This window comes from Pseudomonas sp. Pseusp9 (assembly GCF_059491265.1).
In genome coordinates this window covers 404,998-462,668 of record NZ_CP168500.1, presented here as the reverse complement: position 1 = coordinate 462,668, position 57,671 = coordinate 404,998, and the positions used below count along the sequence as shown (strand labels likewise).

Here is a 57,671-nt window from a genome sequence, read left to right as displayed (position 1 = left end):
AGTACGCCAGCGAGCATGAGAATAAAAGGAAGGCGCAGAGCAGTCATCGTCCCATCCAGGTGATCGCCAAAAGGCTGACCACAGTGAAAATACTCAATAAATATTAAAAATGCGCGGCTACGCCGACGCTTGAAAGGCCATATCATCCGTGAATATGCGTTCCGACTCCAGCGCAAAGCGCCGAACTACGGGTTAAATCGTAGTTCGGCGCTTCTAAGTCGCCTTCTTCGGTCAAATGATCGAGTTTTCGACGAGCAGCGCATCGACCCGCTGGAAGCCACGCGGCAACTTGTTGCCCCGGCGACCGCGTTCACCCTTGTAGTGTTCGAGGTCGTCCGCTTTCAGCGACAAGGTACGTTTCCCGGCCTGCAACACCAGTGTTGCACCGTCCGGCAATACGGCGATGTCCGTCACATACTCTTCGCGACTGGCCACTCGCTCACCAGGAATCCCGATGATCTTGTTGCCTTTGCCCTTACCTAATTGTGGCAGGTCGCTGATCTTGAAGATCAGCAGGCGACCTTCGGTCGTCACCGACGCCAGCCAGTTCTGCTCACGATCGGCCACAGGGCGCGGCAGCATGACTTTGGCATTGTTCGGCAGGCTCAACAAGGCCTTGCCCGCCTTGTTCTTGGCCTGCAGGTCTTCACCCTTGACCACGAAACCGTAACCGGCGTCGGAGGCGATCACGTACAGCGCATCGTCTTCCGGCATCAGCACGCATTCGAAACTTGCACCTGGCGGCGGCGTCAGGCGACCGGTCAGCGGCTCGCCCTGGCCACGGGCCGACGGCAAGGTGTGGGCGGCTACCGAATAACTGCGGCCGGTGGAGTCGATAAACACGGCAAACTGGTTGGAGCGCCCCGCTGCCAGCGCCTTGAAACCGTCTCCGGCCTTGTAGGAAAGCCCGGTGGCATCGATCTCGTGGCCTTTGGCGGAGCGAATCCAGCCTTTTTCCGACAGCACGACCGTCACTTTCTCGTTCGGCAGCAGATCGTGCTCGGTCAGGGCCTTGGCCTCGGCACGCTCGACAATAGGCGACCGGCGGTCATCACCATAGGTTTCAGCGTCCTTGATCAGCTCGCTGCGCACCAGTTTTTTCAACTTGGCTTCGCTGCTCAGCAGAGCTTGCAGCTTGGCTTGTTCCTTGAGCAGTTCATCCTGCTCGGCACGCAGCTTCATCTCTTCCAGTCGCGCCAACTGACGCAGACGGGTGTCGAGGATGTAGTCGGCCTGGATTTCGCTCAGGGCGAAGCGTTCGATCAGCCTGGCCCGCGGCTGCTCCTCGGTACGGATGATGTGGATCACTTCATCCAGGTTGAGGTAGGCAATCAGCAAGCCGTCCAACAGGTGCAGGCGACGCTCGACCTTGTCGAGGCGGAATTGCAGGCGACGACGCACAGTCTGCACCCGGAACTCCAGCCATTCGACCAGCAGCGCGCGCAGGTTTTTCAGCTGCGGCTTGCCATCCAGGCCGATGATGTTGATGTTGACCCGGTAGCTCGACTCCAGCTCGGTACTGGCGAACAGGTGCTGCATCAACGCATCGTGGTCGAAGTTTTTCCGCGCGCCCGGGATGATCACGATCCGGCACGGGTTTTCGTGGTCGGACTCGTCACGCAGGTCGGCAATTTGCGGTGCCTTGGACGGCTTGGCCTGCATCATCGCGGCAATCTGTTCCAGCACCTTGGCACCCGAAACCTGATGCGGCAGCGCGGTGACGATGATGTCGCCGTCTTCGATGTGATACACGGCGCGCATGCGCACGGAACCGCGACCGGTTTCGTAGATTTTCAGCAGGTCGGCGCGCGGGGTGATGATTTCCGCTTCGGTCGGGTAGTCCGGGCCCTGGATATGTTCACAGAGCTGTTCGACCGTGGCCTTGGGCTCGTCGAGCAGGCGCACGCAGGCGGTGGCGACTTCGCGCAGGTTGTGCGGCGGAACGTCGGTGGCCATGCCCACGGCGATACCGGTGGTGCCGTTGAGCAGAATGTTCGGCAGGCGCGCAGGCAAGACCAGCGGCTCGTCCAGCGTGCCGTCGAAGTTCGGCCCCCAGTCCGCCGTGCCCTGGCCCAGCTCGCTGAGCAGTACTTCGGAATAACGCGACAGCCGCGCTTCGGTGTAACGCATGGCGGCGAAGGACTTGGGATCATCCGGCGCGCCCCAGTTGCCCTGACCGTCGACCAGCGTGTAGCGATAGCTGAACGGCTGGGCCATCAGCACCATGGCTTCGTAGCAGGCCGAGTCACCGTGGGGGTGGAACTTGCCGAGCACGTCACCGACGGTACGCGCCGACTTCTTGTGCTTGGAATCGGCGTCCAGCCCCAGCTCGCTCATGGCATAGACGATACGCCGCTGTACCGGTTTCAGACCGTCGCCGATATGCGGCAAGGCGCGGTCCATGATCACGTACATGGAGTAGTTGAGGTAGGCATTTTCGGTGAAGTCAGCCAGTGACCGGCGTTCTACACCGTCCAGGCTGAGATCAAGGGAGTCGCTCATGCGGGCCTCATCGGTTCGTTGTCTGGCGCAGCAGCATGGTGCCACCGCGCTGGGTAAATTCAAGTTTGTTCAGTGCGCTCATGCCGAGCAGCACCTGATCGCCATGCAGCCCCGGGGCCACCAGTGCGCGTACATCCCGCAGCACGATGTCGCCCAGTTGCAGACGTTCGATACGAGTGCGATAGCCCTGGCTCAGGCCATTGGCCGTGCTCAGGGTCACGCCGAATCCTTCTTCGAGCTTCAAGCGCCTGGCCAGGTCCTCCGGGATCGACACGTCGGTCGCCCCGGTGTCGAGCATGAAGTCCACCGGCTGGCCGTTGATCTGGCCGCTGGCGACGAAATGCCCTTGTACATTGCTGACCAGTTTCACTTCAATGAAACCTTCGCCCTGCTCCGAACTGACCACCACGTTCGGATTTTGCTGACGCGCTTCCCACTGGCCGAAAAATCGCGTGGCCAAAAACAGCGCCGCACACCAGGCCAGCACCATAAACACCCGGCCGATGCGCTGCCCCGGCGTTTGCTTCCTCACAGCCTGGCACTCCAGCCACCTTCCGGCGCAGCGAAACGCCAGACCACCGGACGCACTTCACCATCGGCGCGCGGGCCGAAGTTATTGTCGACACCGATCCAGGCGCCATCGGCATCCACGATCAACGCCTCTTCCAGCCCATAGTTCTGTGGATAACGACGGTTGTCCTGCAACAACTCGGCGGCGTAAGACCAGCAGCGCTCGACCTTGGCCGTCTGCGGATCCCGGCGACAGATCTGGTAGGCATTGCGTTCAAGGGTGAACAGCTTGCCGTCGAACAGCGACAGGTCGGAGAAGTCCCGCTGAACAGCTTTGGCGTGGGGAAACTGCTCTGGCTGCATTTCCATGCCCGCTTCGCTCAGCAGTACGCAGCCACCGTCGCAATCCCACACCGCCTGTTTGCGCTTGATCATCAGCAGTCCGCGACCTTCACGTTCGGCGGCGAGCCACATCTGATCGCCCGCCGGATTGATCGCCAGCCCTTCGAACAACGCGTTGAATTTCAATAGCAGACCCCTGGCCCGCGCCTCGCGAACCAGCATCGGCGAAATTTTCAGCCAGGAGGCAGGCCCCGTTGGCGGCACTTGCAGGACGGCGGCATGACCTTCACTGACCAGGTAACGATTACCGGCGCTGTCGCAGGTGATGCCCTCGAAGTCCAGATCGCCGCCACGCACGAACGAAGCCCCCCAGACACGAGACTTCAGCCCCCAGGGCAAACCGCCGTCGGGCACCGGTGGTACGTCAATGTGCACCGTCTCGGCCTGCCAGGCAGATTCGCTGGTGTCCAGGCGATAGATCTGATCATCGTCGCGGTCGGAAACCGCCCACAGATCATTGCCGCACTGCGCCAGCCCGGACAGGTTGCCGCCGCGCATGCCGTCCACGACATGCCCGGACAACAGGCGCAACTGCGGCACCGGCTCGGCGCAGACCGTGATTGATGTCAGCAGCAACCCGCAGGCCAGGGCAAAGCCCAGACGCATCAGCCCAGAACCTCGGCCAGGTTGCCCTTCGATTCCAGCCAGGTCTTGCGGTCGCCGGCGCGCTTCTTCGCCAGCAGCATGTCCATCATTTCCGAGGTAGCCTCGAAATCTTCCAGGGTCAGTTGCACCAGGCGCCGGGTGTTCGGGTCCATGGTGGTCTCGCGCAGCTGCGGCGGGTTCATTTCACCCAGCCCCTTGAATCGCGTGACCTGCGGCTTGCCGCGTTTCTTCTCGGCCACCAGACGATCAAGAATGCCGTCGCGTTCGGCTTCATCCAGGGCGTAGTAGATTTCCTTGCCCAGGTCGATGCGATACAGCGGCGGCATGGCCACATAAACGTGACCGGCATCCACCAGCGGGCGGAAATGCTGGACGAACAAGGCGCACAGCAAGGTCGCGATGTGCAGCCCGTCGGAGTCGGCGTCGGCGAGGATGCAGATCTTGCCGTAGCGTAACTGGCTCATGTCGGCCGCGCCCGGATCGACACCGATGGCCACCGCGATGTTGTGCACTTCCTGGCTCGCCAGCACTTCGCTGCCGTCGACTTCCCAGGTGTTGAGGATCTTGCCGCGCAACGGCAGGATCGCCTGGAACTCTTTGTCCCGCGCCTGTTTGGCCGAGCCGCCGGCGGAGTCACCTTCCACCAGGAACAGCTCGGAGCGCATCGGGTCCTGCCCGGCACAGTCGGCCAGTTTGCCCGGCAGCGCCGGGCCCTGGGTAATGCGTTTACGCTCGACCTTCTTGCTCGCCTTGAGACGACGGCCGGCGTTGTTGATCGCCAGTTCCGCCAGCAGCATGCCGGTTTCCGGATTGGCGTTGAGCCACAGGCTGAACGCATCCTTGACCACACCGGAGACAAACGCCGCCGCTTCACGGGACGACAGGCGCTCCTTGGTCTGGCCGGAAAATTGCGGTTCCTGCATTTTCATCGACAAAACGAAGGCAATGCGCTCCCAGACGTCCTCCGGCGCCAGCTTCACGCCGCGCGGCAACAGGCTGCGGAATTCGCAGAATTCGCGCATGGCGTCGAGCAGGCCCTGACGCAAACCGTTGACATGCGTGCCGCCCTGGGCCGTAGGGATCAGGTTGACGTAGCTTTCCTGGACCGCGTCGCCACCTTCCGGCAGCCACAGCAGCGCCCAATCCACTGCTTCTTTATTACCGGCCAGGCTACCGCAGAACGGCTCGTCCGGCAGGCGCTCGAATTCGCTGACCGCATCCACCAGGTAGGAACGCAGGCCGTCTTCGTAATGCCACTCGACTTTCTCGCCGGTGGCCTTGTCTTCAAAGCTGACCAGCAGCCCCGGGCACAACACGGCCTTGGCCTTGAGCACATGCTTGAGGCGGCTGATGGAGAATTTAGGGGAGTCGAAGTATTTCGGATCCGGCGCGAAGAACACGCTGGTGCCGGTGTTGCGCTTGCCGACAGTGCCGACGATTTCCAGCTCGGTGGCCTTGTAGCCATCCTTGAAGGTCATCTGGTATTCGTTGCCGTCACGCTTGACCCGCACCCGCACTTCGGTGGACAAGGCGTTGACCACGGAAATACCCACCCCGTGCAAACCGCCGGAGAACTGGTAGTTCTTGTTGGAAAACTTGCCACCCGCATGAAGCTTGGTGAGGATCAACTCGACGCCCGACACACCTTCCTCGGGGTGAATGTCCACCGGCATGCCACGGCCGTCATCGCTGACTTCCAGGGAATGGTCGGCATGCAGGATCACCTGCACCGAACTGGCATGCCCGGCCAGGGCTTCGTCGACACTGTTGTCGATGACTTCCTGGGCAAGATGGTTCGGCCGACTGGTGTCGGTGTACATGCCGGGGCGTTTGCGCACCGGGTCGAGGCCCGAGAGGACTTCGATGGCGTCTGCGTTATAAGAGCTAGCGCTGGGAGTGGCCATGGGGTCTCGTCGTCAGTGTTGCGTGAAAAAAGAAATCCATGAAAACAGGCATCGCATCAAAGCGATGTGAAATCAATTGCCTGATACAAATCGGCGCCAATGCCGGCAAAACTCAGCATGACCGGCAGTCGCGCGGCAAAACCCTGGAAACTGTGGTCGCCGCCGGCCTGGATACGCAAGGCGCATGCCCGGTAGTACTGCTGGGCGAGGCGATAGTCCAGCGTTTCATCTGCCGTCTGTAACCACACCTGATAACGCTGCGGATCCCGGGGTGCCGGCACTTCCAGCTCGGCCAGGGCCGCCACGTGGTCGTGGGTCAATTCCCAGGCCTCTTCGGTATACAGGTTTTTCTGCGTCCCGAGATGGCCGTCGAACATCCGGTGCGGGCTGACGGCAGGGTTGATCAACAGGGCCTTCAAGCCAAGGCGCTCGGCCAGGTGAGTGGCATAGTAGCCGCCGAGCGAGCTGCCGACCAGCAGTGGCCGCCCCAGCTCGGCAATCGCCCGCTCCAGTTGCGCGATTGCCTGGCGCGGGTGATGGTGCAACGCCGGAACGCGCAAGTGTTCGCTCAGGCCCAGACGCTCCATCACCTCGATCAACTGGCAAGCCTTCTTCGACAACGGCGAGCTGTTGAAGCCGTGGATATAAAGGATCGAACCGGACATTTGAGTTCCCTGTACTTCGGCTAAAGAGGCGAAGTTTACTGTAGGAGCGAGCTTGCTCGCGATGGTCGTCAGCGATAACGGTGCAAACCTGGCGCCCCGCGGCGCTCTCAGGTCAATCGCGAGCAAGCTCGCTCCTACAGAGGGGGGTCAGTAGCCGTTGGAACCGTAATCCACGGTGAAATCGAACCCCGTGACCCGCTCAACACCCGTCTCCAGCCGCCCGTCGGGCAGCAGTCGCAACCAGCGATACCCCGGCGCTTGCTCTGCGACCTTGAAGTCCTCGCTGCCCGGTTCGAACTGAATGCAGGTCGATGGCGAGGCGATCAGACGCACGCCGTTACGCAATTGATCGATTTCCTGGTGCACATGCCCCCACAACACCGCGCGCACCTGTGGAAAACGGTCCAGCACAGCGAATAGCGCCTCGGGATTGCGCAAGCCAATCGGTTCCATCCAGGCGCAACCGATGGACACCGGATGATGATGGAAACACACCAGATGATGGCGCTCCGGCGCTTCGCTCAACGAACGGGCGAGCAACTGCAACTGTTCGTCCTGCAAATAACCCGGCACCGAGCCGGGCACCGCCGAGTCGAGCAACGTGACCCGCCAGTTGCCGATATCCACCACCGGTTCGAGCAGGGCACTCTGCACCGCCGCCTCGGCCATGATCTGCGGCTCATCGTGATTGCCGGGAATCCAGCGCGCCGGTGCATCGAGCTGGCGTGTCAGGTCGCGAAATTGCCGGTAGGACTCCAGCGTCCCGTCCTGGGACAGATCCCCCGTGGCCAGGATCAGGTCAATCCGCGGCTGTTGCGCACGCACCAGTTCGATGACCTTTTGCAAGCTGTCGCGGGTGTTCATGCCCAGCAACGCGGCGTCCGCTTCGGCAAACAGATGGCTGTCGGAGAGTTGCACCAGCAACGCTGGATCGGCGGTGGTCAATGTGGATACGCTCGGCAAGGCGTTCTCCCAGGGCATGATCACGGGGATGGATAAGTGCCGCAATTATGCTGGGGGATGACCGAAAGGGGAAACTGTTGAACCTGACGCAGTTCACAACTGCGTTGCTCGCTCAACGGACAACTTCGTACTCATGCCCCAGCGCCAGGCAATGGCTCAGCCATTCGCCCAGAAACATGTTCAGTTGGGCTTTTTCATCCGGCTGGTGCATCGAGGCGTTCGGGTAAGGATAGATGCCGCGAAAGCGTCGCGCATGTTCGGCGCTGACCACTTCGGCCATGCGCGCGTCGTGATAGACCTGCACTTCCAGTTGCGGCACCGGCAGCCACGGCAGGCTATGCTCCTGGCGCACTTGCAGGGTCGTGGTGTAAGGACAGGTCAGCAACACTTCCAGCGCCAGCACACCCAGCATCTGGTCGCCATGGGTCACGGCGATGCGCCGCGCGGCAGGCTCGCTGCGCATGTCCGGCAGCAGTCGCATCAGGCGCGCGTAGTTCGCCTCGCAGGACGCTTGCAGCCCCACCAGGTCCACCCGATAGCGATCGCGCAGCTTGTTTACGACCATAACCCCCTCACTTCAACGCGGTTCAAAGCCAGCCATTGCAAGGCAATGATGCTCGCCGCGTTGGCAATACGTCCGTCGCGCACGGCTTGCAGGGCATCTTCCAAAGCCCAGACCGTAACGCGGATGTCTTCTGCCTCTTCTTCCAGCCCATGTAGGCCGCCCACCCCGGTAGCGTCACAGCGCCCCAGGTACAAATGCACGAATTCGTTGCTGCCGCCCGGCGATGGAAAGTATTTGAGCATTGGCCAGAGCGCCCCGATCACAAGCCCAGCTTCCTCCTGCGCTTCGCGGTGAGCAACTGCTTCCGGCACTTCATCCTTGTCGATCAGACCAGCGACCAGTTCGATCAGCCAGGGGTTGTCGGTCTTGCCCATGGCACCGACGCGAAACTGCTCGATCAGCACCACTTCATCGCGCTGCGGGTCGTAAGGCAGCATGCATACCGCGTCATGACGAACGAACACTTCACGATTGATTTCGCGACTCATGCCCCCGGCGAACAATTCGTGACGCAAGTGCACGCGTTCGAGTTTGTAAAAGCCCTCGTAGCACTTTTCGCGCCGCACGATATCCACGGCGGTCGGAATGGCGTTGGCAAAATCCGTCATGACAATCCTCTTTTACTGCAAATCCTGATCGAGGCTGCTTTTTTTCCTGGGCCTCGACTTCGCGCCATCCTAACGCGCCCGTGACATTTGATGCAGCCCCTTTCCCGTCAGCGGGATGGACGGTGAGGGCGAAACCCACTCTAATTAGCTTAGTGGCGAACTGATTGCTTTGTTGAGAGTCGAAGCCGGTATCTTTTTGCCTTCCCCTGTTTCAGAAAGGACGCACATGTCGCTTTTCAAAATTGCCTCCGTGGCCGCTATCGCCCTGACCCTGGGCGCTTGCGCGAGTCTGTTCCAGCCCAACTACCGCACGCCGCTGGAAACCACCCGCGACGCCTCCGAGCAACTCAAGCCCGGTTGCAGCAACCCGGATTGCCCACTGGTCAACATCGACACCCTGCACTTCCCCGCCGAGCCTGCACTGGACGGCATCATCGAAAAGCGCCTGCTGCAGATGGTCCGCACCTCGCCCGACGCGCCGGTCGCCCCGACCCTGGCGGCCTATCGAGAAGAGTTTTTGCGCACCGCCGGTCCGCGCAACAGCAGCTATCTGCAAGCGAAGGTACGTGAGCAGCATGACGGCTTGGTGATCGTCGAATTATCCAGCTACCTGGACACCGGCGGTGCCCATGGCACGCCTGGTCGGGGCTTTATCAACTATTCGCGCCAGCAGCATAAAGTGCTGACGCTGTCGGACATGCTGGTGCCAGGGCAGGAAGATGCGTTCTGGAAAGCGGCGCAGGTGGCGCACAACAGCTGGTTGATCAGCACCAAGCTCGATCAGGAACCGGAGTTCGTGAAGAGCTGGCCGTTCCAGAAAACCCGGAACGTGGCGCTGACCTACGGCGCGGTGATCCTCAAGTACGAAACCAGCAGCATTGCGCCTTACGCGCTGGGCCATGTCGAACTGAAGATCCCCTACCCTCGCCTGAACGGCATCATCAAGCCCGAGCTGTTTCCCGGCCGTAACTGAAGGCCCGGCCCAGCACCAGCTGCAGCAGCCCTGCCAGGACCAGCGCCGGCAGGGTGGCGCCGACATCCGGGTACAGGTTGGCCAGCAGATGATAGGTGCTGATCCCGCCCAGCCAGGCGAGCAGTGCCGGCCAGCGCAGTGCAGTCGAGGCGACCTGGCCACCGCGCTTGCGCAGGATGAAGTGATCCACCAGCACCACGCCGAACAATGGCGCAAACACCGAACCGATCAGCAGCAGGAAGTTCTGGTACTGGGCCAGCGGCGCCAGCAGGGCAATCAGCGTGCAGACAACGCCGATAGCCAGGGCCAGATGCTCGACTTTGGCACGCAACAGAATCCCGCTGGACACCGCCGCCGAGTGAATATCGGCAAAAGCGTTTTCCGATTCATCCAGAAGAATCAGCAGCAGCGGAATCCCCAGGCCGGCACCGGCCAGCGCCAGCAGCAAGGCATTGACTTCACCGCTCGGCGCGAACGCCAGGGTGTAAGCCACGCCCAGGCTCATCAACCAGAAATTGCCGATGAAGAAACCGATGGCGGTGCCACCGAAGACGCTTTTCGCCCGCTTGCCGAAGCGTGAATAGTCGGCAATCAGCGGCAACCACGACAGCGGCATGGCAATGGCGATGTCGAATCCCACGGCAAACGGCATCGAGCCGTCACCGGCCTGGGCCCACAACGCGGCGAGGTCGGCCTTGGCGAACAGGTTCCAGGTCAGCCAGGTGCATGCGGCCAGCAGTAGCCAGATACCCCATTTGCGCAGGATCTGCCGGACGAAAGTCAGCGGACCGCTGACCGCCAGCAAGGTTGCCAGTGCGCCGAAGAACAGAGTCCACAACAGCGGATTGGACAGCAGACTGCCTTCGCTGAACGCCTTGGCGCCCAACAGGCTGGCGGCATCGCGCATGACGATGATTTCGAACGAACCCCAACCGATCAATTGCAGCAGGTTCAGCATCGCCGGCAGGCTCGCGCCTTTGGTACCAAGGCTGAGCTTGAGTGCGGCCATCGACGACAGGCCGGTGTCGCTGCCGATCACGCCAACTGCGGCCAGCAGCAAGACGCCAACCAGTGTGCCGAGGAAAATCGCCAGCAACGATCCGGACAGGCCCAGGCCTGGTGCGAGCAAGGCACCGGTCTGCAGGACCATAAGGCCGATGCCGAGAGAGAACCACAGGGAAAACAGATCACGGCCGCCGAAGACACGCTTGTCGGTCGGCACCGCGATGTCAGGTGAATAAGTACTCGGTTGAATGCTCAAGGGGGTTATCTCAGAGGGACATTTGTTGTTTTTTGATTGCCTTCGCGAGCAGGCTCGCTCCCACATTGGTTTGCGTCATTCACAAATCCCCTGTGGGAGCGAGCCTGCTCGCGAAGACGGCGGTGCAGGCACCGCCGAACTCACGTCAGATCAAACTTTCTGGTACAGCTGACTACCTTCCTGCTTGAAGCGCTCGGCCTGTTCGGCCATGCCCTGGGCGACGTCCACGTCGACCGCTTCGATCCGTTGGTTGGCCGCATACTCGCGGACTTCCTGGGTGATTTTCATCGAGCAGAACTTCGGCCCGCACATCGAGCAGAAATGCGCGACCTTGGCCGAATCCTTCGGCAGGGTTTCATCGTGATACGAACGGGCGGTGTCCGGATCGAGGCCCAGGTTGAACTGGTCTTCCCAACGGAATTCGAAGCGTGCCTTGCTCAAGGCATTGTCGCGGATCTGTGCACCCGGATGCCCCTTCGCCAGATCGGCGGCATGCGCGGCGATCTTGTAGGTGATGATCCCGGTCTTCACGTCATCCTTGTTCGGCAGGCCCAGGTGCTCCTTCGGCGTCACGTAGCAGAGCATGGCGCAGCCGAACCAGCCGATCATCGCCGCACCGATGCCGGAGGTGATGTGGTCGTAGCCCGGCGCGATGTCGGTGGTCAGTGGGCCGAGGGTGTAGAACGGCGCCTCGTCGCAGCACTCGAGCTGCTTGTCCATGTTCTCTTTGATCAACTGCATCGGCACGTGGCCCGGGCCTTCGATCATGCACTGCACGTCATGCTTCCAGGCAATCTTGGTCAGCTCACCTAAGGTTTCCAGTTCGCCGAACTGCGCCTCGTCGTTGGCGTCGGCGATCGAGCCCGGACGCAGGCCATCGCCCAGCGAGAAGCTGACGTCGTAGGCCTTCATGATTTCGCAGATGTCTTCGAAATGGGTGTAGAGGAAGTTCTCCTTGTGATGTGCCAGGCACCACTTGGCCATGATCGAACCACCACGGGAGACGATGCCGGTGACGCGCTTGGCGGTCATCGGTACGTAGCGCAACAGCACGCCGGCGTGGATGGTGAAATAGTCGACGCCCTGTTCGGCCTGCTCGATCAGCGTGTCGCGGAACAGCTCCCAGGTCAGGTCTTCGGCCACGCCGCCGACTTTTTCCAGGGCCTGGTAGATCGGCACGGTACCGATCGGCACCGGCGAGTTGCGGATGATCCACTCGCGGGTTTCGTGAATGTGCTTGCCGGTGGACAGGTCCATGACCGTGTCCGAACCCCAGCGAATGCCCCAGGTCAGTTTCGCCACTTCTTCCTCGATGGACGAACCCAGGGCGCTGTTGCCGATGTTGCCGTTGATCTTCACCAGGAAGTTACGGCCGATGATCATCGGTTCCAGTTCGGTGTGGTTGATGTTGGCCGGAATGATCGCACGGCCGCGGGCGATTTCGTCACGGACAAATTCAGGGGTGATGATTTTCGGCACGCTGGCGCCGAAGCTGTGGCCGGCGTGTTGCTGGTCCAGCAAGCCGGCGGCGCGGGCCACTTCCAGCTTCATGTTTTCGCGGATGGCGACGTATTCCATCTCGGCGGTGATGATGCCTTTGCGCGCGTAGTGCATCTGGCTGACGTTGGCCCCCGGCTTGGCGCGGCGCGGGTTGTTGACGTGAGCGAAGCGCAGCTTGGTCAGCTCCGGATCGGCAAGGCGCTCCTGGCCGAAATTCGAGCTCAGGCCACTCAGGCGCTCGGTATCGCCACGGGATTCGATCCACGGCGAACGCACGTCGGCCAAGCCTTTGCGCACATCGATGATGACATTGGGGTCGGTGTACGGGCCCGAGGTGTCGTACACCACCACCGGCGCGTTGACCTCGCCACCGAAGTCGGTCGGCGTCACGTCCAGGCTGATTTCGCGCATCGGCACGAGGATGTCCGGGCGAGTACCCTGAACATAAATTTTTTGCGAGCGGGTAAACGGCTGAACCGATTGTTGATCGACCTTGGCCGAGTCACTCAGGTTGGTGGCGATTTTTGCTTTTGTGGTCATCACGGGCTCTCCAGACAGCATCCAGGCAGTGGATTTTTGTCGGAGCGAACCTGTAAACGAATGGACGCACGGGCGCTGGGAAAACCAGCTGTGCTGTGCTCAGTGCTCGAGGGGTGTTCGATTGTCGAACAACATCCCGGACGAAGCACAAGAGGACTCGCCGGGTGACGAGAAATCTTGTTCCCTACGCAGGCGCTAACCTGATCAGGTTCAACGGGATCCGAAATTATTCGATCTCAGCCTCATAGCAAGGCACCCCGACAAGAACCCGGCCAGTCTAGACACAACTGGCAAAGAACGCCAACCCCACTGCAAACACCGTGATGAATGGCGTAATTACACGCAGTATCAGGATTGTTGCCGCCTGAATGCACAACTACACTCGCTACGCTGAGTCGCGCATTGACGCTGTCAACGCAGCGCCTTAGCCTTGGCGCTCAAATTACCTGTGTAATATCAATTCTAGGGAACGTCTATGCTGCGCAAACTCTCACTGGCCCTTGCCGTGTCTTGTGCGTCCAATGGAATGGCCTGGGCAGCAGATGCGCCCTTATCGAACAAGACGGACCTGGTCAGCGTTTATCAGGAAGCGGTCAATAACAACGCCGACCTGGCGGCTGCGATCGCCCAATACGGCGCACAGAAGGAAGTCGTACCCCAGGCCCGTGCCGGGCTGCTGCCGAACCTCTCGGGCGGCGCGAACATTTCCGAGGTGCGTACGTCGCTCGATCAGCCGTCCGCCACGACCAACCGCGATGCTCACTCGTACCAGGCCACCCTGGCGCAACCCTTGTTCCGCGCCGATCGCTGGTTCCAGTTCCAGGCCGCCAAGGAAGTCAACGAACAGGCCGCCCTGCAGCTCTCGGCGACCGAGCAGAACCTGATCCTGCAAACCGCCCAAAGCTATTTCAACGTGCTGCGCAGCCAGGACAACCTGGCCTCGACCAAGGCCGAAGAAGCGGCATTCAAACGCCAGCTCGACCAGTCCAACGAGCGTTTCGATGTCGGCCTTTCGGACAAGACCGACGTATTGAACTCGCAAGCCAGCTACGACACCGCACGCGCCAACCGCATCGTTGCCCAGCGCCAGGTGGACGACGCCTTTGAAGCCTTGATCACCCTGACCAACCGCCAGTACAACTCGATCTGGGGCATCAGCCATAACTTGCCGATCCTGCCGCCAGTACCGAACGACGCCAAGGCCTGGGTCGAAACGGCGGGCAGGCAGAACCTCAATCTGTTGGCCAGCAACTATGCCGTCAGCGCCGCCGAGCAAACCCTCAAGCAGCGCAAGTCCGGGCACTTGCCAACGGTTGACGCGATCGCCAAGTACGAGAAAGGCGACAACGACGCGCTGGGCTTCAGCAACCCGAACAACCAGCCAATACCCTACGGTGGCGACGTCTCGCAAACGACCGTTGGCCTGCAACTGAACATCCCGATCTACAGCGGTGGCCTGATCAACTCCCAGGTGCGTCAATCGTATGCGCAACTGGACCAGACCGAGCAACAGCGCGAGTCCCTGCGCCGGCAGATCGTGGAAAACACCCGCGACCTGCACCGTGCGGTGAACACCGATGTCGAGCAGGTACAGGCGCGCAAGCAATCGATCATCTCCAACCAGAGCGCGGTGGAAGCGACCGAAGTCGGCTATCAGGTGGGTACGCGAAACATCGTCGACGTACTGGATGCACAGCGCCAGCTGTACACCTCGGTACGCGACTACAACAATACCCGCTACGACTACATCCTCGACAACCTGCGCCTGAAGCAACAGGCCGGTACGCTGAATCCCGGGGATCTGCAAACCCTGGCACGCTGGCTAAATCCCAACTACAACCCGGACAAGGACTTCCTGCCACCGGATCTGGCCAAGGCTGCAGCCGAGCAGTTGAAAGCGAAACCGGTGCAGTAACAGCAAAAGCTTCGCGAGCAAGCCCGCTACCACAATCGAAACATGGTGGGAGCGAGCCTGCTCGCGAATGGATACAGCGCGGTCTAGCGCTCGATCAACCGCCCCAACCCGTCCAGCAACCGCTGCAGCGCCCCCTGATTGGTGCGCATCACCTTCAACCCGGCATCAGCCATGCGCTGCGCATCACGCGGCAGTTCGAACAGCCTTTGCACCGCCACCGCCAGCCCTTCGGCATCCTCCACTTCCTGCAACGCCCCGGCACTGCGCAACTGCGTGGCGATTTCGAGGAAGTTGAAAAGATGCGGCCCGCTCAGCACCGGCTTGGCGAGGGCCGCCGGCTCCAGCAGGTTATGCCCGCCATTGGGCACCAGGCTGCCGCCGACGAATGCACTGTCAGCCAGGGCGTAGAGAAACAGCAGCTCGCCCATGGTGTCGCCCAGCAACACTGAAGTCTGCGCATTGACCGCATCGCCGCTGGAACGCCGGACCGTGGCAAAACCTTGTTGCTGGCACAACCCGTACACCGAATTGAAACGCTCCGGATGACGCGGCACCAGAATCAGCAAGGCATCGGGGTGATTGGCCAACAACTGACGATGGGCCGCCAGCACCACCTCGTCTTCGCCGTCATGGGTACTGGCCGCAATCCACACCGGTCGTTCCAGCGCCTGCCATTGCCCGCGCAATTGGCTGGCGCGCTCAAGCAGTTGCGGGTCGATGGTCAGGTCGAACTTGATCGAACCGGTCACTTCGACGGTTTGCGCCCGCGCGCCCAGGTCGCGAAAGCGTTGGGCTTCGGCTTCGGTCTGCACCGCGAACAGGCTCATCTCGGCCAGCATCGGCTGGGTCAGCTTGCGGAACCGGCCGTAGCCCCTGGCCGAACGCTCGGACAGCCGCGCGTTGGCCAACGCCACGGGAATCCCGCGTTTGGCACATTGATGGATATGGTTGGGCCACAATTCGGTTTCCATGATCACCGCCAGTTTCGGCTGGACCCGATCGAGCAAGCGCCGGGCGGCGCAAGGCAGGTCGTAAGGCAGATAGCAGTGCTGGATGCGCGGCTCATTGGCGAACAGGGCCTGGATCCGCTCCGAACCGGTCGGCGTCATGCAGGTCACGGTAATCGGCAGATCCGGATAACGCGCCAGCAAGGCGCGGATCATCGGTGCGGCAGCAATGCTTTCGCCCACCGACACGGCGTGCACCCAGATGCCGCCCGGTTTCATCGCTGGCATCCCAAAGGAGAAGCGCTCGCCGATGCGTCTGGCATACGCCGGCGCCTTGCGCGCACGCAGCCAAAGCCGAATCGCTACCAATGGCAGCCCCAGATAAAACAGCGCGGTGTAAAGAGTTCTATTCATGGCGGCGGAGTTTATCGGCTTTTTTCGCCAATCGCCTGCAAGTGCACGGCAAAACGTTCGGCGAGCCAGCGCGCGGCCGGACCGAGCGGTTCATCCCGGCGCCATACCAGTTCCACCACCAGGGCTGGCGGGGTCCATTCGCTGACCAGTTCGACCATCTGATTCTGGTAAGTCGGGTACTGCACCACGTGGCGTGGCAACCAGGCCCAGCCGAGGCCGCGTACCAGCCATTCGGCCATCACATAGAAACTGTCGGCGCGCCAGACTTGCGGGCTGGCGGGATCACTGCCGGGATAAATGCTCGACTCCGTGGACATCAGCAACTGCCGGTGCTGCGCCAGTTGCTGGCCGTCCACTGAGCCTTTACACGCCAACGGATGATCCTTGCCGCACACCGTGACCATTTCCACACTGCCCAGTACCCGCCGCTCGAGCGCCTCGGGAATCTGATCGTGAAAGAACAGCAGCCCCAGATCGGCGCGCCGCTCCACCAGCTTACGCGCGACATCACCCTGGGCAGCGCTGGTCAATTGCACTTCAAGGCTGGGGAATTTTTGCGCCAGGGCCTCGAAGCTTTCAATGATCGGCTGATAAGGCATCGCTTCATCCTGCGCTACACGCAGTCGTGCCTCCTGCCCGCGCATCATCGCCAATGCCCGGCCATTGAGTCGTTCGCACTGGCGCAATACTTCCCGCGCTTCGTCCAGCAACGCCGCGCCGGCTTCGGTGAGTTTCGGCTGACGGCCGCTGCTGCGGTCGAACAGGCTGACGCCCAGGTCTTCTTCCAGCAACGCAATCGAACTGCTGACCGCCGACTGCGCCTTGCGCTGGTCCCGCGCTACGGCAGAAAACGAACGCTGCTCCGCTACGCTGACAAACAACCGCAGCTGCTCCAGATTCCATTGCATGCTCATGGCTCAACCCATCTTCCACACAGATAGGTAATGACTTTACCGCATCTGACAACTCACTAGAATGCCGACCTCAGAGAGCAACACTTCACACGAGGATTGACCCATGACCGCTTACTACTACCTGGCCATAGCCATCTGCGCCGAAGTGATTGCCACTGTTTCGATGAAAGCCGTCAAAGGCCTCAGCACCCCGCTACCCCTGGTGCTGGTCATCCTCGGCTATGGGATTGCCTTCTGGATGTTGACCCTGGTGGTGCGCAGCGTTCCGGTGGGTGTGGCGTATGCCGTGTGGGCCGGCATGGGAATCGTGATGGTCAGCGTCGCTGCGCTGTTTATCTACGGGCAGAAGCTGGACGTGCCGGCGATGCTGGGGATGGCGTTGATCGTGCTGGGCGTCGTGGTCATCCAGCTCTTCTCCAAAACTGCAGGGCATTAAGTCCGCAACACCCTTCATTGTGGGAGCGAGCCTGCTCGCGAAAGCGGAGTGTCAGCAACATTGATTTCAACTGACACGCCCCCTTCGCGAGCAGGCTCGCTCCCACAGGTGCAGCAGCCCTCCAATCTTTGAGTCTGTATACTGCGCCCTCGTCTTGAACACAGAGGTCGCCGCATGCCATCCGTTATTTCCACCGACGTTCTGATTGTCGGCGCTGGTGTCGCCGGCCTCTGGCTGAATGCGCGTCTGCGCCGCCAGGGTTTTTCGACCGTGCTGGTGGAAAGCGCCAGCCTCGGCGGCGGGCAGAGTGTGAAGTCCCAGGGCATCATCCACGGCGGGGCCAAATACGCGCTGCACGGCGCCCTGACCGGGGCTTCGGAAGCCATCGCCGACATGCCACGCCGTTGGCGTGAAGCCCTGGCGGGCAATGGTGAGCTGGATCTGTCCGGCGTGCGTCTGTTGTCCGAGGCCCATTACCTCTGGTCCCCCGGCACCCTCGCCGGCAACCTCACCAGTTTCTTTGCCAGCAAAGCTGTGCGCGGTCGCGTCGATCAGGTCAAGGGCGAGCAATTGCCGCCAGCCCTGCAAGACAAGCGCTTCAAGGGCAAGGTCTATCGCCTGGCGGAACTGGTGATCGATGTGCCGAGCCTGATCCAGCGCCTGGCCGATCTGGCGGGAGATGGCTTGCTCGCCGGGCAGAACATCGAGCCGTTGCTGGAAGGTGGCGTTCTGGTCGGCCTGAAAGTGGATGAGCGCGAAATCCGCGCCCAACGCATCGTCCTGAGCGCCGGTGCCGGGACGGCGGCATTGCTAGAAGCGCTGGGCCTGAGCCGGCCCGCCATGCAGCGCCGCCCGTTGCACATGATCATCGCCAAGGGCCCTGGCCTCAAACCGCTGTACGCCCACTGCCTGGGTGGCGGCACCAAGCCGCGTATTACCGTGACCACGCACCCGGCGGCAGATGGCCAATGGGTCTGGTACATGGGCGGCGATATCGCGGAATCCGATGGTGTGGCCCGAGAGCCCGCCGAGCAAATCGCCACCGCACAGAAAGAACTCGGCCAATTGCTGCCTTGGATCGACCTGAGCACGGTGCAATGGGCGACATTGCGCGTGGACCGCGCCGAACCGCTGCAATCAGGCCTGACGCGCCCCGACAACGCCTTTGTTGCCGAGGAGGGCCGGCTGCTGGTGGGCTGGCCAACCAAACTCGCCCTGGCGCCGGACTTCGCCGACCGGGTCATCGCCAGCCTGACCCGCGACGGTATCCAGCCAAGCCACCCGGCAGCGCTGCCTGAACTGCCGAAGCCGCCGATGTGCGTACCTGCCTGGGAGCAATTGCTGCCGTGAGCCAACCGACCCTGCACGACTTGCATCGCCCGTTGGGCAGCACCGGCCTGCTGGTTTCACCTCTGGGCCTGGGCACGGTGAAACTGGGCCGCGACCAGGGAGTGAAGTACCCCAACGGCTTCCGGATTCCCGATGACGATGAAGCGCGCATGTTGCTCAAGCTCGCCCGCGACCTTGGCATCAACCTGATCGACACCGCCCCGGCCTATGGTCGCAGCGAAGAACGTCTCGGCCCGCTGCTGCGCGGCCAGCGTCAGGATTGGGTGATTGTCAGCAAGGTGGGCGAAGAGTTCGCCGACGGCCAGTCCCGTCACGATTTCAGCGCCGCACACACGAGAATGTCGGTGGAACGCAGCCTGCAACGCCTGGAAACGGACTTCATCGATCTGGTGCTGGTGCACTCCGATGGTAACGACCTGGCGATCCTCAATAACGGCGAAGTCTACGAGACCCTCGCCGAGCTCAAGGCCGAAGGCAAGATTCGCGGTTTCGGGTTTTCCGGCAAAACCGTCGACGGCGGCCTCAAGGCGCTGGAGCAAGGCGACTGCGCGATGGTCACCTACAATCTGAACGAACAAAACGAGAAGCCCGTCATTGACTATGCTGCTGCACACGGCAAAGCCATTCTGGTCAAGAAAGCCCTCGCCAGTGGTCATGTATGCCTGAGTCCGGGCGTGGATCCGGTGCGCGCCAGCTTCGAGCTGTTGTTTGAACATCCGGGTGTTGCCAGCGCTATTGTCGGAACCATCAATCCGCTGCACCTCGCCCACAATGTCGCGACCGTTGCCCAGGTCCTACGTAGCCACTGATGCCGCCCACGCGGCCTTAAGCAGGAGCCGACATGCCGCGCACGCTCATAAGAAAGAACCCGAGCAACTTCAAGACCCTGCCGTTATTCGTCGAAGCGACTCCCGAAGGCCTGGCTTATCAGAGCGTCGGCAGGCCGCTGAATTTCTCCCAGACCCTGCAACGTCGTCGGCCGGTGACGGTCGGCGACAGCGAGCGGTTTGCCCTGGAGCTGGCCAATCTCGGGGTTTCGGTACGCCTGACCCTGCATTGGCAGAATCGTGACTATTGGGTGCTGGTACGCCAGCGTCGGCAGGACCGTGGCGATGTGGTGCTCAAGCTGATTTCCGGATACGTGCCGGCCCATGAACTGAACCTGCCCTTGCACACAGCAATCCAGGAGATTGCCGAAGAGTGCCTGCTGGAAACCCCCGAAGGCTGGCTCGGCGGGCGGTTCAATGACACCTGGCTGCCGGCGCCTTACTCGGCCGCCCTGCATTACCGTGAAGCCCTGCCGTTTCGCCTGTCGCCACTGTCCGGCTCGGCACGGCCGGTACGTTGCGCCAATCTGATGCTGATGGAGCGTCCACGGGCTTACGTGCATTTGCCAACGGCGTCACTGCAACTGATTTACGACTTGCGCCTGGACGTTCCCAAGGAAGCCAAATCCCTGAGCCTGTTCCATGTCGATGAAAGACTGGAAGGCGATCAACTCGTCGCCCGCCTCGACCGCAAACGCCCCGATCTGTACTTGATGCCCTTGCAGGATGGCCACCCGATGGCCGAGCTCTATACCTTGAAAAAGGATCAGCTGTACCCGGCCAGCACGCGAGGCCTGTACCTGGCCGAGAGTTTTGCCCGACAGGAAGGCTGGCTGGTGCGCGATGAACGAATTCGCTGGAAGGACTGGGTGAGGCAGCAAGGTTTGACCCCACCGGGGAAGGATTCGGGGTTGGCGCGGCTGCGCGGAAGGGCCAAATTGCTGCTGAAAAAGATCGTGCCGCGTAAAAAAGCCAGTTCCTGAAGGTGCACACATAACCCTGTAGGAGCGAGCTTGCTCGCGATGGAGTGTCAGTCGACGCCCATGCAACTGACACACCTTCGCGAGCAAGCTCGCTCCTACAAAGGCTGCGTTATTCGGACTTGCGGATCTTCTCGACAATCGCGGTGGTCGAGCTGTTTTCCACCAGCCCCAGCACTTTCACAGTACCGCCGTAGGCCTTCACGATGTCCGCGCCGACTACCTGGTCGATCCCGTAGTCACCGCCCTTGACCAGCACGTCCGGCTTGACCGCGCTCAACAGGTTTTCCGGCGTGCCTTCCGGGAAGCTGATCACCCAGTCCACCGCGCCCAGACCGGCCAGCACCGCCATGCGTCGGTCGACGCTGTTGATCGGACGACCCGGTCCTTTCAGGCGGCTGACCGATGCATCGTCGTTGATCGCAACGATCAGGCGATCGCCCTGGGCCCGCGCCTGTTCCAGATAGGTCACGTGGCCGGCGTGGAGGATGTCGAAGCAACCGTTGGTGAACACGATCCGCTCGTTGTGCGCGCGGGCATCATCGACCGCCAGCAACAGTTGCTCAAGCCCCAGCACACCGCGCTCGGAACCCTCCGCGCGCTGAATCGCACGACGCAGCTCCGGCGCACTGATGGCCGCCGTACCGAGCTTGCCGACCACGATACCGGCCGCCAGGTTGGCCAGGGCCACCGCGTGGGGCAGCTCTTCACCCGCGGCAATCGCAGCCGCCAGGGTGGAAATCACCGTGTCGCCGGCACCGGTCACGTCGAACACTTCTCGGGCTCGGGCCGGCAAGTGCAGCGCCGGATGATCCGGACGCAGCAAGGTCATGCCGTGCTCGCCACGGGTCACCAGCAAGGCACCGAGGTCCAGGTCGTGCATCAGCTGCGCGCCCTTGTTGACCAGTTCGTGCTCATCGACACAACCACCGACGATGGTTTCGAATTCGCTGAGATTCGGCGTGATCAGGCTCGCACCACGGTAGATCGAGAAGTCCTTGCCCTTGGGATCGGCCAGCACCGGAATACCCCGGGCACGGGCGGCCTGGATCAACGCCTGATGGTTTTTCAGCGCGCCTTTGCCGTAGTCGGACAACACCAGCACCTTGATGCCTTCGAGCAACTCATCGACCTGCGCCGCCAGCGCCAGTGCGTCGGTGGCGAAGGGCTCTTCGAAGTCGATACGCAGCAACTGCTGGTGACGACTCATGACCCGCAGCTTGACGATGGTCGGCTGATGCGCAATGCGCTGGAAAATGGCCCGCACACCGGCGCCCTTGAGGCTGTTGACCAGGCTGTTGGCGGCTTCATCGTCGCCCGTTACACCGACCAGCGAGGCCGGAGCCCCCAGGGCGGCAATGTTCAAGGCAACGTTGGCAGCGCCGCCCGGACGGTCCTCGATGTGATCGACCTTGACCACCGGCACCGGCGCCTCAGGGGAAATCCGTGAGGTACCACCATGCCAGTAACGGTCGAGCATGACATCGCCAACCACCAAGACAGGGGCTTGATCGAATCGCGGCATGGACAACTTCATGGTGCAACCCACATACAGAATGAACAGGGGCGCGATATTAACACAGGGTTGGTGTCGGCTTGTGCGGTGGCTGCAACCGGATGATTCGCCGGGCTTTATTGCTCATTTTTTGAGCAGAAATGCAGCCAGACGACGGCACGCGTCGCTCATTTCCAGCGCTTGCGTATCGATTTCGCACTCCGCATGCAGTGGCGCCTCGTAGGGACTGTCGATGCCTGTGAAATCCTTGATCCGGCCTTCCCGGGCCGCCCGATACAAACCCTTGGGATCACGTTGTGCACAAACCGCAAGCGGCGTGCTCACAAACACCTCGATGAAGTCTCCGTCGGCAAACAACCGACGCGCCGCCTCACGTTCGGCCCGGAACGGCGAGATCACCGCGACGATCACAATCAATCCCGCGTCGACCATCAGACGCGCCACCTCGGCGGTGCGCCGGATATTTTCCCGCCGACATTCAGCCCCCATCCCCAGATCCCGGCAAAGACCGGCGCGCAGGTTATCGCCGTCGAGCACAAAGGTGTGCAGCCCCTGCTGATTGAGTTGCAGCTCCAGGGCATTGGCCAGGGTCGACTTGCCGGCCCCTGACAACCCCGTCAGCCAGAGACAGCGTGGCGTCTGCGACTTGAGGGCCGCACGGTCCGCACTCGACAGCAATAACGGATAGGGGCTGATCGAGTGGTGGGGCAACGACACGGCTTCATTCATATCCAAGCATCTCGTAATCACGCTGATAGACCCGCCGCACTAGCCTGCGGGTGCGCACCGTGCAAAACTCGCGCACGGGCATCGGGCGCCGTTGCTGCGACCTGTTCACGTGGGGCAGATCCGCCGGATAGTCCAATTGCTCACAAACCAACCTGAAATCCCGCTCCAGGTGCTCCTGGTAACCGACGAAATCCAGCGCCAGATGGCCCATGGAGTCCGTCAGGAAATCCGTTTGCGCGGCAAAGTGCAGCTGTCGCCGGACCGTCTCCGGGTGCAGCCAGCGGCCGACGAAGTCATCAAAGTCACGGTAGTGGCTGACCAGTTTCTGCGCCGCGTGATCCCGCTTCCCCAAGGCGTTCCCCCGCAAGAATGCGTAAGCCGAGTAGGCCCTTTCCAGGGGATCGCGAACGAACGCGAACTTGAAGCTGGCGGCAAACTGCTCGGGAAATTGCTGCTCGTACCAGTACAACGGCAAGTGACCCGGGCTCCAGTCGTCGAACATGGCCGCACAGACACTACTACCGGCGCATTTAGGGACGTGGATGAACAGGCAGGAACGCTGCTTGAAAGGTTTGGGGAAACTGACATTGGCCGACATCGACTTGTTCACCGCTTGACGGTCCACGACCGACAGGCGCCCCAGCAGAAAAGCCCGTTGCGGCTTGGGCAACAGCTTCCAGAGATAACGTTGCAACATCCAGACACCCGCGGGAAAGGGATGACCCTCTCGATTCAAGTCAAAGTTCGTTCAGGAACCTTAACAAGCACGTTGCCGAGATTTATTCCGGTTTGGTCAAGAAGCGTAAAGGTCTGGATACAAATCACCGAACGCGTTGCACGTCGGGTGTGCGAAAGGGCGAGCCAGGCTCGCCCTTTCGGGGTCAGGCGATGTCTTCGGCCGGGGCGTCGAGGCCCATCGCGTTGAGGCGCGCGTAGTAGCCGTTTTGCGCCAGCAGTTGCTCATGGGTGCCGCGCTCGACGATTTTCCCCTGATCCATGACCAGGATCAGGTCGGCCTTCTCGATGGTCGACAAGCGGTGAGCGATCACCAGCGTGGTCCGACCTTTCATGACCTGATCCAGGGCTGCCTGGATATGCCGCTCGGACTCGGTATCGAGTGCCGAAGTCGCCTCGTCGAGAATCAGCAGCGGAGCATTTTTCAACAGCGCCCTGGCTATCGCCAGGCGCTGACGCTGGCCACCGGACAGCAGCACGCCGTTTTCCCCGACCTGGGTGTCAAGACCTTCAGGCAATTGGGCAATGAAGTCCATCGCGTAGGCATCCCTGGCCGCCTTTTCAATGTCTTCACGGGGTGCGCCGGCCAGGTCGCCATAGGCGATGTTGTTGGCCACGGTGTCGCTGAACAAGGTCACGTGCTGGGTCACCTGGGCGATATGCTGACGCAGGTTCAACAGCTTGTACTGCTCCACTTCGACGCCATCGATGAGGATTTCGCCCTTGTCGTGGTGATAGAAACGCGGAATCAGGTTGGCCAGAGTCGACTTGCCGCTACCCGAACGCCCCACCAGTGCCACCATTTGCCCGGGCTCGACCGAAAAACTGATGTCATTGAGCACCTGACGCTCGGTTTCAGGGTAGGTAAAGCTGAGGTTGCGTACTTCCAGGCGGCCACTGACGGCATCGCGCTCGACGGTGCCGGTATCGACTTCAGGCTCGACATCCAGTTGCTCGAAGATACTTTCAGCACCGGCCACGCCCTTCTGGATGGTCGAGCTGACTTCCGACAGCTGGCGAATCGGCTTGGGCAACAGGCCGGCCAGGGTGATGTAGGCCACCATGTCGCCGGCGGACGCATCGCCACGCAGGAACAGCACCAGGAACATCAGCACAGCCATGGCGGTGTAGATCACCAATTGCAGCAGCGGCGTGTAGATGGCGCCGGTGCGGGTCATGCGCAATTGCTTGTCGGTATTGCCCTGGCTTGCCTCGAAGAAGCGTTTCTCTTCGTACTTTTCGCCGCCGAAGCTGCGCACCACCCGATAACCCTGGATCGTTTCGGACGCCACATGCGTAACATCCCCCATGGCCAGCTGGATTTTCTTGCTCTGCTTGCGGAATTTCTTGCTGGCGGTGCGTACCATGATGGCGATCAGCGGCAGGATGGCGACCATGACCAGGGTCAGGCGCCAGTTCATGAACAGCAGCGAGGCAAACAGGAAGATCACTGTCATGCCTTCACGAATTACGACCTTGATCGCATCTGTTGCCGCCCCCGTGACCATGGTCACGTTGAAGGTGATACGTGAAATCAGGTGCCCCGAGTTATGCTTGTCGAAATACCGGTTTGGCAACACCAGCAGATTGTTGAACAACTGGACCCGCAAGTCATGGACCAGGCCCAGGGAAACCCTGGCCAGGAAGTAGTTACCCAGGTACGACCCCAATCCCTGCCATGCGGCGATCAGGATGATCAGCAACGGCACCGCCTGCAGCAGTTGCAGGTCTCGCAGGTAGGGCACGGTTGGAAACAGCGCCGCTTCAGGGTTGGATAGACCGTCGACGAAGTACTTGAGGATGTACCCCAGCATTGGCTGCGTCGAAGCGAAAATCAGAAAACCGACGATGCTGATCAGGAACAGGCTGATGTACGGCCGGACATAGCCGAGCAGACGGAAGTAGATTTTCAAGCTCGATGGGCTTGCGGAGAGACTGGAGTCGGTCATATCACGCGAATGTCGATGAAAAGGACGCTGACTTTAGCACAGCTTCCCCAGGGTTCTGGCAATCGCATACAGTCTGTGTATTGTGGCGCGTCAAATAGCCACCAGATGTCTCTGCCTTGGTACGGTCGCTCAATTCAGGAATAAGTTACTCAGCATGCAATTAAACGCTTTGAACAGCACGTCCAACAGAATCTTCGATTTCATTTGTTTGTGGATCCTTCCGCTCGGTTATTTATTGCTGCTTTGTGCATTGTTTTTCCTGCCGGGGCGCAGTGTGCATCACAAGCTTTATTATGGCCTGTTCAGCATTCCGGCACTGATTGCACTGTGCCTGCGTCCGCGGCTCAGCAAAGAACTGCTGCACGAACCGATCATCATTGCGGCCCTGTTGTTTGTGGCGTGGGCACTGCTCAGCCTGTGCTGGGGACCGGGCGACGGCATTGACGCCGGTCAGTTCAAACCGCCATTGCATACCCTGTTTCTCTTCGTTGGCTGCTACCTGCTGGTGCGCTATCGCAGCGAGATCATTCAGCCCCTGCTGTTCTGCGCTGCGACGGTGGCGCTGATCGCCTCTGTCTACAACCTGTACAGGTTCGGCCAGATCTACCAACCGGAAATGCGTCTGATCGGTGTAGGCGCGTTCGATAATCCACTGCTCAGTTCCCACGTTTTCGGCTTTTTCTGTACCTATTGGCTGAGCCTGAGCATGACCTGCAAGCGGCGCCAGGTCCTTTGGTTGAGCATACCGGCGATGGCGATCATGTTCGCCACAGTGCTGGCCACCGGTTCGAGGACTCCACTGGTTGCGCTGACGCTGGCTGCGATGTGGTTGTGTTTCATCTGCTGGAGTCGACACTCGGTCCTCTTGCTTGCCTCCATGTTCATCACCGGAACCGCGACTTTCGCGATGTTTACGGACAAAATCATTGAACGAGGCAGTTCCTTCCGTATCGAGCTCTGGCAATTGACCCTGGACAGGATCGCTGAACATCCATGGATCGGCCACGGATTCAACGCCGAACTGACCCTGGACCCAGGCGTCGGCTACTCCCTCCAGGAGCCCCATAGCTTTGCCCTGGGCGTGCTCTACTACGTCGGCATTATCGGTCTGCTGCCATGGCTGTTCTTCCTCGCATGGGGCTTCATCAGTAGCTGGCGCCATCGCGTGCAACCGCTGTTTATCATTGCCTCAGCCTGGCTGGCATTCGGTATCGGTGCGGGGCTGACCGAAGGTGGCGGAATTATCTCTCGTCCCAAGGAGCACTGGTTCCTGCTGTGGATCCCCTTGGCACTGATTGCCGCACTGAGCATCAATCAACGGGCCAGGCGCCTGCTGGACAGACCGATCAGGACCGCGACGCAAAGCGCCCTGCAACAGCTGATTGCCGATGCCCGGATCATTGAAGAAGATGGTTTGGGGCCCAAGGTCCTGCGCCTGACCGATGGCAGCTTTCTCAAGCTGTTCCGCCGCCGCCGCTGGTACACCTCGGGCAGTTTCACGCCCTATTCCGATCGGTTTGCCATCAACAGCGTGCAACTGCGCAGCATGGACATCCCGACACCGCACATTCTCGACCTTTACCGGTTCGAAGACGGCAGCACCGCTGTGCACTACACGCCTTTGCCGGGCAACACGCTGCGCCAAATCCTGCAAGGCATCACCGCCCCGGCGGTGCGCCAGGCACTGGTGGAGCGTTTCGGCAAATTCATGGCCCAATTGCATCAGCGAGGGGTCTACTTCCGCTCCCTGCACCTGGGCAATGTGCTGGTACTGGAGGATGGCGAGTTCGGCCTGATCGACCTGGCCGATCTGCGAATCTACCCCTCATCATTGAGCCCTTCCCTGCGTCGGCGCAACCTGCGCCATATGCAGCGCTACGCAGAAGACCGGTATTGGCTGTTCGAGGACCACTTCGAAGCGCTACTGCAGGGATACGCCGCCGCGGCTTCGAAAGCCGACGTGGATAATTTGCACAGGCAAGTGCTGGCCGAAGGCCCTCCGGCCCAGGCTCACCGATGACCGAAACCAACCCGCTTATCGCGATGACGGCCTACCTGCTCGCCATCGCAACCGCTGCGCTACTGCTGCGCACCGTACCGAGATTCACCCGACAGCTGGAACATTGCGGTGAAAGTCGCTTTGCCGGCATCGACGGCTTACGCGGGTATCTGGCTTTCGGCGTGTTCGTGCACCACTCGATAATTACCTGGATCTTTCTGCAAACCGGCGTGATCGACTTACCGCCGAGCAACTTCTACTCGCAGCTCGGCCAGGGCAGCGTTGCCCTCTTTTTCATGATCACCAGCTTTCTGTTCTGGGACCGCTTGCTCACCCACGGGCGGCAACACGACTGGCTGGCATTTGCGGTATCGCGGCTATTTCGCCTCTATCCGCTCTACCTGCCGCTGATGTTTACCGTATTTGTCTGTGTGTTCTATTTGCAGGACTGGGAACTCAAGGACTCCGGCGCCCAGGTCATCGGCCAGGCTCTGGCCTGGCTGACCTTCGATCGGCCAGACGTCAACCAGTACCACCAGACGGGCATGCTGATCTCCAACGTCACCTGGACGCTGGGCTACGAGGTGTTTTTCTACCTGGCGCTGCCACTCGCCGCCATGCTGTTCATTTATCGCGGCGGCTGGATGCAGACGGTGCTGTGCCTGATCGGCATCTACACCCTGTACCAGGTGGTCGGCTGGGAACACTCGCTGAAGAAGCACTACCTGGCCAGCTTCCTCGGTGGCATCGCTGCGGCGTACTGGATTCGCCGTCCACAATTCGTCGCCTGGAGCCTGTCTCCGTTGGCGGGCATCATCGCCCTGCTCGCCTTGGCGATCGCCTTTACGGCGTTCAACCGGGCATTCAACCTGGGAGCGCTGCTGCTACTTTCACTGTTCTTTGTGATCGTGGCGTCCGGCAACACCCTGTTCGGCGCCCTGAGACCACGCAGCATCCGCTGGCTGGGGGAAATCAGCTACAGCACATATTTGCTGCACGGTTTCGTGCTCTGGGTACTGGTGCAGCGACTGCCGCCAATATTGCACCTGGACGCCCGGCAAGCCTGGGTCTTCCTGCCGCTGCTGGCCGTGTGCAGTTGCCTGCTGATCATCATCAGCAGTCTGACTTACCAGTACATCGAAAAACCCGGTATCGATGCCGGCAAGAAAACCCTGTACTGGTTACGCCAGAACAGGAGACTCAGGAAAGAACTGGAGAAGACGGCTCAACAACGTTGAGCAATTGCCAGGGGCATGTGACCACGGACAATGCCATGCCTTCCAGCCCGTTGATCCAGCCCCTGGCGGCTTAGTCTTTCTCCAGCCGTGAGAAATACATCCGGCCCAACCCACGCAAGGTTTTCCTGTTCCAGGCCTTGAGCGGAATCTGCGCCAGCAACTCACGCGCCAGCTTGCGATCGCGGTTGGCGGTCTTGAGGAACATGGAATTGAGAAATTTGTAGCGCACCTCGTCATACAGCGGGTGATCGCTGAAGAGCGCGTAGGTGCGCAGGATGCTGTCGATCATGAAACGGTGGTTCTTGTAGGAGTTGGTGGCGTGCTTGCGATAGCGCGCCATCAACACATTCAGACCATCGATGAAGTAACCGGCATGGGTCACCTTCAACTCGATCAGCAAGTCTTCCAGGCGAATGGTCGGGTCGAAACCGCCCACTTTCTCCAGTGCTTCGCGACGGATCATCAGGGTCGGTGCCGGTGGATAGGGCTTGCGCTCCAGGAACATGTCATCGAAGTCCAGGCGACGGAACGGGACATCCCGGCGCTGGCGCTTCTCCGGGTAGAGGTTGCCGTCGGCATCGATCAACTCGATGTTGCCGGCGCAAATGCCGACCTCGGGCTTGCCGTCCATATGAGCGACCTGCGTGGCGATACGCTCCGGCAACATGATGTCATCCGAACCGAACGGCACGATCAGGCTGCCCTTTGCCCGGGCAATCGCACCATTGAGGGTGTTGGTCAGCCCCTGGTTTTCCTGAACCCGGAAGTCGAAACCATGGATGGCCTGCAGCGCCTTGATCCGCTCGACGCTGTCATCCTTCGAGCCATCATCGACTACCAGCAGTTCAATGTTCTGGTAGGTCTGATTGAGGACGCTGAGAATGCTTTCCTCGATGTAAGGGGCGTGGTTGTACGACGCGATAATGACCGTGACGATGGGTTGCGCGTCGTTCATGGCTGTTCCTTGCGGGCCTGCTCCAGGCCGGAGTCGATCAGATTGAGGTATTCGCGACGGAATTCCTCGATGTCATGGTGTTGTTGCAGATAACGGAAGGCCTGTTCGCCCTTGGCCTTGAGCTCGTCATCCGACAGCCCGAGGTAAGTGTCCAGCGCCGCCTGCAGCGTCGGCACATCCTTCGGCGTAATCGCCAGGCCACCGGCCCCCTCGATGAGCGGCAACATGGCCGGCACGTTCGAGGCAATCACCGGCAAATGCCCGCTCATGCCTTCAAGCAGCGCCAGCCCGAGGCCTTCGGCCAAAGAAGGCATGGTCCAGATGTCGAAAGCGCGAATGTACTGCAGGGCAATTTCCTTGAACCCCAGCAAATGGGCACGACCACTGAGGCCGAGGCGGTCGATTTCCGCCGCCAGGCGTGATTCTTCGCGGCCGGCACCGATGATCGCCAGTTGGGTATTCGGGTATTTGTCCTTGAGCGCGGCAAAGGCCTGCAGCAAATAGATATGGCCCTTGACCGGCACCAGCCGCCCCAACGCACCGATCAACCGCACCGACGGATCGATGCCGAGCATTTCACGGGCCTTTTCACGACTGTGTTGCAGACCTTCGGCTTGCTCGATGTCGATGGCATTGGTGATGGCGTAGGTATTCTGGTCGGTAAAGCCGCAGTCGCAGTCCAGCAGATACTGTTTCACCGCTGGCGACACGCCAACGAAGCGCCAGTGACGATCGATCAGGCGCTGGGTCTGGCGGCGCCGGTAAAAACGGTCGTACTCGCCAAAACCGTGGGAAATGCCGATGCACAATGGCACTTTCAACCAGCGATTGAGCGCCAGCATCATGTTCACCGGCTTGAAGCGGTTGCAGATCACCACATCGAATTTTTCCCGACGGCAGAACTTGTACAGCTGCCACATCGCGCGCAGGCGCATGCCCTTGAGGGACTTGTCGGAAAACTCGAAGTACACCGAGCGGTCGGCTCGGCTCACCGCTTCGCCCGGCCCGGGCTTGCCGCGCAGAAACGCGGCGGTCACTTCATAGCGATCGCTGGGCAGGGCCTTGACGATTTGCTCCGCGAGGTCGGCGAAATCATGGGCTTTGACGTTGTAGTCAGGCTGCAGCTGCAGGACCTTTGACCGCTGACTCATAACTCTCCCCGCTGAGTGACATTGCCTGGTGTGTGCTTGATGGACCACAAAAGCTCGTGGCGCCGGACTGCCTTGCGAAAGAATTCGTTCTCACCATAGGTTGGCGGCAACCGGCCGGCCAACAACCGTTGAATCAACCGACGCAAGCGACGCTTGAATGGCATCGTCGGTTGCAGGTCGTGCATCATGCCCAACGCCATGGCTTTATCTCGCTGCTGCTCAAGCGGCATCGGCAGGCAATAAGGCTGCATCGGTTGGGCCGAATCGAAGGCCGGCGGCAGGGCGATGCCGTCACCGCTATCGCCCATTGGCCAGCGATCGTTGTCGTGCAGGTGGTTGGCGTAGCCCAATAACGTGCTCGGCTGCCAGTCCAGCCCCTGCAAGGCTTCAAGGACTGCCGCCTGCGCGCAGATATGATCGGGATGCGGATCCAGGGTCGGGTGCGGCAGGACGATGACCTCGGGCCGGGCGCGCAGCAGCAACTCGCGCAGATCCGCCAGCAGATTGTTCCAGGTCGGCGCACCATCGGCATCGCCGGGCAGCGCGAAAGGATTCAACTGCCGGAACAGCCGGGTGTCGCTCAGGTCCGCTTCCCGCGATCCCGCCGCCACGGCAGGCGCAGCCTGCATGCTCGCCAATTGCAGGCAGAAGTAACCCAGTTGCACGCAGTGAGCCTCGGGGACACCCGCCCAACGTGGCACGGCAATGCTGTCCCAAGTGCGCAGACGACCTTTCAAGCGAGCCGCATCGGCCTTGTTCAGGCCCATCTGCTGATAGTGTTCGGCTTCGATTTCACCCGCTGTCAGCGTGACGATCCAGGTTTCGTCGGCCTGGCTGTACAAACCGTAGGCCGCCAGCTCAGCATCATCGGCGTGGGGCGCGATGACCATCACCCGCTGACGCCGGTAATCCGGATGTTCGAACGCCCACAGCACGGGTTCGCCAGACACGCGACAAAAACGCCCGCGCAAGCGCAGGTCACCACGCGACAGCGCCTGAGCCTGGCCACTGAGATTGAGGTAACGCAGGCCGTTTACGCCCCGTTCGAAGGTTTGTCGGTCAGGGCTTTCACCCCCGACCAACTCGACCACCGGATCGATAAAACGCCCCAGCCAGGTGCTTTTTACCCGCAGGGCCAGCACCAGCGTCGCGTCGTCGACCAGCATCACGCCCTCGTCCAGCCGCAAATGTTCACCGCTCAGGTGCACCTTGGGCTGTGGCGTGTATGGGGGAAAGCTGTACTGGTAATCATCTTTCGGTGAGTAGAACAGATGATCGGCAAACCAGGCTTCGTGGGCAATCCAGCCCACAACCGCCAGCACCAGCGGCAACCACCAGGCCACCAGCACACCGATGACGATCAACAGCACCAGCGCAATCAACAGGCCGATACGTTTATTGCGCCGGTGACGCTTGAGCAGTTGCTGTTTGCGGCTCATGGCTTGGCTCATACGGTGAAGACCGGCACAGGGTTGCACCAGCGATCCTTGTACTCACGGTCGGCGCGCCCGAAGGAAAAGCGCAACGGTTTGTCCTGCGCCCGGGCATGTTCCCAGGCGCTTTGCGTATTGAGAAAACTCAGCACGCTGCCGGGGCTGAACTCACGGGTTTGCGGATCGACCCCACCGTTGATGTACTCGACGCTGATCCATTGCGGGGTTTCGACGCGGTACACCAATTGAATCGCAATCGGCGCATCGTTGAGAAAAATCACCGAGCCGATCAGCAACTCGCGCAGCAACTCGATGACATCGGCCATGCGTTCGGCCCCCGTCGCCGGGAAGCCCCAGCGGCGCTGGAACAGGTCGCAATAAATAGCCGCAAGCTCTGCGCTGGAAAACTCCGATACCGGCTGCACCACGCCACCAGCCTCCTCCAGCAAACGCAATTCGCGGCGCTGGTTATAGCGAAACTTCTTCGACAGCTCTTCGGGTGTGCGGGCCATGGCCAGTTGCTCGGCTTGCAACCTGATGCCAGTGAAACGGCCTTCGTTCAGCGCCGACAGATACCGCGCACGATGGCGCAAAGGCGCCGTGGCATCGGCAGCGGCCGGCAGAATGATTTCGGCGTTGCCCAGGTCGAACAGACCTTTTTTGCCACGACGCTTGAGCACGTCCTTGGACAAGGCCAGGTCGCGCCCCCAGGTCGGGATCGCCGCCTTGACCTCACCATCCTGCAACCAGGCCAGGTAGCGCACCGGAATGCCGGCCAGGTTCGCCAGACGCTCGACCACCATGGGATGGGTCGCGACGCTGCCACCATATCGCTGCCAGGTTTCGGCGTAAGTCGAGGCGTCGACTACCGCCCAGCCACGCTCGCGCCAGCCTTGAAATCGGTTGAGCATCAGCCCCTCTGTGCCAGTTCGGTAACGTGTGGCAAGTGCCAGAAAGCATCGCGCACCGCACGGTCGGAAAAGCGCTCGCGCAGGCGCTCGAGCATCAACTCGGCACACTGTCGGCGTTGCTGATCATCCATGCCGGCCAGATGTTGCAGCCCTTGTGCCAGATGTCCGGCATCGCCCAACGGGAACAGGATGCCCACGCCTTCGACCACTTCCTTCGCTCCGCCACAGGCCGTGGCCAGCAAGGGCACGCCGGCGGCCATGGCCTCCAGCAGCACCATGCCGAACGGTTCGTGATCGGAACTCAGGGCGAACACATCGAAGGCCCGGAAGTAGTTGCGCGCATCCGGCACCTGACCGAGGAACAACACCCGGTCACCAATGCCAAGCTCACGGGCCTGAGCCTTGAGCTTTTCCTCCAGACGTCCCTTTCCGAGAATGACCAGCTGGCTGTTGGTCGGCAGCCTCGGCATCGCCTCGGCAAAACCCTGCAGCAGCGTGGCCTGGTCCTTGTCCGGATGCAGCCGCCCGACGTTGCCGACGATCCAGGCATCCGCCGCCAGCCCGAGGGTTTCCCGGGCCTCGCGAGCCGACACCTGCGTGGTTTGCAAGGCATCCACGTCGATGCGGTTGTACAAGGTCTGAATTCGCGAGGCCGGCCACTTCGGCAGGCAATTGCGCATGTCGTCGCGTACCGCGTCAGACACGCCGAGCAGACTCAAACGCTTGCGGAAAATATGCGCACACAGTTTGCGGCTGCCGCGCTTGTAGTCCTCAAACCCGTGATGCACGCCAATGACCGGCAACGACGTACCGAGCAAAGCGATGTAGATGGGTTTGAAGCGGTGAGCGATGCAGAAACTGAAGTTGCGCGACGCGGCGATCTTGCGCAGATCGCCGATGGCTCCCAGCTTCAGGCCGCGAATGGCCTTGGAGCTGTACTCCATGAACAGCACTTCGTCGGAGGCGCAGCCCGCGGCGACTTCGGCATCGGCAGCCCCGGTGAGAAACACCGTGGTCACCCGAAAACCGGTCCCCGCGAACAGGCTGGCGTACTGCCGTGCGCAGTCCAGGAACGGCCCGTCATAGCCGTGGCAGAACTGCAGCACATGGCGTTCAGCCGAACGTGTCATAGGCGTTCGCGCCCTCTTTGACCACCAGGATGTCTTCCATGATCAGATACTGCAGATCCGAGCCGAAGAACATATTCAGCGCATCGGTCGGCGAGCAGATCATCGGCTCGCCGCGACGGTTGAGCGAAGTGTTGAGCGACACGCCGTTGCCGGTGAGCACTTCCAGCGCCTTCATCATGTCGTAGTAGCGCGGGTTGTATTCGCGCTTGAGCACCTGGGCGCGAGAGGTGCCGTCTTCGTGGACGACTTCCGGCACACGGGTTTTCCACTCTTCAGCCACTTCGAAGGTGAAGGTCATGAACGGAGCCGGGTGATCGATCTTGATCATCTGCGGCGCCACGGTATCGAGCATCGACGGGCAGAAAGGCCTCCAGCGCTCGCGGAACTTGATCTGGTGGTTGATGCGGTCGGCCACGCCGGCCACGCTCGGGCAACCGATGATCGAACGACCACCCAGTGCACGCGGACCGAACTCCATGCGGCCCTGGAACCAGGCCACCGGGTTGCCATCGACCATGATCTTGGCGATCTGCTCCGGCATGTTGTCCAGTTTGCGCCACGTTGGCTTGTTCTCATGACGGGCGCAGGCCGCGATCACGTCTTCGTTGCTGTACGACGGGCCGAGGTAGACGTGTTCCATCTTCTCGACTGGTACGCCACGGGCGTGGGACACATACGCAGCAGCGCCGACCGCAGTACCGGCGTCGCCGGACGCCGGCTGTACGAACAGCTCCTTGACGTCATCGCGAGCGATGATTTTCTGGTTAAGCTTGACGTTCAACGCACAGCCACCGGCGTAGGCCAGCTTGCCGGTTTGCTTGAGCACGTCGCCCAGGTAGTAGTCGATCATCTGCAGCGCAATTTTTTCGAACAGCGCTTGAATGCTCGCGGCGTAGTGGATGTACGGCTCGTCGGCGATGTCGCCTTCGCGCTTGGGACCCAGCCACTCGATCAGCTTCGGCGAAAAGTAGTAACCCTTGCCCTTCTCTTTGTAGCGACGCAGGCCGATGACGTTGGCGTAGTCGGTATTGATCACCAGTTCGCCGTTTTCGAACGAAGCCAGGCGCGAGAAGTCGTATTTGCTGGCGTCGCCGTACGGCGCCATGCCCATGACCTTGAACTCACCGTCGAGCATATCGAAACCGAGGAACTCGGTGATCGCGCCGTACAGGCCGCCAAGGGAATCCGGATCGAAGAATTCCTTGATCTTGTGAATCTTGCCGTTTTCGCCATAACCGAAGAAGGTCGTGGCGTACTCGCCCTTGCCGTCGATGCCCAGGATCGCGGTTTTCTCTTTGAAACCGGAGCAGTGATAAGCACTGGAGGCGTGGGCCAGGTGGTGTTCGACCGGCTCGATCTTGATCTTCTTCGGATCAAAACCCAGTTGTTCCAGGCACCAGACGATCTTGTTGCGATAACGCTTGTAGCGACGGTTGCCCATCAGGATCGCGTCGAGTGCACGGTCCGGGGCGTACCAGTAACGCTTGGCGTACTGCCAGCGGGCCTTGCCGAACAGGCTGATCGGGGCGAACGGGATCGCGACCACGTCGACATCGGACGGCTTGATACCAGCCTGTTCCAGGCAGAACTTCGCCGATTCGTAGGGCATGCGGTTCTTTGCATGTTTATCGCGTACGAAGCGTTCCTCTTCAGCCGCCGCGACCAGCTTGCCGTCGATATACAAGGCTGCGGAAGGATCATGGCTAAGGGCGCCGGACAGGCCAAGAATCGTCAATGCCACAGGGGTCTAGCCTCTTTAGTCTGCATGCAGGCGCAAGCGCCTCAAAAATTAATGTGCCCTCGCAATGGGCGAGAGACAGCTAAAGGGCGGGATTATAGCGTAAAAGCAGCGGCAAACCTCTAGCCGCAAGTGGCAAGCAACCAGGGCGAGGACCTCGCGGCATTTTCAACCGCGTGCAGGTCGCCAATAGACCAGGATATTGCCGTCTACGCTCTGCCGGTAAATCGTGTACGGCAGGACAACGGTGTCCAGCGCGCCAGACACGGCCAGATCCACCAAGACGAGTGGTACAAGAATGCCCGTAGGGTCTGGCGGTGCATTCAATACACAGAAGTCGTATGCGAGGCCGCTATAGACCCGGGGAATGGACTGGCAATAGGTCTTTTGCCGGCGCAACCCATGAGCGGCTTCGGCTTCATCCTGCAGGACGGTGGCGGCGGTGCCACAGCCCATTAACGACACCGATAAAACACCCGATGAAACTGCCATTTTGATCGTCATAGCTTGCCCTCCGAGAACGTCAGGCAAACTAGCATCGGGGCAATTTCGGCCACAGTTCATGGCTTCCCAAGATTGCGTAGGACGGTTCACAGGAACTTGTCTGCTTTCTCGGTTGGCAGTTCCGGCCTCATCGCGGGCAAGCCCGCTCCCACAGGGATCTTCGGTGAACACTCAATTTGTGTTCTACACATTCCACTGTGGGATCGAGCCTACTCGCGAAAAGAGCTCAGTCAGCGCTGGAGATGTCTTTGGGAAGACGCTGATCAATCACCTGATACAGTGCGCTGCTTTCCGGCCAATTGCGCATGAACCGCGCCCGATCCCGGGCATAAGCCGGGGCAAAGCTGCCCACCGAGCCATGCTGACGCATCGCGTCCAGATCGATCAACGCCCAGCGGTCCTGCTGCCAGAACAGGTTATGCCCCTTGAAGTCGCCATGGCTGATGCGTTCACGAATCAGCTCGGCAAACAGATGGTCCAGCGCCGCCAGCTCGGCTTCCGGTGCGTCGCCCCGCTCCACATAGGGCGCAAAACGTTCGATGATGTCCGGCCCCGACAGATACTCGGTGATCAGGTAAGCCCGGCTGCGCAGCCACAGAAAACGCTTTTCCAGCAACGCCAGCGGCTTGGGCGTGGCAATCCCGAGGAACGCCAGGCGGTTGCCTTCGCGCCATGAATGCCAGGCCCGGCTCGGGCGCCAGAAGCGCTTGAGCCAGTGGGCGAAACCCTTGATGTTGTAGCGTTTGATCACCAGCGTGCGGCCATCCACCTCGACCTTGCCGACGCTCGCCGCCCCGCCGGTCTTGTACAGATGCCCCAGGTCGAGCAAGGCATCGGCCTGCTCCAGCACCGTCACCATCGACGACGCCTCCTCACGGCGAATCGCCTGCAGCCCGAAGGCCCCGCGCTGGACGCTGAACAGCGTGCATTCGCGGCCGACCTTGATCAGGAAGTCCTTGAGGCGCCAGCTGCGGACCTTGTCGATCTGCTTCTGCAACGCTTCCATGGGCAAGGCGTGCTCGCCGTTGCTGAGCAGGTAATACACCAGCAACTCTTCAATGAAGGGTTCGATCGACTTCGGCAACTGGGCGAAGAACACCCCGAGGTTTTCCAGGACCTTGTGCCGTGAAAGCGGCTGACCGGGCGTCTCGCAGCAGATACCCGCACCATCGATCAAATAAAGGCGACCGCCCTGACGCAGCAAATTGTCCAGGTGCAGGTCTTCCTGCCACAGGCCCTTGCGATGCATCTGGCCGATCGCCCCCAATGCCTCGGCCAGCACCGCCCCTTGTCCATCGGACAGTACGGGCTGTTGCTCAACCTGCTTCCAGGTGTCACCCAGACTTTCGGCATGCTCAAGGAAATCAAACAGCAGCCAGCCACCCTCGCCGTCCTTCAGGCCATCGGCCAACAGCTGCGGCGTGGTCAGCCCCTGGGCGGAGAGCAGGCGCACGCCGTCCAGCTCACGCTGAAAATGCCGTGCGGCCTTGCCGCCGACCAGCAATTTGGCCAACACCGGCCGACCACGCCAGACGCCGGCACCGACATAACGCTGCCCCGGCAAGACCCGCAACAGACTCAGCAGTTGCAGCTCCGCGGGGCCGGCGGCATCGGCCAGCGATACGCTCAGCGGCAATACGGGATTGCGGCCAGCTTCCTTCAGTTCGGACAAACGCATCAGCGTGGCCTCTTTTGACTGCGCCGCACGGTCAAACGCTGCAGCCAGCTGTCGACCAGCGAGCTGTCCTGCGGTTGATCCAGATAGGCGGCCAGTAATTGCCGTAGTTGCGACTCGTCCCACTCGGGCGCGCGGCGCACCAGTGGTTCCAGGTCCTTGATTCGGTCACGCTGCCCGTACAGCAGCGGCCGGGTCTTTTCCAGATCGATCAATTGAGCCTGATAGCCATCGCCGGTGGCGCGCATGAAAATATGCTTGGGATAAAAGCACCCATGCACCTGACGTGCAGCGTGCAGTTGCCTGGCCAGTTCGCCGCAGGCCTTGAGGATTTCCGAGTGCTGCTCAGGGCTCAATTCATCCCAACGCTGCAGCAGCGATTCGAGGTCGTCCCAACCATCCAGGGCGCGGGTCAGCAGGATTGCGTGCACTTCGCCATTGACCTTGCGCTCCCCATAGAACACCGCCTCCAGCGCCGGAACCCCCATCTTCCGGTAACGGGAGATGTTGCGAAACTCGCGAGCGAAACTCGGCTCGCCGAAGGGGGCGCGCAATGTGCGGGTCAGATAGTTGCTTTGCCGCTTGAGGTAGAAACCATGACCTTCCAGATCCAGCCGAAACACACTGCTCCAGCCGCCGCGACCGGTGTTGGGTTCATCCACCGCATCGAGCTGCCTGGTCCAGAGTGCATCGAATGTGCCGAGGCCATGGCGCTCAAGCAGCGCACGGTCTTCATCGGCCAGAAAATCGGTCATTCGCGACCCTCGAAAAATCTCAACACGTGCCGGATGCGTTTTTTGTCCGCAGCATTGAGCCGGGGCCGGTTACGGTATTGCAGGTAAAAGCGCAGGCGCTGGGTCGCCGACAGTTGATACTTGGCGACCTTGTCCAGGCACGCCAGATCCTTGGTGATGCGGTACTTGAGCCAGAAGCCGCGCCAGAAATCGCCGTTGGGGCAATCGATCAAAAACAGTCGAGCCTCATCGTCGACCAGCAGGTTGCGCCACTTCAAGTCATTATGGGTGAAACGGTGGTCGTGCATGGTCCGGGTGTGCTGCGCCAACTGACGACTGACGGTATCGACCCAGGCGCGATCCGAAAGTTTAGGATAGCGCCGCTCGGCCAATGCCGACAAATCTTCAGTGCGCGGCAGTTCCCGGGTAATCATCGCGCCGCGAGCGTAGGCCATACCCCGCCGCTCCAGCCCCCAGGCCACCACGTCGGCAGTGGGGATACCCCACTTGGCGAAGCGCTTTAGGTTCTGCCACTCCATCTTCACCCGAGGCTTGCCCAGGAAACGCCGCAAGCCTCTGCCAGCGCCCACGTAGCGCTTGACGTAATAATTGACGCCATTGCGCTCGACACGGATGACTTCCGAGAGCAGGTCACTGGTGATTTGCTCGCCTTGCAGCGCAAACACAGTCTCGAGGCTGCCAAAGTCATCGGCCAGGTCGCTGTAGGCCGGTTCCAGTCTCCAACCCGGCATCAGAGCGCATCCCCGTATCGCTGCTTGCGCTCGTAGAGCTTGTTGGCCTTGCCGTCGAGCCATGCCAGCAAAGCGGCCTCTTCACTCAGGATCTGACGCAGCGGCTGCTGGAAATAGCCCTTGAGGAAACGCAGCTTGTCGCGGCGGGTCAGGCCGATGTCCAACGCGGAAAAGTACAGGGCCGCCAGATCCTTGTTGCGCCAGCGCGAAGTGATCGCCGGACGGGTCTGGGCGCGGTGCAGGTCGATCACCGAGAGCTTGAAGTCGTCTGCGGTCACCGGTTTGTCGGTGTGCAGCAGGAAATGGCAGATGTAGCAGTCGCGGTGGTTGACCCCGGCGCGGTGCATCATGCCGGTCATGCGCGCGACTTCAGCGATCAGCGCGCGCTTGAGCTTTGGCTCGGGCGACTGACTTTTCCAGTCAATGCTGAAATCTTCGAGGCTGATCGTGGGCGCCAGCTCTTCGGTGACGATGAACGAGTGCTGGTCGGCCGGGTTGCGGCCCTTCTCACCATACGCAACAGCGGTCATGGTCGGCACGCCGGCTTCCTGCAGACGCTGAATGGCCTGCCACTCCTGACCGGCACCCAGTACGGGAAGCTTGGCAGTGAGCAGGTTCTTGAAGATTTCGCCCCAGCCGATGCCACGATGGATTTTCACGAAAAACCCGTTGCCGTCGACTTCCGTGCGTAACGTCCGGCGTGCTTCCAGCTCGCGGTACACCTCGCCCTTGAGCCCCTCGACTTCGGCGAACGGGTCGCGTCCGGCCCAGAGGCTCTTGAACGGTTCAGCCAGCATCAACTTCATTTAAGCGTGCTCCGCCAGAATCACATCGGCCGCGTGCTGCGGCATGCTGTAGAGGTCGGCCGTCTCGGCGTAGGCCAGACCATTGCGGCTCCAGGCCGCCCTTGCTTGAGCGTCGTTCAACATGCCGGTCAGGTACTGCGTCAGCTGTGCCTGATCGAACGGTTCGTCCAGCACCAGGCCGGCATCGGCCTCGGCGATGTAATGGGCGTAACCGCACACCGCGCTCACCAGCACCGGCAAGCCGGCCACCAGTGCTTCGAGCAGCACGGTACCGGTATTTTCGTTGTACGCCGGGTGGATCAACAGGTCGGCACCCAACAGGAAACGCGGGATATCGCTGCGCCCCTTGAGGAACGTGACGTTATCGCCCAGCCCCAATGTCGCACTCTGCATCTGGAATAATTTGGGGTCATCCTGGCCAATTACAAACAGCCGGGCGCGCTTCCTCAACTCGGCGGGCAGTGCCGCCAGTGCCTTGAGGCTGCGATCCACACCCTTGGTCTTGAACCCGGAGCCGATCTGCACCAACAGCAATTCGTCGTCCTTGAGATTGAACTCGGCGCGGAACCCTGCTCGGACTTCATCGGCATCGGCCGGTCGGCGACGGTCCTGGGCGATACCCGGTGGCAGCAGATGGAAACGTTCCAGCGGCGTGTCGTAATGCTTGATGAACAGTGGCTGCTGGACCTCGGAAATCATCAACACTTCGGTCTTGGCATCCCTGGCGAACACCGCCCGCTCGTATTCGGCGAAGTGGCGATAGCGGCCCCAGCGGCGATACAGCGAATTGCGCAGGTTCTGCGCCTTGTCTTCGAAGCAACCGTCGGCGGCGTAGTAGACGTCCAGGCCCGGCATCTTGTTGAAACCGATCAGGCGGTCGACCGGGCGCCGGGCCAGGTCCGCCTCCATCCATTCGCTGAGTTTTTCGTTGCGCCGATGGTTGAAGAACGCCTTGACCGGCGCCACCAGCACTTCGAAACCCGGCGGCACGTCGCCTTCCCAGATCAGCGTGTAGACGCGAATCTGGTGACCGCGCTGCTGGCACTCCAGGGCGATGCGCATGAAATCGCGCTGCAAGCCGCCAAACGGAAAATATTTGTACAGGACAAATGCCAATTGCATCAGCGCAGCTCCTCAGCCATTAACAACGTGCTCAGTCGGCTGGCGACACGCTCGGGGTTCAGACGCGTGAAGCACAACGGCCACTCGCGTTTCAGGTCAAATTGACGGGTATCGTCGGCCGTCGGTTGATAGGTGCATTTCTTTTGCAGGCACGGCGCGCACGGGAAGTCGCTGGCCATGTGAATCTGCACCTTGCCGTAGGCGCCGGTCAGGCCCGGATTGGTTGGACCGAACAGCGACAGCGTCGGCACATCCAGCGCGGCGGCCAGATGACCGAGGCCGGTGTCCACCGCCACGCAGGCTTGCGCGCCGGCCAGCACCTTGCCGACACCCGCCAGGTTCAGTTTTGGCAGCACCTCGGCGTGTTTGAAACCCGCAGCGATACGCTCGGCCCGGGCTTTCTCCTGCGCATTGCCCCAAGGCAACTTCACCCCTACGCCAAGGTAGCCGACCCGTTCGGTCAGCTCGCGCCAATAGGCTTCGGGCCAGTGTTTGGTGTCCCAGGTGGTGCCATGCAGAAACACCACGTAAGGGTTCTTGCGCGGCAACTCCACCAGGCGCTCGATATTCAGTCCGTAGTCGCCCAGGCCTTTGGGCAAGTCATAGCCCAACGCGATGGCGAATAACTGACGCACTCGCTCCACCGCGTGCTGCCCGCGGGCAACGGCCAGGCGTCGATCGTAAAAACGCGCAGCGATGGGTTCGCGCGCCGAGCTTTTATCGAGACCGGCTACCGGCGCCTTGACGTAACGGGTCAGCCAGGCGCTTTTCAGCAAGCCCTGGGCGTCGATCACCAGGTCATATTGGGTGGCGCGAACGCTTTGCTTGAAGCGCCGCCATTCACCGCTCTTGATGGTCTGCCAGATGTTTTTGCGCCAGCGACGGATCGCCACCGGAATCACCTTGTCCACCGCCGGATGCCAGGTCGGGATCTCGGCAAAGCCTTCTTCCACCACCCAGTCGAATTTGATGCCGGGAATCGCCCGCGCCGCGTCGGTCAACGCCGGCAACGCGTGAATGACGTCGCCCAGCGAAGAAGTCTTGATCAACAGAACCCGCAAGCTATTTGACCTCGACCACAGTGCCCTGCAAACGCTGCAAGGCTTCGTTCACCGCCTGCGGCATGAGCTGGCGCAGGCAGTTGTAATGGCCGAACCGGCACGTGCGGTCGAAGCATGGGCTGCATTCAATGCCCAGGCGCACGATCTCGACATGCTCGGCCAGCGGCGGCGTGAAGCCCGGCGACGTCGAACCGTAGACCGCCACCAGCGGGCGGTTCAGCGCGGCGGCGACGTGCATCAGGCCGGAGTCGTTGGACACCACCGCATCGGCACAGGACAGCAGGTCGATGGCTTCGGCCAGCGAGGTACCGCCGCTGAGGTTGACCGATTCTTCTCGCAGGCCGGGAATCAGCCGCGCACGGATGTCTTCGCCCACGGCATGATCGTTTTTCGAACCGAACAGCCAGACTTGCCAGCCTTCGCGGATCTTCGCTTCGGCAACTTTGGCGTAATGCTCGGACGGCCAGCGCTTGGACTCGCCAAACTCGGCACCGGGGCACAGGGCCAGCACCGGACGGTCGAGGGTCAGGTCGAACTTGGCCAGTGCCGCCTCACGGGTGACCGGGTCGATCTGCAGCGTCGGACGCGGGTAGGGTTTTGGCAACTCCACGCCCGGCTCGTAAGCCAGGGCCATGAAACGCTCGATCATCAGCGGATAACGATCTTTATCCAGCGTGCGCACGTCATTGAGCAAACCGTAGCGGAACTCACCGCGCCAGCCCGTGCGTTTCGGGATGCCGGCAAAGAACGGCACCAGCGCCGACTTCAGCGAATTGGGCAACAGGATCGCTTGGTCGTACTGGCCGGCCAGGGATTTGCCGATGCGCCGGCGCGTCGCCAGCTCCAGGACACCGTGACCGAGCGGAAAGCTCAAGGCCTGGCGAACTTCGGGCATGCGCTCAAGAATCGGCCGGCTCCACTCGGGGGCCAGCACGTCGATTTCGCATTGCGGGTGGCGCTGTCTCAGGCACTGGAAAAGTGTCTGCGCCATCACCATGTCACCGACCCAACTGGGCCCAACGATCAGAATTTTCATGTGGTTTCCATAAACGAACCGGGGAGGCCTACGCCTCCCCGCCTCGAAAATTCTACAGAACAACGCAAGACAACTGTAGGAGCGAGCCTGCTCGTGATAAACCTGAGAGCGCCGCGGGGTATCAGACTAGCCGCGTTATCGTTAACGACCATCGCGAGCAGGCTCGCTCCTACAGGGAATATTGGCGTATCAAATATCCCGTTTCAGCGTAGACCCAGCTCACGCCAGATCCGCATGACCTGCCGCCGTTCGTCCGCGAACTGGTCAGCCGGTATCACCCCCGGGTTCTTCTGCAGAGCCTGCCGGTGGGCCGCGGAACGGTACGCTTTATACACTTCACGCAACAGGCCGGCATCTTCGGCGGGCATCAGCCCTTCATGCTCCAGCTCTTCCAGAATGCGGATATTATCCGTCCAGCGCAGCAATGGCGGGTGTGTTTCTGACCACGCCAGGGCCGCGTATTGCACCATAAATTCAATATCGACGATACCTCCGGCGTCCTGCTTGATATCGAACGGCGCCGTGGCTTCGAAGGCATTCGCCCCGGTGCCGGCCGCCGTGCTCTTGCTGCCGAGGTTATCGCGCATCTTGGTGCGCATCTCGCTGACCTCCTGGCGCAGGGTCGGCAAATCACGTGGCTTGCCCAAAATCGCGGCACGGACCTTCTCGAATGCCTGGCCGACATCCTGACTTCCCACCAGCACTCGCGCCCGCACCAGCGCCTGGTGTTCCCAGGTCCAGGCTTCGTTTTCCTGATAACGGGCGAACGCTCCCAGGGAACTCACCAACAACCCCGACGCACCGGACGGCCGCAGACGCATGTCCACTTCATACAATTGCCCGGAGTTGGTCTGCGCCGTCAGCAAGTGAATGATCCGCTGCCCCAGACGGGTGAAAAATTGCGCGCCATCGATGGGTTTCGGCCCATCGGTTTCAGCCTGGGGATCGCCGTCGTGGATGAACACCAGGTCCAGGTCCGAACCATGCCCGAGCTCCAGCCCGCCGACTTTCCCATAACCGACAATGATGAAGCCGGGATCGCACAAGGTGCCATCGGTGCGCAGCGGTGTGCCGTACTTGGCCACGGTCTGGCGCCAGGCCAGTGCCAGCACTTGCTCCAGGATCGCTTCGGCGAGCCAGGTCAGGTAATCGCTGACTTTCATCAGCGGCAGGCTGCCGGCGATTTCCGAAGCGGCCACCCGCAAGCGGTGCGCCAGCTTGAAGTGGCGCAGGGCTTCCATTTGCTGTTCGAGGTCGTCCTCGGGAATCCGTGTCAGGCGCTCGCGCAACTCGGCCGCCAGCTCTGGCGCCAGCGGCGGCTTGAACAGCCGGCCTTCGTTGAGCAATTCGTCGAGCAGCAACGGGAAACGGGTGATTTGCTCGGCGATCCACGGGCTCGCCGCGCACAGCGTCAGCAACCGCCGCAGCGCGCCGGGGTTCTCGGTCAGCAGCACCAGGTACGCGGAACGACGGGCCACGGCTTCAACCAGCGGCAGCACCCGTTCCAGTACCAGGTCCGGATTGTCGTGTTCCACGGCCTGTGCCAGCAAACGCGGAATAAAAGCATCGAGACGTTCGCGCCCCAGACGCTGCATCGCCCTCAATTGCGGGCTGCTGCGCAAGCCGGCCAGGGCTTTCAAGGCTTTGGGGGCATCCTTGAAACCACCCTCCTCCAGTTGACGGCAAGCGGCCTCATCGTCCTGAGCCTCTTCCCACAGCGGCAACCATTCACCGCCGACCACCACTTCGCTTTCGGCGCCCTGCTCTTCGTCGGGATCGGCGATCACCTGCCCGAAGTGCCAGGCCACTCGCCCGCGCCAATACATCAGTTGTTCGTGGAAAGCCGTCCAGTTGGCGAAACCCAACATAAAGGCAATACGCGCCTGATCCTGCTCGCCATCGGGCAACATTTGCGTCTGGCGATCGGCAATCGCCTGAATCGCGTGTTCGGTGTAACGCAGGAATTCGTAACCTTCACGCAGCTCGCTGATCACGGCCGGCGGCAGGTAACCCTGGCCTTCCAGTGTGCTGAGCACCTTTAACAGTGGGCGCTGCTGCAAGCTCAAATCGCGGCCGCCGTGAATCAGCTGGAACGCCTGGGCGATGAACTCCACCTCACGGATACCACCGGAACCCAGTTTGATGTTGTCGGCCATGCCCTTGCGCCGCACTTCCTGCTGGATCAGCTGCTTCATGGTGCGCAGCGCTTCGATAGCCGAAAAGTCCAGGTAACGCCGGTAGACGAACGGCCGCAGCATGTCTTGCAGATGCGCGCCGGCCACCTGGTCGCCGGCCACCACTCGCGACTTGATCATGGCGTAGCGTTCCCAGTCGCGACCCTGATCCTGATAATACTGCTCCAGCGCATTGAAGCTCAGCACCAGCGCACCTGACGAACCGTAGGGACGCAAGCGCATATCGACGCGGAATACAAAGCCGTCGACGGTCATCGGGTCCAGGGCCTTGATCAGTCGCTGGCCCAGACGAATGAAGAATTCCTGGTTATCCAGCGGGCGCTTCACGCCGACGGTTTCACCGCCTTCGGGGTAGGCAAAGATCAGATCGATGTCCGACGACAGGTTCAGCTCCACCGCACCGAGCTTGCCCATGCCGAGAATGACCATCTGCTGCGGCTCGCCGCTGCGCCGGCCGGTCGGCACGCCGAACTGCTGGCAATGCCGCACGTACAACCATTGATAGGCCTGATCGATACTGGCATCGGCCATCTCCGAGAGGTCACGACAGGTCTGGACCAAATCGGCCTGGCGGGTCAGGTCGCGCCAGATGATCCGCACCTGATGGCGTGCACGTTGACGGCGCAAGGCGCGGCCAAGCTGATCTTCGGTCTCGGCCACACTCACGGCGGCGGCAATCTGCGCGCACAACTCACCGGGAGCGAAGCTGCGGTCCAGTTCGCCGGACTGCACCAGCTGCAGCAACATCAAAGGGTCACGAACACACTGTTCAATCACGAAATCGCTGGCGGCGGTGACGCGGGCAAATTGCGCCCAGCGCTCCGGCGTCCAGGCAGGCAGCCCGTGATCATCGTCCAGGGCGGCGACGGCAGCCCGGAAAGACAGCTCGGCACGGGTGACAAACGGCAGGAGAATGGCGGGCAGTTCGGCAAACGAAGGGAGGCTCATGGTCTATCCTTGATCGGCGTACAACGGACTGCATGTAGTGGTTTTCGAAAACCCACTACCTGAGGGACTGTCGAACAAAAGTTAGAAATAGCTGAAATTTCTTTTATTTTGGCAGCCAGCATCAAGCTTTTACCTTTTTTAGTTGGAAAAAGACCAACCTTAACGATTATTCTCACAACGCAGCCGGGGGCCACAAGCCGCTCATCTGTAGTTTTACTACTCGTATATACATTAGACGGGCTGAAATGCCGGAAGATTTGTAGTAAAACTACACGCCGCCGGAACAACCTGTCGGCAATCCAAGAATTCATAACGTCTGCCCACAAGGCCAGTCGCTAACTCAGGCAACCGATTCTGGTAGCCTTTCCGCCCTGGAGCAAGCCATGCAAGACCTCGATCCCGTCGAAACCCAGGAATGGCTGGACGCCCTGGAATCGGTTCTCGACAAAGAAGGCGAAGACCGTGCTCACTATCTGATGACCCGTATGGGTGAGCTCGCGACCCGCAGCGGTTCGCAGTTGCCTTACGCCATCACCACGCCTTACCGCAACACGATCCCCGTTACCCACGAAGCACGCATGCCTGGCGACCTGTTCATGGAACGCCGCATTCGCTCGCTGGTACGCTGGAACGCGATGGCCATGGTAATGCGTACGAACCTGAAAGATTCTGACCTGGGTGGTCACATCTCCAGCTTCGCTTCCAGTGCGACCCTGTATGACATCGGCTTCAACTACTTCTTCCAGGCCCCGACCGACGAACACGGCGGCGACCTGATCTACTTCCAGGGCCACACCTCGCCAGGCGTTTACGCCCGCGCATTCATGGAAGGCCGCATCACCGAAGACCAGATGAACAACTTCCGCCAGGAAGTCGACGGTCAGGGCCTGTCGTCCTACCCGCACCCTTGGCTGATGCCTGACTTCTGGCAGTTCCCGACCGTATCCATGGGTCTGGGCCCGATCCAGGCGATCTACCAGGCACGCTTCATGAAGTACCTGGAACACCGTGGCTTCATCCAGCCAGGCAAACAGAAAGTCTGGTGCTTCCTGGGCGACGGCGAGTGCGACGAGCCGGAATCCCTGGGCGCCATCTCCCTGGCCGGCCGCGAGAAGCTGGACAACCTGATCTTCGTCATCAACTGCAACCTGCAGCGCCTCGACGGCCCGGTTCGCGGCAACGGCAAGATCATCCAGGAACTCGAAGGCGTGTTCCGCGGTGCTCAGTGGAACGTGACCAAAGTCATCTGGGGCCGTTTCTGGGACCCACTGCTGGCCAAGGACGTCGACGGCATCCTGCAACGCCGCATGGACGAAGTCATCGACGGCGAGTACCAGAACTACAAAGCCAAAGACGGCGCGTTCGTCCGTGAACACTTCTTCAACACGCCTGAACTCAAGGCGATGGTTGCCGACCTGTCCGACGACGAGATCTGGAAACTCAACCGTGGCGGCCACGACCCGTACAAGGTCTACGCGGCATACCACGAAGCGGTCAACCACAAAGAACAACCGACCGTCATCCTGGCCAAGACCATCAAGGGTTATGGCACCGGTGCCGGCGAAGCGAAAAACACTGCGCACAACACCAAGAAAGTCGATGTCGACAGCCTGAAGTTGTTCCGCGATCGTTTCGACATCCCGGTCAAGGACGAAGAGCTGGAGAACCTGCCGTTCTTCAAGCCGGAAGCAGGCAGCGCCGAAGCCCGTTACCTGGCCGAGCGCCGCAATGCGCTGGGCGGTTTCGTACCACAGCGTCGCGCTCAAAGCTTCAACATTCCGACCCCGCCGCTGGACACCCTCAAGGCGATCCTCGACGGCTCGGGCGACCGTGAAATCTCCACCACCATGGCTTTCGTGCGGATCCTCGCGCAACTGGTCAAGGACAAGGAAATCGGCCCGCGCATCGTACCGATCATCCCGGACGAAGCCCGTACCTTTGGTATGGAAGGCATGTTCCGTCAGTTGGGCATCTACTCGTCGGTCGGCCAGCTCTACGAGCCAGTCGATAAAGACCAGGTGATGTTCTACAAGGAAGACCAGAAGGGCCAGATCCTCGAAGAAGGCATCAACGAAGCGGGCGCCATGAGCTCCTTCATCGCTGCCGGTACTTCGTACTCCAGCCACAACCAGCCGATGCTGCCGTTCTACATCTTCTACTCGATGTTCGGCTTCCAGCGTATCGGCGACCTGGCCTGGGCTGCTGGCGACAGCCGCACCCGTGGTTTCCTGATCGGCGGCACCGCCGGCCGTACCACCCTGAACGGTGAAGGCCTGCAACACGAAGACGGTCACAGCCACCTGCTGGCTGCCACCATCCCGAACTGCCGCACCTACGATCCAACCTACGGCTACGAGCTGGCGGTGATCATCCAGGACGGCATGAAGAAGATGACCGAAGAGCAACAGGACGTCTTCTACTACATCACCGTGATGAACGAGTCGTACCAGCAGCCAGCCATGCCGGCCGGTGCCGAAGAAGGCATCAAGAAGGGCATGTACCTGCTCGAAGAAGACACCCGCGAAGCGGCGCACCACGTTCAGCTGATGGGCTCCGGCACCATCCTGCGTGAAGTCCGTGAAGCAGCGAAGATCCTGCGCGAAGAGTTCAACGTCGGCGCCGACGTGTGGAGCGTTACCAGCTTCAACGAACTGCGTCGCGATGGCCTGGCCGTTGAGCGCAGCAACCGTCTGCACCCGGGTCAGAAGCCTAAGCTGAGCTACGTCGAAGAGTGCCTGAACGGCCGTAAAGGTCCGGTCATCGCGTCTACCGACTACATGAAACTGTTCGCCGAGCAGATCCGTCAGTGGGTACCGTCCAAGGAATTCAAAGTCCTGGGCACCGACGGTTTCGGCCGCAGCGACAGCCGCAAGAAACTGCGTCATTTCTTCGAAGTTGACCGTCATTTCGTGGTGTTGGCAGCCCTGGAAGCACTGGCTGACCGTGGTGACATCGAACCCAAGGTGGTGGCCGAGGCCATCGTCAAGTTCGGTATCAACCCGGAAAAACGCAACCCACTGGACTGCTGAGGAGAGATTCTGTGAGCGAACTCATTCGCGTACCTGACATCGGCAGCGGTGAAGGTGAAGTAATTGAACTGTTTGTGAAGGTCGGCGACCGTATCGAAGCCGACCAGAGCATCCTGACACTGGAATCGGACAAGGCGAGCATGGAAGTACCCGCGCCGAAGGCCGGTATCATCAAGAGCCTGAAAGTGAAGCTGGGCGATCGCCTGAAAGAAGGCGACGAACTGCTGGAGCTGGAAGTCGAAGGTGCCGCAGCTGCGGCTCCTGCTGCCGCTGCGCCGGCGGCCAAGGCTGAAGCCAAACCGGCTGCCGCTCCTGTCGCTGCTCCTGCTGCGGCACCGGCTGCCGCTTCGGTTCAGCAAGTACACGTGCCGGACATCGGCTCGTCGGGCAAGGCCCAGATCATCGAGATCCAGGTCAAGGTCGGCGACACCGTCGCGGCTGATCAGTCGCTGATCACCCTGGAGTCCGACAAGGCCAGCATGGAAATCCCGTCGCCAGCCGCTGGCGTGGTCAAGGCCATCAGCGTCAAGCTCAACGACGAAGTCGGCACCGGCGACCTGATCCTGGATCTGGAAGTGGCGGGCGCTGCTGCGCCAGCTGCGGCTCCAGCCCAGGCAGCCGCTCCAGCCGCCGCCGCTGCACCTGCGGCTGCTCCGGCTACTCCAGTGGCTGACAGCGTTCAGGACATCCACGTTCCGGACATCGGTTCGGCGGGCAAGGCCAAGATCATCGAAGTCCTGGTCAAGGCCGGCGACACCGTTGTTGCCGACCAGTCGCTGATCACCCTGGAATCCGACAAGGCGAGCATGGAAATCCCGTCGCCAGCCGCTGGCGTGGTGGAAAGCGTTTCCATCAAGCTCGATGACGAAGTCGGTACCGGCGACCTGATCCTCAAGCTGAAAGTCAAAGGCGCGGCACCTGCTGCACCTGTTGCGGCGACCGCACCTGCCGCTGCTGCTCCAAGCGCTCCGGCGCCAGCCGCTGCTGCTCCGGCTGCCGCTGCTCCGGTTGCCGCTCCGGTTGCTGCTCCCGCCAAGCCAGGCGCCAAAGTTCACGCCGGCCCTGCCGTGCGTCAACTGGCCCGCGAATTCGGCGTCGAGCTGAGCGCCGTTGGCGCCAGCGGTCCGCACGGTCGCATCCTGAAGGAAGACGTGCAGGTTTACGTCAAGGCCATGATGCAGAAGGCCAAGGAAGCGCCAGCCGCTGCCGCTGGTGCGACCGGTGGCGCGGGCATCCCGCCGATTCCGGTCGTGGACTTCAGCCGCTTCGGTGAAATCGAAGAAGTGCCGATGACCCGCCTGATGCAGGTCGGCGCCGCCAACCTGCACCGCAGCTGGCTGAACGTGCCGCACGTGACGCAATTCGACTCGGCGGATATCACCGAACTCGAAGCGTTCCGCGTTGCCCAGAAAGCCGTTGCAGAGAAGGCCGGCGTCAAGCTGACCGTCCTGCCGTTGCTGCTCAAGTCCTGCGCGCACCTGCTCAAGGAACTGCCGGACTTCAACAGCTCGCTGGCACCAAGCGGCAAAGCGATCATCCGCAAGAAATACGTGAACATCGGCTTCGCCGTCGACACCCCGGAAGGCCTGCTGGTACCGGTCATCAAGAACGTCGACCAGAAGAGCCTGCTGCAACTGGCGGCCGAAGCGGCTTCCCTGGCTGAAAAAGCCCGGACCAAGAAGCTTTCGTCGGACGAGATGCAAGGCGCCTGCTTCACCATTTCCAGCCTCGGCCACATTGGCGGCACCGGCTTCACGCCGATCGTCAACGCGCCGGAAGTGGCGATCCTCGGTGTCTCCAAGGCAACCATCCAGCCAGTCTGGGACGGCAAAGCCTTCCAGCCGAAACTGATGCTGCCACTGTCGCTGTCCTACGATCACCGCGTGATCAATGGCGCCGCTGCTGCACGCTTCACCAAGCGCCTGAGCGACCTGCTGGGCGACATCCGCACCATGCTCCTGTAATACCGAGCGGCCCTCCTTCACTGGAGGGCCGCTCGTGTTCCACGTTTCCGAGCCACGCTCGTACCTCAACCCCGCCAATTTGGCGGGGCTTTTTTTGCCTGCGTTTTTATCCGAAGCTTTCACTTCAAGAGCAGCCCTTCCTACATTTGTGGCTGATACAGCCCACAACTCCAGTCCATTTCAGCTCGATATTTTTTGGGGTCAAATAATTAGCCTCAGTGATACGACTGCCAAGCTCAGTCGCAACTGACACATCATTGATCGATAGCCAAAAAACCGAATGGACTCGAATATGTTCAAGCCTACTGTCGGCCCGATTATTGGCCACACAACAACTAATCAGACCCGTATTTTCTTACGCGGCAAACCGTATAAAGACACCTCGGTTTTCGCCGGCATTCGTTATCGCCACTCAGGACACCTGCACTGGAACAACGGCCTGTTCACACAACTTGCAGACTCACGCGACTTCTCGGACGTCATTGTTCTTCAAAACCTGGCGGCCGATACCGAGTATGAATACCAGGCTGGCTGGTTCACCTCCATGAACCCGGCGCATACCGAAGAGACCTTTGAGCAATTGCCTTTGCAATGGCCTCCGGAGATCCATCGCCTGCGTACCCAGTCCGACAAGACCACAACACCGCGGGCCTATATCGTCGGCTCATGCCGCTATCTGCGCATGACCGACGGCGTGCCATCGGCCCCACATATGGGCGACCGGATTTTTGCCTCGATCAACCGTTTGGCACAGCACGCCGGGCCACCGATCAGCGCGATGTTGATGACCGGCGACCAGGTTTATGTCGACGACTTGAACTTCATTGCCCCAGACCGGGAGTACAACGAAATACTCAGCAAGTACCGCGCGGCGTTCTCCCAACCCCATATTGGAAAGTTAATGGCTGGCGTGCCGACTTATATGATTCTTGACGATCATGAGATCGAAGATAATTGGCCAGCCAATAAAACCACAGCCGATGAGCATTTATTCAAGAACGCCATGAGGGCTTATCAGTTGTATCAAGCCAGCCACAGCCCGGCTCATGAACTCAATAGCGCTGGAACAATCAGCCACCCTCTGAAACGCTATTGGTATCAATTCACCAACGGTGATATCGAATGGTTTGTCACCGACAGTCGCACCCGGCGCACGCTGGCAGGCGAGCGCCGCATCCTCGATACCGAGCAGGAACAGGCCTTGTGCAACTGGCTGATCCACAGTCCGGCCCGGGTCAAATTCGTGGTGACCAGTGTCATGTTCTACCCCGACCGCCAGCGCCTGGGCGATGACGCCTGGAAAGCCTTTCCCGAACAACGGCTGAGGTTGCTGGAAATCATCCGCACTCATGGCATCAAAAATGTCATCTTCGTTTCCGGTGATGTCCACGGTTCGCTGACCAGTTGCCTGAGCCACAGCAAAGACGCGGACTTCGAAGTCCACACCATCGTCTCGTCACCGCTGTGCAACAGCAAATGGCTGCCCTATGCCAAGGCTTCCACCTTCATCCTGGATAAACCGCTGGCACGGACAGCAGCAGGTGATTATCGACATGAACTGGTCGGTAACGTGATCAGTCAGGACAACTTCGCGCACCTGATCGTCGAAACAGATCAGATTCAGGTGCGATACCACGATCGCGAAGGCAACCTGTTGCAATCAACACGTATCAACTTGCGTTAGAGTGCTTTCTTTCGGTCAATAGCATTACTTTTTGCCCTTGACTGCAGAAATCTTCGTGCCTGCCGACACATTCTTATAGCACTTGGCCTTCATCTCTCTTGTCAGTCAGTGTCGCAATGATGCAACCTTGCCGCAGGCAACAGTAAAGAGGGCGAGAGCCCAGCGCGTTCAGCATATTCGAAGCGAGTTTCCCTCCATATGAAAAGCCAACCCGATGCCGCCAGCCGTATGGTGGCCGAGGTAGTGACGCAGTTGCCTGTGCCCTCGCGGCTCGGCATGCTGCGTTTCGAACGGCTTAATGAACCCAGCTGGGCGCTGCTGTTTCTCGATCCCAATTGCGAACGTCAGTTCGGCCTGCCAGCCGTGGAGCTGTGCGCGCTGGTGGGCTCGCCCTACGCCAGCCTGATGGAGCCGGAAGCGCGCTATCAACTGCACGACGCGATCCAGCAACAGCTGACCGATAGCACGCATTACCTGATCCGCTACACCCTGCACACCGCCTCGGGCTCCCTGAATCTGCTGGAACTGGGCGAAGCCTACAAACAACACAATCGCCACCTGTTGCGCGGCTACCTGCTGGTCATTGACGGCCTGTTCGAGGATGACCCGCTGCAACCGGCCCTGGATCTGGAAACCCAGAACTCGCGCCTGCAAATCGCCCTGGAACTCAATCAGCGTGCCCAGCAGGAACAACTGCTGCATCTGGACCGCGTGCGCGCCCAGCAGGACCTGATCCTGCTGCTCACCCGTCAACGCTACAGCAGCAACGACTCCTTGCGCGAAGCCGCCGAGCTGATCACCCGCAGCGCCTGCGACATTTACCAAATCGACTGCGCCAGCCTGTGGCACCTCGAAGGCTCGATGCTGGTGCCGATCTCGGCCTATCACCGCACGCAACAGGAATACCTGCTGGCGCAGCCGATCGACGCCAGCGTTTTCCCCGATTACCTCGACGCCTTGCACACCGGTCGCGCCATCGATGCCCATAACGCCATGCGCGACCCGCGCACCCGGGAGATGGCCGAAAGCCTGCGCCCGCGCGACGTCAACGCGATGCTCGACGCCAGTATCCGTGTCGATGGCCAGGTGGTCGGCGTCTTGTGCCTGGAGCAAACCGGTGCGACCCGTGCCTGGCAGTCGGACGAAATCGCTTTTGCCGGCGAACTGGCGGACCAGTTTGCCCAGGTCATCAGCAACCACAACCGGCGAACCGCCACCAGCGCCCTGCACCTGTTTCAGCGTGCGGTCGAACAGAGTGCCAACGCCTTTTTGCTGGTCAACTGCGATGGCGTGGTGGAATACGTCAACCCGAGCTTCACCGCGATCACCCAGTACTCCACCGAAGAAGTGCACGGTCAGCGCCTGGCGGAACTGCCGGCCCTGGAGAACCTCAGCGAACTGCTGTTCGATGCGCCTTCGGCACTGGCCAAGAGCAACAGTTGGCAGGGAGAATTCAAGAGCCGGCGCAAAAACCTCGAGCCCTACTGGGGCCAGTTGTCGATTTCCAAGGTGTACGGCGACAACCGTGAGCTGACCCACTACATCGGCATTTACGAAGACATCACCCAGACCAAACTGGCCCAGCAACGCATCGAGCGCCTGGCCTACACCGACAACCTGACCAATCTCGGCAACCGCCCGGCGTTCATCCGCAATCTCGACGAACGCTTCGCCCGGGACAGCGATGCACCGATCAGCCTGCTGCTGGTGGACATCGACAACTTCAAGCGGATCAATGACAGCCTCGGCCACCAGACCGGCGACAAACTGCTGATCAGCCTGGCCCGACGCCTGCGCAACAGCTTGATCCCCAGCGGTAGCCTGGCGCGATTCGCCAGTAACGAATTCGCCGTGTTGCTGGACAACAGCGACCTCACGATGGGCCAGCAAGTGGCCAACCAATTGCTGGCGACCCTCGACAAACCGATGTTCGTCGACAACCAGTTGATCAGCGTCACAGGCTCCGTGGGCCTGGCGTGCGCGCCGCTACACGGACGCGACCCGCAAACCCTGATGCGCAACGCCGGGCTGGCGCTGCACAAGGCCAAGGCCAATGGCAAACACCAGGTGCAAGTGTTCACCGAAGCGCTGAACGCCGAGGCCAGCTACAAGCTGTTCGTCGAAAACAACCTGCGCCGCGCCCTGACCCAGAACGAACTCGACGTGTTCTACCAGCCCAAGCTGTGCCTGCGCAGCGGGCGCCTGCTGGGGATGGAAGCACTGCTGCGCTGGGATCATCCGGAAAAGGGCATGATCCGCCCGGATCAGTTCATCAGCGTCGCCGAAGAAACCGGGCTGATCATTCCGATCGGCAAATGGATCGCCCGCCAGGCCTGCCGCATGAGCAAGGCGCTGAGCGCCGCCGGCCTGGGCAACCTGCAGGTGGCGATCAACCTGTCGCCCAAGCAGTTCTCCGATCCGGACCTGGTGGCCTCCATCGCCAACATCCTCAAGGAAGAAGCCCTGCCCGCCAATTTGCTGGAGCTGGAGCTGACCGAAGGCCTGCTGCTGGAAGCCACCGAAGACACCCACTTGCAGCTCGACCAGCTCAAGCGCCTGGGCCTGACCCTGGCCATGGACGATTTCGGCACCGGTTACTCATCACTCAGTTACTTGAAAAAATTCCCCATCGACATCATCAAGATCGATCGAAGCTTCATCCACGAAATCCCGGACAACCAGGACGACATGGAAATCACCTCCGCGGTGATCGCCATGGCCCACAACCTGAAACTCAAGGTCGTGGCTGAAGGCATCGAAACTGCCGAGCAGTTGGCGTTCCTGCGCCGTCACCGCTGCGACGTCGGCCAGGGCTACCTGTTCGACCGTCCGATCCCGGGCAACGAGCTGATCGAAAAGCTCAAGCGCTACCCGCGCGGCCCAATCGCCTGACAGCGATCCAACTCTCGGGCAAACTGCTTGTCTGTCTAATTATCCTGACTGAGAGGACTGATCATGGTTCTGCGCTCGGAAATTCTGGTGAACAAAAACGTGCTCCCTACCAAAGAACAAGCTCTGCCCGGCCGCGAAACCGCGATGACCCTGCCTGAAAAGCACTTTGTGTTTAAAGACACCCCCTTGCTCGGCCCGTTCTTCGAAGATGTCGACTTCGCGATCTTCGGCCTGGGCTGTTTCTGGGGGGCGGAACGCCGCTTCTGGCAGCGCGAAGGCGTGGTCAGCACGGTGGTGGGTTACGCCGGTGGCTTCACGCCGAACCCGACCTACGAAGAAGTCTGCTCCGGCCTGACCGGCCATGCCGAAGTGGTGCTGGTGGTGTACGACAAGGCGAAAGTCAGCTACCAGCAGCTGCTGGCGATGTTCTGGGAACTGCACAACCCGACTCAGGGCATGCGCCAGGGCAACGACATCGGCACCCAGTACCGTTCGGTGATCTACGCCACTTCGCCTGAACAACTGGACGCCGCGCTCAAGAGCAAAGCAGCGTACCAGGCTGAACTGTCCAAGGCCGGCCTCGGTGAAATCAGCACCGAAATCGACCAGGCCCCGACCGTCTACTTTGCCGAGACGTATCATCAGCAGTATCTGGCCAAAAATCCGGAAGGCTACTGTGGGATCGGCGGCACAGGCGTGACCTGCCCTATCTGACGACTGACTGTAGGAGCGAGCTCGCTCGCGAAAAACCCAAGGGCGCCGCTGGGCATCCGGTTTACGCGTTATCGTTCACGACCTTCGCGAGCAAGCTCGCTCCTACACAGTGATGGCGTCCAATCAGACGCCACAAATGCAACAGATCAACTTTCAGCGATCAACCAATCCATCCGCCACCCACCCTGGGTCTGCCCAAGCTTCTCGGACAACCACGGCAGCAGCTCACGCAACTCTTCCTCCAGCCCCCACGGCGGATTGGCAATCGCCAACCCGGAACCGTTCAGGC

The 57,671-nt window shown here is 60.8% G+C and carries 46 protein-coding genes and 1 riboswitch (2 of these 47 only partly in view); of the genes, 13 read left to right on the top strand and 33 right to left on the bottom strand.

Annotation, left to right across the window (positions count from 1 at the left end; translation table 11 throughout):
* From ACEN8E_RS01965 to ACEN8E_RS01925, 9 genes are all read right to left on the bottom strand, one after another.
* Positions 1-47: the start of a PqiC family protein gene (locus ACEN8E_RS01965; protein ID WP_495591226.1), read on the bottom strand. 670 nt of this gene lie to the left of the window's left edge; only the first 47 of its 717 coding nucleotides appear in the window; it begins with the start codon at positions 45-47; the stop codon falls past the left edge of the window.
* A 184-nt stretch (positions 48-231) separates the two neighbouring features.
* A complete protein-coding gene (gene parC, locus ACEN8E_RS01960) occupies positions 232-2,502 on the bottom strand; it encodes a DNA topoisomerase IV subunit A (protein WP_495591225.1) in 2,271 nt (756 codons plus the stop codon).
* A gap of 7 nt (positions 2,503-2,509) precedes the next feature.
* Positions 2,510-3,034 carry a retropepsin-like aspartic protease family protein gene (locus ACEN8E_RS01955; RefSeq protein ID WP_495591224.1) on the bottom strand — a complete coding sequence of 175 codons (525 nt, stop codon included), beginning with the start codon at positions 3,032-3,034 and terminating at the stop codon, positions 2,510-2,512.
* The gene (locus ACEN8E_RS01950) at positions 3,031-4,020 is read right to left on the bottom strand and encodes an esterase-like activity of phytase family protein (protein WP_495591223.1); all 990 of its coding nucleotides are present in this window, start codon (positions 4,018-4,020) and stop codon (positions 3,031-3,033) included. Before ACEN8E_RS01950 ends, ACEN8E_RS01955 begins: the two co-directional genes overlap by 4 nt.
* The gene (gene parE / locus ACEN8E_RS01945; protein WP_057396212.1) at positions 4,020-5,924 is read right to left on the bottom strand and encodes a DNA topoisomerase IV subunit B; all 1,905 of its coding nucleotides are present in this window, start codon (positions 5,922-5,924) and stop codon (positions 4,020-4,022) included. Before parE ends, ACEN8E_RS01950 begins: the two co-directional genes overlap by 1 nt.
* A gap of 56 nt (positions 5,925-5,980) precedes the next feature.
* Positions 5,981-6,589, bottom strand: a complete 609-nt coding sequence (locus ACEN8E_RS01940; RefSeq protein ID WP_495591222.1) for a YqiA/YcfP family alpha/beta fold hydrolase — start codon at positions 6,587-6,589, stop codon at positions 5,981-5,983.
* A gap of 147 nt (positions 6,590-6,736) precedes the next feature.
* A complete protein-coding gene (gene cpdA / locus ACEN8E_RS01935) occupies positions 6,737-7,552 on the bottom strand; it encodes a 3',5'-cyclic-AMP phosphodiesterase (protein ID WP_495591221.1) in 816 nt (271 codons plus the stop codon).
* A 112-nt stretch (positions 7,553-7,664) separates the two neighbouring features.
* Entirely contained in the window at positions 7,665-8,117 is a 453-nt protein-coding gene (locus tag ACEN8E_RS01930) for a DUF1249 domain-containing protein (protein ID WP_007977461.1), read from the bottom strand.
* Positions 8,108-8,725, bottom strand: a complete 618-nt coding sequence (locus ACEN8E_RS01925; protein ID WP_495591220.1) for an NUDIX domain-containing protein — start codon at positions 8,723-8,725, stop codon at positions 8,108-8,110. The genes ACEN8E_RS01930 and ACEN8E_RS01925 overlap by 10 nt, the downstream gene beginning before the upstream one ends.
* A 226-nt stretch (positions 8,726-8,951) precedes the next feature.
* Between ACEN8E_RS01925 and ACEN8E_RS01920 the strand changes: the two genes are divergently transcribed.
* On the top strand, positions 8,952-9,698 hold the full coding sequence (locus ACEN8E_RS01920) for an RsiV family protein (RefSeq protein ID WP_495591219.1): 747 nt from the start codon (positions 8,952-8,954) through the stop codon (positions 9,696-9,698).
* Here ACEN8E_RS01920 and cytX read toward each other — a convergent pair.
* Both cytX and thiC read right to left on the bottom strand, forming a co-directional pair.
* Entirely contained in the window at positions 9,667-10,959 is a 1,293-nt protein-coding gene (gene cytX, locus ACEN8E_RS01915) for a putative hydroxymethylpyrimidine transporter CytX (RefSeq protein WP_495591218.1), read from the bottom strand. The genes ACEN8E_RS01920 and cytX overlap by 32 nt on opposite strands.
* A gap of 150 nt (positions 10,960-11,109) precedes the next feature.
* The gene (gene thiC, locus ACEN8E_RS01910; RefSeq protein WP_008063536.1) at positions 11,110-12,999 is read right to left on the bottom strand and encodes a phosphomethylpyrimidine synthase ThiC; all 1,890 of its coding nucleotides are present in this window, start codon (positions 12,997-12,999) and stop codon (positions 11,110-11,112) included.
* Positions 13,000-13,163: 164 nt separating this feature from the next.
* Positions 13,164-13,269: riboswitch (TPP riboswitch) on the bottom strand.
* A 205-nt stretch (positions 13,270-13,474) separates the two neighbouring features.
* Between thiC and ACEN8E_RS01905 the strand changes: the two genes are divergently transcribed.
* Positions 13,475-14,914: a TolC family outer membrane protein gene (locus ACEN8E_RS01905; protein WP_429366361.1), complete on the top strand. Its 1,440-nt coding sequence runs from the start codon at positions 13,475-13,477 to the stop codon at positions 14,912-14,914.
* An 83-nt stretch (positions 14,915-14,997) separates the two neighbouring features.
* Here ACEN8E_RS01905 and waaA read toward each other — a convergent pair whose 3' ends face one another.
* Positions 14,998-16,275 carry a lipid IV(A) 3-deoxy-D-manno-octulosonic acid transferase gene (gene waaA, locus ACEN8E_RS01900; RefSeq protein ID WP_495591217.1) on the bottom strand — a complete coding sequence of 426 codons (1,278 nt, stop codon included), beginning with the start codon at positions 16,273-16,275 and terminating at the stop codon, positions 14,998-15,000.
* An 11-nt stretch (positions 16,276-16,286) separates the two neighbouring features.
* Positions 16,287-17,189: a LysR family transcriptional regulator gene (locus tag ACEN8E_RS01895; RefSeq protein ID WP_495591216.1), complete on the bottom strand. Its 903-nt coding sequence runs from the start codon at positions 17,187-17,189 to the stop codon at positions 16,287-16,289.
* A gap of 103 nt (positions 17,190-17,292) precedes the next feature.
* Here ACEN8E_RS01895 and ACEN8E_RS01890 point away from each other — a divergent pair, with 103 nt between their 5' ends.
* The 4 genes from ACEN8E_RS01890 to ACEN8E_RS01875 all read left to right on the top strand — a co-directional run bounded on the left by ACEN8E_RS01890 (position 17,293) and on the right by ACEN8E_RS01875 (position 20,785).
* Positions 17,293-17,625 carry a DMT family transporter gene (locus ACEN8E_RS01890; protein WP_007977444.1) on the top strand — a complete coding sequence of 111 codons (333 nt, stop codon included), beginning with the start codon at positions 17,293-17,295 and terminating at the stop codon, positions 17,623-17,625.
* Positions 17,626-17,799: 174 nt separating this feature from the next.
* Positions 17,800-18,975, top strand: coding sequence for an NAD(P)/FAD-dependent oxidoreductase (locus ACEN8E_RS01885; protein ID WP_495591215.1), 1,176 nt, complete (start codon positions 17,800-17,802; stop codon positions 18,973-18,975).
* Positions 18,972-19,784: an aldo/keto reductase gene (locus ACEN8E_RS01880; protein ID WP_495591214.1), complete on the top strand. Its 813-nt coding sequence runs from the start codon at positions 18,972-18,974 to the stop codon at positions 19,782-19,784. The genes ACEN8E_RS01885 and ACEN8E_RS01880 overlap by 4 nt, the downstream gene beginning before the upstream one ends.
* A gap of 32 nt (positions 19,785-19,816) precedes the next feature.
* Positions 19,817-20,785, top strand: a complete 969-nt coding sequence (locus tag ACEN8E_RS01875; RefSeq protein WP_495591213.1) for a metal ABC transporter ATPase — start codon at positions 19,817-19,819, stop codon at positions 20,783-20,785.
* Between the two features lie 109 nt (positions 20,786-20,894).
* Here the strand turns inward: ACEN8E_RS01875 and hldE are convergent, their stop codons facing one another.
* From hldE to msbA, 4 genes are all read right to left on the bottom strand, one after another.
* The gene (gene hldE / locus ACEN8E_RS01870) at positions 20,895-22,319 is read right to left on the bottom strand and encodes a bifunctional D-glycero-beta-D-manno-heptose-7-phosphate kinase/D-glycero-beta-D-manno-heptose 1-phosphate adenylyltransferase HldE (RefSeq protein WP_495591212.1); all 1,425 of its coding nucleotides are present in this window, start codon (positions 22,317-22,319) and stop codon (positions 20,895-20,897) included.
* Positions 22,320-22,421: 102 nt separating this feature from the next.
* Positions 22,422-23,027, bottom strand: a complete 606-nt coding sequence (gene cysC / locus ACEN8E_RS01865) for an adenylyl-sulfate kinase (protein ID WP_495591211.1) — start codon at positions 23,025-23,027, stop codon at positions 22,422-22,424.
* Positions 23,020-23,724 (bottom strand): sulfotransferase family 2 domain-containing protein, encoded by a 705-nt coding sequence (locus tag ACEN8E_RS01860; RefSeq protein WP_495591210.1) that lies wholly within the window; start codon positions 23,722-23,724, stop codon positions 23,020-23,022. The genes cysC and ACEN8E_RS01860 overlap by 8 nt, the downstream gene beginning before the upstream one ends.
* 184 nt (positions 23,725-23,908) lie before the next feature.
* Positions 23,909-25,711, bottom strand: coding sequence for a lipid A export permease/ATP-binding protein MsbA (gene msbA / locus ACEN8E_RS01855; protein ID WP_495591209.1), 1,803 nt, complete (start codon positions 25,709-25,711; stop codon positions 23,909-23,911).
* 154 nt (positions 25,712-25,865) lie between these two features.
* Between msbA and ACEN8E_RS01850 the strand changes: the two genes are divergently transcribed.
* Together ACEN8E_RS01850 and ACEN8E_RS01845 are read left to right on the top strand one after the other, a co-directional pair.
* Positions 25,866-27,731: an O-antigen ligase family protein gene (locus ACEN8E_RS01850; RefSeq protein ID WP_495591208.1), complete on the top strand. Its 1,866-nt coding sequence runs from the start codon at positions 25,866-25,868 to the stop codon at positions 27,729-27,731.
* Positions 27,728-28,948: an acyltransferase family protein gene (locus ACEN8E_RS01845; protein ID WP_495591207.1), complete on the top strand. Its 1,221-nt coding sequence runs from the start codon at positions 27,728-27,730 to the stop codon at positions 28,946-28,948. Before ACEN8E_RS01850 ends, ACEN8E_RS01845 begins: the two co-directional genes overlap by 4 nt.
* Before the next feature lie 70 nt (positions 28,949-29,018).
* Here the strand turns inward: ACEN8E_RS01845 and ACEN8E_RS01840 are convergent, their stop codons facing one another.
* From ACEN8E_RS01840 to glnE, 15 genes are all read right to left on the bottom strand, one after another.
* Positions 29,019-29,903 (bottom strand): glycosyltransferase, encoded by an 885-nt coding sequence (locus ACEN8E_RS01840; RefSeq protein WP_495591206.1) that lies wholly within the window; start codon positions 29,901-29,903, stop codon positions 29,019-29,021.
* The gene (locus tag ACEN8E_RS01835; RefSeq protein WP_008016942.1) at positions 29,900-31,054 is read right to left on the bottom strand and encodes a glycosyltransferase family 4 protein; all 1,155 of its coding nucleotides are present in this window, start codon (positions 31,052-31,054) and stop codon (positions 29,900-29,902) included. The genes ACEN8E_RS01840 and ACEN8E_RS01835 overlap by 4 nt, the downstream gene beginning before the upstream one ends.
* Positions 31,051-32,493, bottom strand: a complete 1,443-nt coding sequence (locus ACEN8E_RS01830) for a PIG-L deacetylase family protein (protein WP_495591205.1) — start codon at positions 32,491-32,493, stop codon at positions 31,051-31,053. The genes ACEN8E_RS01835 and ACEN8E_RS01830 overlap by 4 nt, the downstream gene beginning before the upstream one ends.
* A gap of 8 nt (positions 32,494-32,501) precedes the next feature.
* Positions 32,502-33,398, bottom strand: coding sequence for an antimicrobial resistance protein Mig-14 (locus ACEN8E_RS01825; RefSeq protein WP_495591204.1), 897 nt, complete (start codon positions 33,396-33,398; stop codon positions 32,502-32,504).
* Positions 33,398-34,528 (bottom strand): glycosyltransferase, encoded by a 1,131-nt coding sequence (locus ACEN8E_RS01820; protein WP_495591203.1) that lies wholly within the window; start codon positions 34,526-34,528, stop codon positions 33,398-33,400. The genes ACEN8E_RS01825 and ACEN8E_RS01820 overlap by 1 nt, the downstream gene beginning before the upstream one ends.
* Complete coding sequence (locus ACEN8E_RS01815) at positions 34,512-36,269, bottom strand: carbamoyltransferase family protein (protein ID WP_495591202.1); 1,758 nt, start codon at positions 36,267-36,269, stop codon at positions 34,512-34,514. The genes ACEN8E_RS01820 and ACEN8E_RS01815 overlap by 17 nt, the downstream gene beginning before the upstream one ends.
* A 165-nt stretch (positions 36,270-36,434) precedes the next feature.
* Positions 36,435-36,770, bottom strand: coding sequence for a YceK/YidQ family lipoprotein (locus tag ACEN8E_RS01810; protein WP_495591201.1), 336 nt, complete (start codon positions 36,768-36,770; stop codon positions 36,435-36,437).
* A 226-nt stretch (positions 36,771-36,996) separates the two neighbouring features.
* Positions 36,997-38,448: a lipopolysaccharide kinase InaA family protein gene (locus tag ACEN8E_RS01805; RefSeq protein WP_495591200.1), complete on the bottom strand. Its 1,452-nt coding sequence runs from the start codon at positions 38,446-38,448 to the stop codon at positions 36,997-36,999.
* On the bottom strand, positions 38,448-39,200 hold the full coding sequence (locus ACEN8E_RS01800; protein ID WP_495591199.1) for a lipopolysaccharide kinase InaA family protein: 753 nt from the start codon (positions 39,198-39,200) through the stop codon (positions 38,448-38,450). The genes ACEN8E_RS01805 and ACEN8E_RS01800 overlap by 1 nt, the downstream gene beginning before the upstream one ends.
* On the bottom strand, positions 39,197-39,931 hold the full coding sequence (locus ACEN8E_RS01795; protein WP_495591198.1) for a lipopolysaccharide kinase InaA family protein: 735 nt from the start codon (positions 39,929-39,931) through the stop codon (positions 39,197-39,199). The genes ACEN8E_RS01800 and ACEN8E_RS01795 overlap by 4 nt, the downstream gene beginning before the upstream one ends.
* On the bottom strand, positions 39,931-40,737 hold the full coding sequence (rfaP, locus tag ACEN8E_RS01790) for a lipopolysaccharide core heptose(I) kinase RfaP (RefSeq protein WP_495591197.1): 807 nt from the start codon (positions 40,735-40,737) through the stop codon (positions 39,931-39,933). Before rfaP ends, ACEN8E_RS01795 begins: the two co-directional genes overlap by 1 nt.
* Positions 40,738-41,859: a glycosyltransferase family 4 protein gene (locus ACEN8E_RS01785; RefSeq protein WP_495591196.1), complete on the bottom strand. Its 1,122-nt coding sequence runs from the start codon at positions 41,857-41,859 to the stop codon at positions 40,738-40,740.
* A complete protein-coding gene (gene waaC / locus ACEN8E_RS01780) occupies positions 41,859-42,920 on the bottom strand; it encodes a lipopolysaccharide heptosyltransferase I (protein ID WP_495591195.1) in 1,062 nt (353 codons plus the stop codon). The genes ACEN8E_RS01785 and waaC overlap by 1 nt, the downstream gene beginning before the upstream one ends.
* 1 nt (position 42,921) lies before the next feature.
* The gene (gene waaF, locus ACEN8E_RS01775; protein ID WP_495591194.1) at positions 42,922-43,956 is read right to left on the bottom strand and encodes a lipopolysaccharide heptosyltransferase II; all 1,035 of its coding nucleotides are present in this window, start codon (positions 43,954-43,956) and stop codon (positions 42,922-42,924) included.
* 203 nt (positions 43,957-44,159) lie between these two features.
* Positions 44,160-47,099, bottom strand: coding sequence for a bifunctional [glutamate--ammonia ligase]-adenylyl-L-tyrosine phosphorylase/[glutamate--ammonia-ligase] adenylyltransferase (gene glnE / locus ACEN8E_RS01770; RefSeq protein WP_495591193.1), 2,940 nt, complete (start codon positions 47,097-47,099; stop codon positions 44,160-44,162).
* A 383-nt stretch (positions 47,100-47,482) separates the two neighbouring features.
* Here glnE and aceE point away from each other — a divergent pair, with 383 nt between their 5' ends.
* The 5 genes from aceE (at position 47,483) to msrA (ending at position 57,382) form a co-directional block, all read left to right on the top strand.
* Entirely contained in the window at positions 47,483-50,128 is a 2,646-nt protein-coding gene (gene aceE / locus ACEN8E_RS01765) for a pyruvate dehydrogenase (acetyl-transferring), homodimeric type (RefSeq protein ID WP_495591192.1), read from the top strand.
* A gap of 11 nt (positions 50,129-50,139) precedes the next feature.
* Positions 50,140-52,092: a dihydrolipoyllysine-residue acetyltransferase gene (gene aceF / locus ACEN8E_RS01760; RefSeq protein ID WP_495591191.1), complete on the top strand. Its 1,953-nt coding sequence runs from the start codon at positions 50,140-50,142 to the stop codon at positions 52,090-52,092.
* Between the two features lie 292 nt (positions 52,093-52,384).
* The gene (locus tag ACEN8E_RS01755) at positions 52,385-53,776 is read left to right on the top strand and encodes an alkaline phosphatase D family protein (protein ID WP_495591190.1); all 1,392 of its coding nucleotides are present in this window, start codon (positions 52,385-52,387) and stop codon (positions 53,774-53,776) included.
* A gap of 198 nt (positions 53,777-53,974) precedes the next feature.
* Positions 53,975-56,668, top strand: coding sequence for a putative bifunctional diguanylate cyclase/phosphodiesterase (locus ACEN8E_RS01750; RefSeq protein WP_495591189.1), 2,694 nt, complete (start codon positions 53,975-53,977; stop codon positions 56,666-56,668).
* A 63-nt stretch (positions 56,669-56,731) separates the two neighbouring features.
* Entirely contained in the window at positions 56,732-57,382 is a 651-nt protein-coding gene (gene msrA / locus ACEN8E_RS01745; protein WP_495591188.1) for a peptide-methionine (S)-S-oxide reductase MsrA, read from the top strand.
* A gap of 146 nt (positions 57,383-57,528) precedes the next feature.
* On the opposite strand, the gene ACEN8E_RS01740 is transcribed toward msrA, so the two are convergent.
* Positions 57,529-57,671, bottom strand: partial view of a 23S rRNA (adenine(2030)-N(6))-methyltransferase RlmJ gene (locus ACEN8E_RS01740; RefSeq protein WP_413703685.1) — the 3' end only. Its footprint extends 697 nt past the window's final position; only the last 143 of its 840 coding nucleotides appear in the window; its start codon lies off the right edge, out of view; it ends in the stop codon at positions 57,529-57,531.

Excerpts from the sequence above, each read along its gene's own strand:
- parC (WP_495591225.1), bottom strand. The coding sequence starts at position 2,502 with ATGAGCGACTCCCTTGATCTCAGCCTGGACGGTGTAGAACGCCGGTCA.
- ACEN8E_RS01950 (WP_495591223.1), bottom strand. The coding sequence starts at position 4,020 with ATGCGTCTGGGCTTTGCCCTGGCCTGCGGGTTGCTGCTGACATCAATC.
- parE (WP_057396212.1), bottom strand. The coding sequence starts at position 5,924 with ATGGCCACTCCCAGCGCTAGCTCTTATAACGCAGACGCCATCGAAGTC.
- ACEN8E_RS01940 (WP_495591222.1), bottom strand. The coding sequence starts at position 6,589 with ATGTCCGGTTCGATCCTTTATATCCACGGCTTCAACAGCTCGCCGTTG.
- ACEN8E_RS01930 (WP_007977461.1), bottom strand. The coding sequence starts at position 8,117 with ATGGTCGTAAACAAGCTGCGCGATCGCTATCGGGTGGACCTGGTGGGG.
- ACEN8E_RS01925 (WP_495591220.1), bottom strand. The coding sequence starts at position 8,725 with ATGACGGATTTTGCCAACGCCATTCCGACCGCCGTGGATATCGTGCGG.
- ACEN8E_RS01920 (WP_495591219.1), top strand. The coding sequence starts at position 8,952 with ATGTCGCTTTTCAAAATTGCCTCCGTGGCCGCTATCGCCCTGACCCTG.
- thiC (WP_008063536.1), bottom strand. The coding sequence starts at position 12,999 with ATGACCACAAAAGCAAAAATCGCCACCAACCTGAGTGACTCGGCCAAG.
- ACEN8E_RS01905 (WP_429366361.1), top strand. The coding sequence starts at position 13,475 with ATGCTGCGCAAACTCTCACTGGCCCTTGCCGTGTCTTGTGCGTCCAAT.
- waaA (WP_495591217.1), bottom strand. The coding sequence starts at position 16,275 with ATGAATAGAACTCTTTACACCGCGCTGTTTTATCTGGGGCTGCCATTG.
- ACEN8E_RS01895 (WP_495591216.1), bottom strand. The coding sequence starts at position 17,189 with ATGAGCATGCAATGGAATCTGGAGCAGCTGCGGTTGTTTGTCAGCGTA.
- ACEN8E_RS01890 (WP_007977444.1), top strand. The coding sequence starts at position 17,293 with ATGACCGCTTACTACTACCTGGCCATAGCCATCTGCGCCGAAGTGATT.
- ACEN8E_RS01885 (WP_495591215.1), top strand. The coding sequence starts at position 17,800 with ATGCCATCCGTTATTTCCACCGACGTTCTGATTGTCGGCGCTGGTGTC.
- ACEN8E_RS01875 (WP_495591213.1), top strand. The coding sequence starts at position 19,817 with ATGCCGCGCACGCTCATAAGAAAGAACCCGAGCAACTTCAAGACCCTG.
- hldE (WP_495591212.1), bottom strand. The coding sequence starts at position 22,319 with ATGAAGTTGTCCATGCCGCGATTCGATCAAGCCCCTGTCTTGGTGGTT.
- cysC (WP_495591211.1), bottom strand. The coding sequence starts at position 23,027 with ATGAATGAAGCCGTGTCGTTGCCCCACCACTCGATCAGCCCCTATCCG.
- ACEN8E_RS01860 (WP_495591210.1), bottom strand. The coding sequence starts at position 23,724 with ATGTTGCAACGTTATCTCTGGAAGCTGTTGCCCAAGCCGCAACGGGCT.
- msbA (WP_495591209.1), bottom strand. The coding sequence starts at position 25,711 with ATGACCGACTCCAGTCTCTCCGCAAGCCCATCGAGCTTGAAAATCTAC.
- ACEN8E_RS01850 (WP_495591208.1), top strand. The coding sequence starts at position 25,866 with ATGCAATTAAACGCTTTGAACAGCACGTCCAACAGAATCTTCGATTTC.
- ACEN8E_RS01845 (WP_495591207.1), top strand. The coding sequence starts at position 27,728 with ATGACCGAAACCAACCCGCTTATCGCGATGACGGCCTACCTGCTCGCC.
- ACEN8E_RS01840 (WP_495591206.1), bottom strand. The coding sequence starts at position 29,903 with ATGAACGACGCGCAACCCATCGTCACGGTCATTATCGCGTCGTACAAC.
- ACEN8E_RS01835 (WP_008016942.1), bottom strand. The coding sequence starts at position 31,054 with ATGAGTCAGCGGTCAAAGGTCCTGCAGCTGCAGCCTGACTACAACGTC.
- ACEN8E_RS01830 (WP_495591205.1), bottom strand. The coding sequence starts at position 32,493 with ATGAGCCGCAAACAGCAACTGCTCAAGCGTCACCGGCGCAATAAACGT.
- ACEN8E_RS01825 (WP_495591204.1), bottom strand. The coding sequence starts at position 33,398 with ATGCTCAACCGATTTCAAGGCTGGCGCGAGCGTGGCTGGGCGGTAGTC.
- ACEN8E_RS01820 (WP_495591203.1), bottom strand. The coding sequence starts at position 34,528 with ATGACACGTTCGGCTGAACGCCATGTGCTGCAGTTCTGCCACGGCTAT.
- ACEN8E_RS01810 (WP_495591201.1), bottom strand. The coding sequence starts at position 36,770 with ATGACGATCAAAATGGCAGTTTCATCGGGTGTTTTATCGGTGTCGTTA.
- ACEN8E_RS01805 (WP_495591200.1), bottom strand. The coding sequence starts at position 38,448 with ATGCGTTTGTCCGAACTGAAGGAAGCTGGCCGCAATCCCGTATTGCCG.
- ACEN8E_RS01800 (WP_495591199.1), bottom strand. The coding sequence starts at position 39,200 with ATGACCGATTTTCTGGCCGATGAAGACCGTGCGCTGCTTGAGCGCCAT.
- ACEN8E_RS01795 (WP_495591198.1), bottom strand. The coding sequence starts at position 39,931 with ATGCCGGGTTGGAGACTGGAACCGGCCTACAGCGACCTGGCCGATGAC.
- rfaP (WP_495591197.1), bottom strand. The coding sequence starts at position 40,737 with ATGAAGTTGATGCTGGCTGAACCGTTCAAGAGCCTCTGGGCCGGACGC.
- ACEN8E_RS01785 (WP_495591196.1), bottom strand. The coding sequence starts at position 41,859 with ATGCAATTGGCATTTGTCCTGTACAAATATTTTCCGTTTGGCGGCTTG.
- waaF (WP_495591194.1), bottom strand. The coding sequence starts at position 43,956 with ATGAAAATTCTGATCGTTGGGCCCAGTTGGGTCGGTGACATGGTGATG.
- glnE (WP_495591193.1), bottom strand. The coding sequence starts at position 47,099 with ATGAGCCTCCCTTCGTTTGCCGAACTGCCCGCCATTCTCCTGCCGTTT.
- aceE (WP_495591192.1), top strand. The coding sequence starts at position 47,483 with ATGCAAGACCTCGATCCCGTCGAAACCCAGGAATGGCTGGACGCCCTG.
- ACEN8E_RS01755 (WP_495591190.1), top strand. The coding sequence starts at position 52,385 with ATGTTCAAGCCTACTGTCGGCCCGATTATTGGCCACACAACAACTAAT.
- ACEN8E_RS01750 (WP_495591189.1), top strand. The coding sequence starts at position 53,975 with ATGAAAAGCCAACCCGATGCCGCCAGCCGTATGGTGGCCGAGGTAGTG.
- msrA (WP_495591188.1), top strand. The coding sequence starts at position 56,732 with ATGGTTCTGCGCTCGGAAATTCTGGTGAACAAAAACGTGCTCCCTACC.